This is a genomic window from Amycolatopsis sp. NPDC004772 (genome assembly GCF_053601215.1).
This window is the reverse complement of record NZ_JBSGBK010000029.1, coordinates 1-55,401: the sequence shown is the minus strand read 5'-3', so window position 1 is coordinate 55,401 and position 55,401 is coordinate 1. Positions and strand designations below refer to the sequence as shown.

The 55,401-nt window shown below is 71.8% G+C and carries 53 protein-coding genes and 1 pseudogene (1 of these 54 only partly in view); 24 read left to right on the top strand and 30 right to left on the bottom strand.

The genetic code is table 11. The features are described from left to right. On the bottom strand, positions 1-1,932 hold the 5' portion of the coding sequence (locus tag ACWEF6_RS19475) for an AAA family ATPase (protein ID WP_449684234.1). Its footprint begins 549 nt before the window's first position; only the first 1,932 of its 2,481 coding nucleotides appear in the window; it begins with the start codon at positions 1,930-1,932; its stop codon lies beyond the left edge, outside the window. Positions 1,933-2,602: 670 nt separating this feature from the next. Then, positions 2,603-5,389 carry a tetratricopeptide repeat protein gene (locus ACWEF6_RS19470; RefSeq protein WP_449684233.1) on the bottom strand — a complete coding sequence of 929 codons (2,787 nt, stop codon included), beginning with the start codon at positions 5,387-5,389 and terminating at the stop codon, positions 2,603-2,605. 415 nt (positions 5,390-5,804) lie between these two features. Here ACWEF6_RS19470 and ACWEF6_RS19465 point away from each other — a divergent pair, with 415 nt between their 5' ends. Together ACWEF6_RS19465 and ACWEF6_RS19460 are read left to right on the top strand one after the other, a co-directional pair. Further along, positions 5,805-6,176 (top strand): DUF742 domain-containing protein, encoded by a 372-nt coding sequence (locus ACWEF6_RS19465; RefSeq protein ID WP_449684232.1) that lies wholly within the window; start codon positions 5,805-5,807, stop codon positions 6,174-6,176. 39 nt (positions 6,177-6,215) lie between these two features. Continuing rightward, positions 6,216-7,076, top strand: coding sequence for an SDR family NAD(P)-dependent oxidoreductase (locus ACWEF6_RS19460; RefSeq protein ID WP_449684231.1), 861 nt, complete (start codon positions 6,216-6,218; stop codon positions 7,074-7,076). Here ACWEF6_RS19460 and ACWEF6_RS19455 read toward each other — a convergent pair. The 5 genes from ACWEF6_RS19455 to ACWEF6_RS19435 all read right to left on the bottom strand — a co-directional run bounded on the left by ACWEF6_RS19455 (position 7,073) and on the right by ACWEF6_RS19435 (position 13,455). Then, positions 7,073-8,680, bottom strand: a complete 1,608-nt coding sequence (locus ACWEF6_RS19455) for a WXG100 family type VII secretion target (RefSeq protein WP_449684230.1) — start codon at positions 8,678-8,680, stop codon at positions 7,073-7,075. The two genes, ACWEF6_RS19460 and ACWEF6_RS19455, sit on opposite strands and share 4 nt — an antisense overlap. Further along, complete coding sequence (locus tag ACWEF6_RS19450) at positions 8,680-8,994, bottom strand: hypothetical protein (RefSeq protein WP_310971494.1); 315 nt, start codon at positions 8,992-8,994, stop codon at positions 8,680-8,682. The genes ACWEF6_RS19455 and ACWEF6_RS19450 overlap by 1 nt, the downstream gene beginning before the upstream one ends. After that, entirely contained in the window at positions 8,991-9,485 is a 495-nt protein-coding gene (locus ACWEF6_RS19445) for a YbaB/EbfC family nucleoid-associated protein (RefSeq protein ID WP_449684229.1), read from the bottom strand. Before ACWEF6_RS19445 ends, ACWEF6_RS19450 begins: the two co-directional genes overlap by 4 nt. A 132-nt stretch (positions 9,486-9,617) precedes the next feature. Continuing rightward, entirely contained in the window at positions 9,618-10,181 is a 564-nt protein-coding gene (locus ACWEF6_RS19440; RefSeq protein WP_449684228.1) for a DinB family protein, read from the bottom strand. A 13-nt stretch (positions 10,182-10,194) separates the two neighbouring features. Beyond that, positions 10,195-13,455 (bottom strand): glucodextranase DOMON-like domain-containing protein, encoded by a 3,261-nt coding sequence (locus ACWEF6_RS19435; RefSeq protein ID WP_449684227.1) that lies wholly within the window; start codon positions 13,453-13,455, stop codon positions 10,195-10,197. A 122-nt stretch (positions 13,456-13,577) separates the two neighbouring features. Between ACWEF6_RS19435 and ACWEF6_RS19430 the strand changes: the two genes are divergently transcribed. Beyond that, a complete protein-coding gene (locus ACWEF6_RS19430) occupies positions 13,578-13,988 on the top strand; it encodes an ATP-binding protein (RefSeq protein ID WP_449684226.1) in 411 nt (136 codons plus the stop codon). Here the strand turns inward: ACWEF6_RS19430 and ACWEF6_RS19425 are convergent. From ACWEF6_RS19425 to ACWEF6_RS19400, 6 genes are all read right to left on the bottom strand, one after another. After that, positions 13,985-14,716, bottom strand: a complete 732-nt coding sequence (locus ACWEF6_RS19425) for an ANTAR domain-containing protein (protein ID WP_449684225.1) — start codon at positions 14,714-14,716, stop codon at positions 13,985-13,987. The genes ACWEF6_RS19430 and ACWEF6_RS19425 overlap by 4 nt on opposite strands. A gap of 257 nt (positions 14,717-14,973) precedes the next feature. Next, entirely contained in the window at positions 14,974-15,276 is a 303-nt protein-coding gene (locus tag ACWEF6_RS19420) for an STAS domain-containing protein (RefSeq protein WP_310971500.1), read from the bottom strand. Then, complete coding sequence (locus tag ACWEF6_RS19415; RefSeq protein WP_449684224.1) at positions 15,273-19,358, bottom strand: SpoIIE family protein phosphatase; 4,086 nt, start codon at positions 19,356-19,358, stop codon at positions 15,273-15,275. The genes ACWEF6_RS19420 and ACWEF6_RS19415 overlap by 4 nt, the downstream gene beginning before the upstream one ends. Before the next feature lie 85 nt (positions 19,359-19,443). Further along, positions 19,444-19,863, bottom strand: coding sequence for an ATP-binding protein (locus ACWEF6_RS19410; protein ID WP_449684223.1), 420 nt, complete (start codon positions 19,861-19,863; stop codon positions 19,444-19,446). Then, a complete protein-coding gene (locus ACWEF6_RS19405) occupies positions 19,860-21,443 on the bottom strand; it encodes a PP2C family protein-serine/threonine phosphatase (RefSeq protein WP_449684222.1) in 1,584 nt (527 codons plus the stop codon). The genes ACWEF6_RS19410 and ACWEF6_RS19405 overlap by 4 nt, the downstream gene beginning before the upstream one ends. Further along, positions 21,443-21,823 (bottom strand): STAS domain-containing protein, encoded by a 381-nt coding sequence (locus tag ACWEF6_RS19400; RefSeq protein ID WP_449684274.1) that lies wholly within the window; start codon positions 21,821-21,823, stop codon positions 21,443-21,445. The genes ACWEF6_RS19405 and ACWEF6_RS19400 overlap by 1 nt, the downstream gene beginning before the upstream one ends. Before the next feature lie 177 nt (positions 21,824-22,000). Here ACWEF6_RS19400 and ACWEF6_RS19395 point away from each other — a divergent pair, with 177 nt between their 5' ends. Beyond that, positions 22,001-22,384 (top strand): STAS domain-containing protein, encoded by a 384-nt coding sequence (locus tag ACWEF6_RS19395; RefSeq protein WP_449684221.1) that lies wholly within the window; start codon positions 22,001-22,003, stop codon positions 22,382-22,384. Between the two features lie 19 nt (positions 22,385-22,403). On the opposite strand, the gene ACWEF6_RS19390 is transcribed toward ACWEF6_RS19395, so the two are convergent. Next, positions 22,404-23,624 (bottom strand): PP2C family protein-serine/threonine phosphatase, encoded by a 1,221-nt coding sequence (locus ACWEF6_RS19390; RefSeq protein ID WP_449684220.1) that lies wholly within the window; start codon positions 23,622-23,624, stop codon positions 22,404-22,406. Between the two features lie 81 nt (positions 23,625-23,705). Here ACWEF6_RS19390 and ACWEF6_RS19385 point away from each other — a divergent pair, with 81 nt between their 5' ends. After that, the gene (locus ACWEF6_RS19385) at positions 23,706-24,425 is read left to right on the top strand and encodes a histidine phosphatase family protein (RefSeq protein WP_449684219.1); all 720 of its coding nucleotides are present in this window, start codon (positions 23,706-23,708) and stop codon (positions 24,423-24,425) included. Beyond that, positions 24,403-25,266 (top strand): NAD(P)H-hydrate dehydratase, encoded by an 864-nt coding sequence (locus ACWEF6_RS19380; RefSeq protein WP_449684218.1) that lies wholly within the window; start codon positions 24,403-24,405, stop codon positions 25,264-25,266. Before ACWEF6_RS19385 ends, ACWEF6_RS19380 begins: the two co-directional genes overlap by 23 nt. A 3-nt stretch (positions 25,267-25,269) precedes the next feature. Here ACWEF6_RS19380 and ACWEF6_RS19375 read toward each other — a convergent pair whose 3' ends face one another. From ACWEF6_RS19375 to ACWEF6_RS19360, 4 genes are read right to left on the bottom strand one after another with little or no spacing between them, the layout of a single operon-like run. Further along, positions 25,270-25,989, bottom strand: coding sequence for an SDR family oxidoreductase (locus tag ACWEF6_RS19375; protein ID WP_449684217.1), 720 nt, complete (start codon positions 25,987-25,989; stop codon positions 25,270-25,272). Further along, positions 25,986-26,849, bottom strand: a complete 864-nt coding sequence (locus ACWEF6_RS19370; RefSeq protein ID WP_449684216.1) for an oxidoreductase — start codon at positions 26,847-26,849, stop codon at positions 25,986-25,988. The genes ACWEF6_RS19375 and ACWEF6_RS19370 overlap by 4 nt, the downstream gene beginning before the upstream one ends. Before the next feature lie 30 nt (positions 26,850-26,879). Next, complete coding sequence (locus ACWEF6_RS19365) at positions 26,880-27,701, bottom strand: helix-turn-helix transcriptional regulator (protein WP_449684215.1); 822 nt, start codon at positions 27,699-27,701, stop codon at positions 26,880-26,882. A 54-nt stretch (positions 27,702-27,755) separates the two neighbouring features. Next, complete coding sequence (locus ACWEF6_RS19360) at positions 27,756-29,333, bottom strand: alkaline phosphatase D family protein (protein WP_449684214.1); 1,578 nt, start codon at positions 29,331-29,333, stop codon at positions 27,756-27,758. A gap of 149 nt (positions 29,334-29,482) precedes the next feature. Between ACWEF6_RS19360 and ACWEF6_RS19355 the strand changes: the two genes are divergently transcribed. After that, positions 29,483-31,720: an extracellular catalytic domain type 1 short-chain-length polyhydroxyalkanoate depolymerase gene (locus tag ACWEF6_RS19355; RefSeq protein ID WP_449684213.1), complete on the top strand. Its 2,238-nt coding sequence runs from the start codon at positions 29,483-29,485 to the stop codon at positions 31,718-31,720. Positions 31,721-31,783: 63 nt separating this feature from the next. Further along, positions 31,784-31,996 carry a hypothetical protein gene (locus ACWEF6_RS19350; protein ID WP_449684212.1) on the top strand — a complete coding sequence of 71 codons (213 nt, stop codon included), beginning with the start codon at positions 31,784-31,786 and terminating at the stop codon, positions 31,994-31,996. A gap of 218 nt (positions 31,997-32,214) precedes the next feature. Here the strand turns inward: ACWEF6_RS19350 and ACWEF6_RS19345 are convergent, their stop codons facing one another. Further along, the gene (locus ACWEF6_RS19345; protein ID WP_449684211.1) at positions 32,215-32,730 is read right to left on the bottom strand and encodes an ATP-binding protein; all 516 of its coding nucleotides are present in this window, start codon (positions 32,728-32,730) and stop codon (positions 32,215-32,217) included. 246 nt (positions 32,731-32,976) lie between these two features. On the opposite strand from ACWEF6_RS19345, the gene rho reads away from it, so the two are divergent. Next, positions 32,977-34,038 (top strand): transcription termination factor Rho, encoded by a 1,062-nt coding sequence (rho, locus tag ACWEF6_RS19340; protein WP_449684210.1) that lies wholly within the window; start codon positions 32,977-32,979, stop codon positions 34,036-34,038. A gap of 4 nt (positions 34,039-34,042) precedes the next feature. On the opposite strand, the gene ACWEF6_RS19335 is transcribed toward rho, so the two are convergent. Both ACWEF6_RS19335 and ACWEF6_RS19330 read right to left on the bottom strand, forming a co-directional pair. Beyond that, positions 34,043-34,219 (bottom strand): hypothetical protein, encoded by a 177-nt coding sequence (locus tag ACWEF6_RS19335; protein ID WP_449684209.1) that lies wholly within the window; start codon positions 34,217-34,219, stop codon positions 34,043-34,045. A gap of 31 nt (positions 34,220-34,250) precedes the next feature. After that, a complete protein-coding gene (locus ACWEF6_RS19330) occupies positions 34,251-34,529 on the bottom strand; it encodes a hypothetical protein (RefSeq protein WP_449684208.1) in 279 nt (92 codons plus the stop codon). Positions 34,530-35,049: 520 nt separating this feature from the next. Here ACWEF6_RS19330 and ACWEF6_RS19325 point away from each other — a divergent pair. Next, a complete protein-coding gene (locus ACWEF6_RS19325; protein ID WP_449684207.1) occupies positions 35,050-35,445 on the top strand; it encodes a hypothetical protein in 396 nt (131 codons plus the stop codon). 4 nt (positions 35,446-35,449) lie between these two features. On the opposite strand, the gene ACWEF6_RS19320 is transcribed toward ACWEF6_RS19325, so the two are convergent. From ACWEF6_RS19320 to ACWEF6_RS19310, 3 genes are all read right to left on the bottom strand, one after another. Next, entirely contained in the window at positions 35,450-35,650 is a 201-nt protein-coding gene (locus ACWEF6_RS19320) for a DUF3072 domain-containing protein (RefSeq protein ID WP_310971519.1), read from the bottom strand. A gap of 66 nt (positions 35,651-35,716) precedes the next feature. Next, positions 35,717-36,139, bottom strand: coding sequence for a hypothetical protein (locus ACWEF6_RS19315; protein ID WP_449684206.1), 423 nt, complete (start codon positions 36,137-36,139; stop codon positions 35,717-35,719). A 62-nt stretch (positions 36,140-36,201) separates the two neighbouring features. Then, the gene (locus ACWEF6_RS19310; protein ID WP_310971521.1) at positions 36,202-37,251 is read right to left on the bottom strand and encodes a C40 family peptidase; all 1,050 of its coding nucleotides are present in this window, start codon (positions 37,249-37,251) and stop codon (positions 36,202-36,204) included. Positions 37,252-37,703: 452 nt separating this feature from the next. Between ACWEF6_RS19310 and ACWEF6_RS19305 the strand changes: the two genes are divergently transcribed. Both ACWEF6_RS19305 and ACWEF6_RS19300 read left to right on the top strand, forming a co-directional pair. Continuing rightward, positions 37,704-38,534, top strand: a complete 831-nt coding sequence (locus ACWEF6_RS19305) for a peptidoglycan-binding domain-containing protein (protein ID WP_449684205.1) — start codon at positions 37,704-37,706, stop codon at positions 38,532-38,534. Positions 38,535-38,617: 83 nt separating this feature from the next. After that, positions 38,618-39,436, top strand: coding sequence for an LLM class flavin-dependent oxidoreductase (locus ACWEF6_RS19300; protein WP_449684204.1), 819 nt, complete (start codon positions 38,618-38,620; stop codon positions 39,434-39,436). Here the strand turns inward: ACWEF6_RS19300 and ACWEF6_RS19295 are convergent. Beyond that, the gene (locus ACWEF6_RS19295; RefSeq protein WP_449684203.1) at positions 39,378-40,331 is read right to left on the bottom strand and encodes a threonine/serine dehydratase; all 954 of its coding nucleotides are present in this window, start codon (positions 40,329-40,331) and stop codon (positions 39,378-39,380) included. The genes ACWEF6_RS19300 and ACWEF6_RS19295 overlap by 59 nt on opposite strands. 84 nt (positions 40,332-40,415) lie before the next feature. Between ACWEF6_RS19295 and ACWEF6_RS19290 the strand changes: the two genes are divergently transcribed. Further along, on the top strand, positions 40,416-41,291 hold the full coding sequence (locus tag ACWEF6_RS19290) for a LysR substrate-binding domain-containing protein (RefSeq protein WP_449684202.1): 876 nt from the start codon (positions 40,416-40,418) through the stop codon (positions 41,289-41,291). On the opposite strand, the pseudogene ACWEF6_RS19285 reads toward ACWEF6_RS19290, so the two are convergent. Then, positions 41,281-42,059: pseudogene (locus tag ACWEF6_RS19285) on the bottom strand (LysR family transcriptional regulator). The gene ACWEF6_RS19290 and the pseudogene ACWEF6_RS19285 sit on opposite strands and share 11 nt — an antisense overlap. A 73-nt stretch (positions 42,060-42,132) precedes the next feature. On the opposite strand from ACWEF6_RS19285, the gene ACWEF6_RS19280 reads away from it, so the two are divergent. Genes ACWEF6_RS19280 through ACWEF6_RS19270 form a run of 3 tightly spaced genes read left to right on the top strand, consistent with a single transcriptional unit; the run spans position 42,133 to position 44,517 of the window. Then, positions 42,133-43,035, top strand: coding sequence for a DMT family transporter (locus ACWEF6_RS19280; RefSeq protein WP_449684201.1), 903 nt, complete (start codon positions 42,133-42,135; stop codon positions 43,033-43,035). A gap of 10 nt (positions 43,036-43,045) precedes the next feature. Further along, the gene (locus ACWEF6_RS19275) at positions 43,046-43,936 is read left to right on the top strand and encodes an NAD(P)H-binding protein (RefSeq protein ID WP_449684200.1); all 891 of its coding nucleotides are present in this window, start codon (positions 43,046-43,048) and stop codon (positions 43,934-43,936) included. Then, positions 43,933-44,517 (top strand): CPBP family glutamic-type intramembrane protease, encoded by a 585-nt coding sequence (locus tag ACWEF6_RS19270; protein WP_449684199.1) that lies wholly within the window; start codon positions 43,933-43,935, stop codon positions 44,515-44,517. Before ACWEF6_RS19275 ends, ACWEF6_RS19270 begins: the two co-directional genes overlap by 4 nt. Here the strand turns inward: ACWEF6_RS19270 and ACWEF6_RS19265 are convergent. After that, positions 44,486-44,764, bottom strand: a complete 279-nt coding sequence (locus ACWEF6_RS19265) for a hypothetical protein (protein WP_449684198.1) — start codon at positions 44,762-44,764, stop codon at positions 44,486-44,488. The two genes, ACWEF6_RS19270 and ACWEF6_RS19265, sit on opposite strands and share 32 nt — an antisense overlap. A gap of 112 nt (positions 44,765-44,876) precedes the next feature. Between ACWEF6_RS19265 and ACWEF6_RS19260 the strand changes: the two genes are divergently transcribed. Then, the gene (locus tag ACWEF6_RS19260; protein WP_449684197.1) at positions 44,877-45,737 is read left to right on the top strand and encodes a helix-turn-helix domain-containing protein; all 861 of its coding nucleotides are present in this window, start codon (positions 44,877-44,879) and stop codon (positions 45,735-45,737) included. 43 nt (positions 45,738-45,780) lie between these two features. Then, positions 45,781-46,383: a SecDF P1 head subdomain-containing protein gene (locus ACWEF6_RS19255; protein ID WP_449684196.1), complete on the top strand. Its 603-nt coding sequence runs from the start codon at positions 45,781-45,783 to the stop codon at positions 46,381-46,383. Between the two features lie 3 nt (positions 46,384-46,386). Here ACWEF6_RS19255 and ACWEF6_RS19250 read toward each other — a convergent pair whose 3' ends face one another. Continuing rightward, the gene (locus tag ACWEF6_RS19250) at positions 46,387-46,857 is read right to left on the bottom strand and encodes a MarR family winged helix-turn-helix transcriptional regulator (RefSeq protein ID WP_310971533.1); all 471 of its coding nucleotides are present in this window, start codon (positions 46,855-46,857) and stop codon (positions 46,387-46,389) included. An 83-nt stretch (positions 46,858-46,940) separates the two neighbouring features. Between ACWEF6_RS19250 and ACWEF6_RS19245 the strand changes: the two genes are divergently transcribed. After that, positions 46,941-47,582, top strand: coding sequence for an FMN-dependent NADH-azoreductase (locus tag ACWEF6_RS19245; protein ID WP_449684195.1), 642 nt, complete (start codon positions 46,941-46,943; stop codon positions 47,580-47,582). Positions 47,583-47,588: 6 nt separating this feature from the next. Here ACWEF6_RS19245 and ACWEF6_RS19240 read toward each other — a convergent pair whose 3' ends face one another. Further along, on the bottom strand, positions 47,589-48,308 hold the full coding sequence (locus ACWEF6_RS19240; protein ID WP_449684194.1) for a M24 family metallopeptidase: 720 nt from the start codon (positions 48,306-48,308) through the stop codon (positions 47,589-47,591). A 100-nt stretch (positions 48,309-48,408) separates the two neighbouring features. Here ACWEF6_RS19240 and ACWEF6_RS19235 point away from each other — a divergent pair, with 100 nt between their 5' ends. After that, positions 48,409-48,915 (top strand): ATP-binding protein, encoded by a 507-nt coding sequence (locus tag ACWEF6_RS19235; protein ID WP_449684193.1) that lies wholly within the window; start codon positions 48,409-48,411, stop codon positions 48,913-48,915. Between the two features lie 65 nt (positions 48,916-48,980). Next, the gene (locus ACWEF6_RS19230) at positions 48,981-49,607 is read left to right on the top strand and encodes a response regulator (RefSeq protein WP_449684192.1); all 627 of its coding nucleotides are present in this window, start codon (positions 48,981-48,983) and stop codon (positions 49,605-49,607) included. Here the strand turns inward: ACWEF6_RS19230 and ACWEF6_RS19225 are convergent. After that, entirely contained in the window at positions 49,588-52,950 is a 3,363-nt protein-coding gene (locus tag ACWEF6_RS19225; RefSeq protein ID WP_449684191.1) for an indolepyruvate ferredoxin oxidoreductase family protein, read from the bottom strand. The two genes, ACWEF6_RS19230 and ACWEF6_RS19225, sit on opposite strands and share 20 nt — an antisense overlap. A 145-nt stretch (positions 52,951-53,095) precedes the next feature. On the opposite strand from ACWEF6_RS19225, the gene ACWEF6_RS19220 reads away from it, so the two are divergent. The 3 genes from ACWEF6_RS19220 to ACWEF6_RS19210 all read left to right on the top strand — a co-directional run. Next, complete coding sequence (locus ACWEF6_RS19220; RefSeq protein ID WP_310971539.1) at positions 53,096-53,536, top strand: Lrp/AsnC family transcriptional regulator; 441 nt, start codon at positions 53,096-53,098, stop codon at positions 53,534-53,536. Between the two features lie 3 nt (positions 53,537-53,539). Beyond that, positions 53,540-54,313, top strand: a complete 774-nt coding sequence (locus ACWEF6_RS19215) for a GNAT family N-acetyltransferase (protein WP_449684190.1) — start codon at positions 53,540-53,542, stop codon at positions 54,311-54,313. A 9-nt stretch (positions 54,314-54,322) separates the two neighbouring features. Then, positions 54,323-55,401 (top strand): DUF222 domain-containing protein (locus ACWEF6_RS19210; protein WP_449684189.1); only part of this gene is annotated, 1,079 nt, incomplete at its 3' end.

Below are 55,401 nucleotides of genomic sequence, written 5' to 3'. Positions count from 1 at the left end.
CAGAATCACAAGGAGGCTGAAATGCTCTCTCGGGCTACGTGACGAAATATCAAAAGCATTTGCAATAGGGGATGCAGTTGGGTCGAAATGTTCGGTGTCACCGTACAGAATCGCTCGCAAGAACTCATGTAATGGAATAATGTAGCGGCCAGTCTTGCGGTAGATATCTAGGATCTTCCGGGTGTCCACATGGCCGCTTCCAACAAATGATGTCAGAAGATTTAGTGCTTGCCTGACATTTCCTTGACTCACGTTGTCCAAACACTCGCTCAACTGTGTATTCGTAGACAGTGATCGAATCAGGACGTCGATGTAGTCGCGTAAGAGCGAGCTGTCAAGAGTGATACCCTCGGCGCCCAGGGAAAATCGTCCAGCATTGATAACCTGTTGGGCGAACTTGAGTCGCCTGATGACAACCTGATCAATGCGTGGCGGTGAAATGGTAAAGACCCTTGGCTGATACGCTGCAAGGGATCCGGTCTTGCGAGAGTGATTGAATGTATCCGGACGCAAGCTGATGAATGTAGTCAGATTCCAGGACTCCGAAAGGCTCTGGGCGATGAGGTAGACGGCATCCTGAAATTCGGAATCCCTTTGGTCGATGTTGTCAAAGAATACTACTGCGGACCGCTTCTGTGAAGCTCGGAGATGCTCGAACGATGCTTTCAGATGGCTCTCTAATTTGCCCGTGAGGTCTGCGAGTAGCGACAGTTCTTTCTCGAGATACTTCGAAGGATCCGCCTCTTTCAGGGGGCCATAGATGCCGCGAGCCAGACGATTAAGTTCGCCGTTGTACACTGCGCGAACGAAATCATTTGAATATAGGTCTACGTCATAATTGTCAAGTAACTGTTTTGCAAAGTTTTCAGTAACGAAGGTTTCGAGATCGCGGCGAAGGGCGGGTTGGGATCCAAAGTCGACGTAGAGAACAATTGATTTTTCCAACTCCTCTTTGGCGTCGATACGAACAAGGTGGCGGATGAAAGTCGTTTTACCTACGCCGACGTCGCCTAAAAGTACAACCGGCCTTCGGCTGACCCCCTTGGCAATTACAGCTTCAAAGAGCTCGCGTGAGATTCCGTCCTTGCTTGTGACCGACGTGGTCTTCGAGCCCTGGGCCGCAGAAATCTCGGAATATCTATTTCGCAATATTTCTTTACTGACCAGAGCATACTGGGAAAGGGCACCGCTGGAGCAGTAACACTCCCGAAGGAAATCGTCCTCAAGCTCTTTGGCCTTGACGATATCCTGCAGGAAGAGTTCGCCAAGAATGTCGAGCTCTATTTCAATCTCGTTGCGAGATTTTAAGCCAGGATATCGAAATAGTCGCTGTGATAGCTTCTCTGGTGGAAGTGGTCGGGACTCACTCGTCAGTAATTCTTCAAGAGTGCCATGGTTGACCCCCTCGGGACTTAACCAATTCCAAAGGTCTATGAACTTTTCTTCCATCTCGCGCAAGCTGCGAAAAACAACAGCGCGCCCGCTTGTCGGTGCTGTGCCGTCAACCCTGCTGCCGATAAACGCAACAAGTTGATTTCCGTTTGTAACCGCCGCTAGGCCGACTCCTCGACTTGAGCAGTATGATGCGGCTTGCTTTACGGCGGCAGTGAGATTTGGATTTCCCTTTAAGAGATTAGGAAGTCGAACGATCTGCGGGCCGCCGGCTGAAGGAATGGAGAAGTACACCCCCTCCTTTTTGGCCTCTACTATCAGTCGTGTCGCCGGCTTTCCTAGAGAGTAATCAGTATAAGTTCCATCTAGTGGATCTTCTAAAATGCAGTCGTCTCGACGCCAGCCTAGGGCGTCAAAAAATATCCGGTCAATTATTTGCAAGCGCGTGGTAGCTTCGTTCCTGCCGTCGTCCCGGTCTTCGTTCTCGACGGCCAGTTCGCCCATCACGATGGCGCCGCGGTCGAAGCTTGCTTGCGTCACAAGTTACCTCCTCGGAGGCTGAGTCTAAGGGCTGAGCGAAGCTAGCTGCCGAATTTGGCTCTATGGAATCAAGGCGCGCCGCCAGCGGCGGCGCGCACGTCACCACCCGTGCGGCTGGGCCGCCCGCATGCGACACGGACGGCCTGCCGCTCCGCTCCGGCCGCCGGTCGCAGGGCGGCCCGCCGGAGGGCCGGCCGCGTACGCGTGCCGCCGGGAGCTGATTGATCCACTCGTCCCCATACGGCCAGAGACGTCGCCGAGTCGATCAGTGTTACGCCGTTAGCGCCACAATCGGGTGAACCGCTCCCTCGTCGGCGATCGTTTAACGCCGGCCGACCGCCATCAAGGGCGCCTACGGCGTCGCTGCGCGATGGACGCAAGCGCCCACCCTTGACACCGGTCCTCCGGCGCTAACGGCAGCGGGGACGAGGAAGACGGGGAGGTCTGCCACCAGGCCAGACGGGCACAGGGGCGGCGAGGAGCCAGGCCGTCTACAGGCCGTCAGAAGTCCAGACAGGCCCGGACACGACCGGACCCAACAGACGTAAAAGAGCAGTTCAGAGGCGGTACGCCCAAGAATGCCCCGAGGCCCACCGACCGCCTGGATAGTTCATGAACAAGAAACCGATCCGCCTCTGAGTCCTACTTCTTGATCGACTGCATGCAGACCTCAGCCGGAGATCAGCTCGTCGAGCAGAGCGCGCACTTCCTCGGCCTCCGGTGCGCGCAACTCCGTGTACGCCACCAAAGCCGCTTCCAGGTGTGACAGCGCCTCGGCGTCGTTCCCGGCCGCCCGGTGGGCGACCCCCAGCCCGTGCTGGGCGAATGCTCGCTCACGAAGGTGGCCGGTCCGGCGGGCCAGCGCCAACGCCTTCTCGTACAACGCGATCGCCTCGGGGCCCGTCTTCGTCGCCGCCAGGTCGTTCAAGGCTGTCACCTCGAGATTCGTGATGCCGCCGACCCGGGCGAACTCCAGCGCGCGGCGGAAGTGGTCGTCGGCTTCCCTTGGACGGCCCAGGCCCGCGTACGCGCTTCCCAGCGCCGACAGCACCGGGCCGCCCAGGCCCGGCGAGCCGAGGTCCTCCGCGATGCGGCCGCTCTGGTGCAGGTACTCCACCGCCTTCAGGTGGTTGCCGCACCAGCGGTGGTGCTCGCCGATATTGCACAGCGCGATGCCCTCCAGCAGCGCGTGGCCCGTCCGGCGCGCCGCCGCGAGGGCCAGGTCGTACTGCTTGCGGGCGTCCGGGCGGTGGCCGCGGATGTCGTCGATCGTCGCGATGCTGTTGCGGGTCATGCTCTCCAGGAGGTCGTTCCGCTGCGCCAACGCCAGGGACAGGGCCTGCTCGAGGTGCTCGGCGGCCGCGTCGAACCGGCCGAGCAGGATCAGCGTCATGCCGACGGCGTGGTTCGCGAAACCCCGTTCCCGCGTGCCGGGGCTCGTCAGCGCCAGCGCGGTCGTGTGGAGCGTCAGCGCTTCGTGGTGGTGGGCCGCGATGTACAGGTAGCGCCAGAGCGTCGCCGACAGATCGATCACGTGGCCGGCCAGGGCCTCCGGGGCGCTGGTGGCCAGCGCCACCAGCGTGGCCCGCTCGGTGTCCAGCCAGGCCCGGGCGGCCTCGCCGGACGCGAACGTGGGGCGCGGACCGTGCGGCCGCGGCCGCAGGTAGGGCTCGTGCGGGGAGAAGAGGTCCATGGCCGCCGACGCCGAGGACAGGTAGTGGTCGAACAACCTGGTCGACGCCGTGAGGCGGATGGCCTCGTCGTCGGTCGTCGTCACGAGCTCGGCCGCGTAGAGCTTGACGAGGTCGTGCATCCGGAAGCGGCCCGGCTGGTGCTCCTCCAGGAGGTTGGCCGCGCACAGCACGCGCACCGCCCGGGCGTCCCCGAACAGCGCCGTCGCGGCCGCGCGGCCGATGTCGCCGGCCGGCAGCAGGCCGAAGAGGCGGAACGCGGCCGCGGCGGCCGGGGAAAGCGAGCGGTAGGAAGCGTCGAACACCGCGCGCAGGCTCGCCGTCAGCTCGCCGGTGTCCAGGGCGTCCAGCCGGCCTTCCCGCAGTTCGGCCGCGAGCGCGGACAGCCGCCGGTCCGGCTGGGCCGCGACGCGCGCGGCGACGATCGCCAGTGCCAAGGCCATTCCGCCGCACTGGGTCAGGATTTCCTGCGCCGCTTCGGGTTCCTCGCCCAACAGGGGCGCGCCCAGCCTGTCCGCGAGCAGCTCCCGCGCCTGGTCTTCGTCGAGGGTGCGCAGCGGCAGCGCGCTCGCGCCGTGCGTGGTGAGCAGGCCGCCGAGCTCGTGCCGGCTGGTGATCAGGACCGAGCAGGACGACCCACCCGGCAGCAACGGCGTCACGTGCCCGGTGTCGCGCGCGTTGTCGAGGACCACGAGCAGCCGGCGCCGGGCGGTGAGGCTGCGGTACAGCGCCGCCTGCCCGTCCGGGTCCGGCGGGATCGACGCCGGCGCGACGCCCAGCGCACCGAGGAACCCGCGGACCGCCCGCTCGGCCGGCACCGGTTCGTGGGCCGGGTCGAAGCCGCGGAGGTCGACGTACAGCTGGCCGTCGGGGTAGCGGCTCGCGTGCTCGGTCGCCCACCGCACGGCCAGCCACGTCTTCCCGAGGCCGCCCGCGCCGGAGATCACCGCCACCGCGCCGTCGCGCGACAGCATCCGGCCGAGCGCCGCCAGTTCGGACGCGCGTCCGGAGAACGACGGCGCCGCGGCCGGGAGCTGCCGGGGCTCCGGGCCGCCGCCGGTGAGGATCCGTTCGTGCAGGCCGCGCAGCCGCGGGCCGGGGTCGGCGCCGAGCTCGTCCGCCAGGCGCGCCCGGACCTCCTCGTACTCCCGCAGCGCGTCGGCCGGACGCCCGTCGAGGAACAGCGCTTCGATCCGCTGGGCCGCCGCCCGTTCGTCGCCGCCGCCGGGAACGGACCGGGCGAGCACGGCGGCGTGGGCCCCGGTGCGCAGCCGGAGGTCGTCGCGGTCCAGGACCGCTGCGTCGCGCTTGCGCTCCAGCTCGCCGCGGACGTCGTCGACCCACGGCGAGTCCAATTCGCTGAGCGGGGTGCCGCGCCAGAGGGCCAAGGCTTCGTCGTACAGCGCGAGCGCGGCGTGGTCGTCGCCGGTCTGCTTCGCCCGCCGGAGGAGGCTGTCGAACCGGTGGACGTCCACCAGCAGCGGATCGGCCTTCAGGAGGTAGCCGTCGCGTTCGCGCTCGATCGTGACGCCGTCCAGCGCGCTCAACAAGGTTCGCAGCCGTGAGACGTACGCGTACAGCGAGTTCCTCGGGTGCCGCGGTGGCCGCTCGCCCCACACGCGGTCGATGAGCCGGTCGGCCGGGACCGCCCGGCCGGCGTCGAGGAGCAGCACCGCGAGCACGTCACGCTGCCGCGCGGGCCCGATGTCGAGCCGGGTGCCCCCGGCCACGACCTCGACCGCGCCCAGAACCCGCAGTTCCACCACGTTCCGCCCCTCCCTGCCTCAGGCGTAGCGGATCGGCGGCGTCCCGGCAAGGTCTCGCCAAGGTTTTCCCAACGGTCCCCGGGCACCGTGACGGCACGGACGACGAGGGGAGCCCCGATGATTTCCGACGCCTACCTCCGCGCACGCATCGCCGAGGTCAAGCAGGAGTTCGCCGCCGCCTACCGGTGGCGGCGGCAGCTGACGCGCCTGCTGGCCGCGCCCGGGAGGCACCGGCGGAGTTGTCAGAACCCTGATAATCGGGCTCGATGACCTTCCTCCCTCGGAGTGGTGTCGTTCAACGGCGCGGCTCCGACCTGCAGTTTACCGTCCGTTAGCCTGTTCGGTCGATTGCGGTGGAGTCGATCACGGTGTCGAATAATCGCCTACAAGGATTAATCGCCGTGAGGAGCTGGCTGTGCACTGGGGGACCGCGCTCGAAGACGGAGGAGCGGCGGGGCTCGTTCGTCCGTACTTCCGCACCCACGGCCGGACGCGCCCGACGCGGGACCTCCCCGTCGAGACGCTCGTCTCGACCACCGCGCGCGGGCGGGCCATGACGCGCGGGAGCACGCAGGAAGAGTCGGAGATCTGCGTGCTGTGCCGCACTTCGCAGTCGGTCGCCGAGGTGGCCGCGCGCCGGCGGCTGCCGCTCGGCGTGGCGCGCGTCCTGCTCTCCGACCTGGCGGACCGCGGTCTCGTCGCCGTCCACACCGCGAAGCGCGGCAACGGCAACCGCCCCAGCATGGACCTGATGAAGCGCATCCTGTACGGCCTCAGCCGGCTCTGACCCCGGCCGGTAGCGTTGCCCCGGACGGGGAGGGCGGCGATGCGGGTTCTGGTGACCGGGGGCAACGCGGGGATCGGCTACTTCGCCGCCGAGCAGCTCGCTTCGGCGGGCGCGGAGGTGGTGCTCGGCAGCCGCGACCCGGGCAAGGCGCTGGCCGCGACCGAGTCGATCCGGACGCGGGTCCCCGGCGCGAAGGTGGGCCACGTCCGGCTGGACCTGGCCGACCTGGATTCCCTCGAACCGGACGTGGGCGAGCTGGACGCCGTCCTCTGCAACGCCGGTGTCGCGCTCGACGCGCCCCCGCGGCGGGAAACCCGGGACGGGCACGAGCTGATGTTCGGCACCAACCACCTCGGCCACTTCGCGCTGGTCGCGCGGCTGATGCCGGTGCTGGCCCCGGCCGCGCGGATCGTCACGACGGGCAGTTTCGCGGCGAAGTCGTCCAGCCTCGATTTCTCCGATCTGCAGAGTGAGCGGGACTACCGGCCGAAGCGAGCCTACGAGCGGTCGAAGCTGGCGCAGATGTTGTTCGCGCTGGAGCTCGACCGGCGGCTGCGGGCGGCGGGTTCCCGGCGGATCAGCGTGCTCGCGCACCCCGGCGGCGCGCTCGACTCGCTGACGCCGTCCCGGCCGCCGGTGCACACCCGCACGGCCGGCGCGTGGCTGCGCGGACTGCCGGCCCGGGTGGTGCTGCACGGCAAGGACGCCGGAGCACGACCGGCGGTCCGGGCCGTCCTCGACCCGGACGTCGAGGGCGGGCAGCTGTGGGGCCCGCGCGTGTTCGGCCTGCGCGGCCGGCCGCGGCGGGAACGCCGGTGGGCGAACCTGACCGACGACGCGGCCGCCGCGCGGCTGTGGGCGGAAAGCGTGGCGCTGACCGGGCTGGAGCCGCTCGGCTAGCTGTCGTCGTCCCCGCCGGTGACGTTGCCGATGCTGGCGGGCACGCCCTTGATCATGTCGACGACGGTCTTGCCGGCCAGGCCCGACTTGCCGAACCACGGGTCGGTCATCACCTTGATGGCCGACTCGAACTTTTCGGCGCCTTCCTTGCCGAAGAGCTTGCCGAGCTCGTGCACCGAGAAGTTGCTGATCTTGTCGAACTTCTGCATGATCTCGGGCGTCACACCGTCCATTTGGGACAGTTTGGTCTTGATGACGTCGGTCATCTGGTCGGTGAACGGCTTGTGCGGCTTGGGATCCGGGGTGGCCGGGGTGGTGTCCGGCTTCGGATCCGGGGTGGTGTCGGGCTTGGGCTCGGGAGTGGCCGACGCGGGGGCGGGCTCGGGCTTGGGTTCCGGGGTGGCCGACGACGACGAGGGTGCGGGCTCCGGCTTCGGTTCCGGCTTGGGCTCGGGAGTGGTGTCCGGCTTGGGCTCGGGCTTCGGCTCCGGGGTCGCCGAGGAGGGCGCGGGTTCCGGCTTGGGCTCGGGCTTGGGTTCCGGGGTGGCCGACGACGATGAAGGCGCGGGTTCCGGCTTGGGCTCGGGCTTGGGGTCCGGTGTCGTGTCCGGCTTGGGCTCGGGCTTCGGCTCCGGAGCGGCCGAGGAAGGGGTGGTATCGGGCTTGGGCTCGGGTTTGGGGTCCGGTTTCGGCTCGGGCTTCGGCTCCGGCGTTGCCGACGACGGCGTGGTGTCCGGCTTGGGCGCCGGGTCCGGCTTGGGAGCCGGTGCTGCGTCCGGCTTCGGAGTCGGCTTCGGAGTCGGCGTCGGGGTGAGGCTGCTCGTCGGGGGCTTGGCCGCCGCCAGGTCGTCACCCGCCTTGCCCAGCTTCGTCAGCGCCTGCAGGAGGTCGCCCAGCTTCTTCGCCAGCTGGGCCAGCTTTGCGCCGATCTTGCCCAGGGCCGTGGCCACCGTGCCGATCGTCGTGCCGATGAAGATCGCGATCGACGCCCCGAACGTCACCGGGGCCAGGGCCGCCGCGATCAGGGCGCCCTTGATGATCGTCGCCAGGAGCATGGCGATCAGGTCGCGGAGGATGCCGCGGAACGCGCCGACGATGCCGCCGGCGATCTTCATGTTCTTGCCGGCCTCGTCGAGGTAGCCGCCGAGGGAACCCAGTTGCGCCGTGACCGCGTCCATGTCCTTCTTGAACTGGTCCGCGGCCTGCCCGCTCCACTCCTTCAGCAGCGTGTCGAGCGCCTGCTGGTGGTCGGCCGACCACTGCTCCAGCTTCTTCTTCTCCGCCGTCAGCGCCTCGCTCGCCGCGGCGATGCCGATCGGGTCGCCCATCAGGATGTCCAGCGGCCAGCGCAGGATCGTGATGTGCTCGATGAGCCAGCCGATCCCGGCCGTCAGCAGGCTGCCGATCGGGTCCAGCACCAGCCCGATGGTCTCCAGCGCCATGCCGGCCGAGCCGATGCCGATCGCGACCTTGTCGTGCTCCTTGACGGCCTTGTCCAGGCCGATCGCCGCCTCGAAGAAGCCCGCGCCGGCCGACGCGTTGTCGCTGTTGAACAGTTCCGAACCGTGGAGGCTGACGTCCTTGCTCTGGTAGTCGTCGCCCACTATCCGAACCTCACGATCGAGTTCACGGCGTCTTCTTCGCCCGACTGGTAGCGCTTCGCGGCCTCGGTGACCTTGTCGGCGAACTCGCCGATCGTCTTGGCGTACTCCCCGAACTGGTGGTGCGCCTTGTCGGTCCAGGTGCTCGCGCCGGCCGCCATCAGCTGGCACGCCGGGTTGATGCCGAACATGCCGGGGTCGCACACCATGCCGCCGACGAGGTCCGCCGTGCTCTGCAGGTTCTTCTGCAGCTCGTCGAGGTGCTTGCCGAAGTTCGCCAGCGGGTCCGCCGAGACGCGGAAGCCGCCGCCGGTCACCAGGGGTTCGATTCGTCGTCGGAACGGTCGTCGGCCGCGGGACGGCGCCGGGGCACGGACGGCGGCGACGGCGGGACGGCCGGGGGCGGCGGCGTGGGCTCGGCGCTCTCCGGCGTCGCGAAGTCGCCGTCCGGCGGTGGGTCCGGCGGGAGAAAGGACCGGACCATCGCGGTCGACTCGCCGTCGCCGTTGATCGTGGCGAAGGAATCCGCGACGGCGCGGGCGGTCTGGCGCTGGGCGTCGCGCACCGCGCCCATGATCGCCGCCGTCAGCCGGGCCGGGCCCAGCTCGCACGCCCGGTGGCCGAGCTCGAGGTTCGTCAGGGCGCCGTTCGGGGCCAGGGTCACCGTGACCGAGCCGTCGCGGGTGCGGACCGTCGCCCCGGCCGCCGAGAGCGCTTCGTTCAGCGCGGCCGCCTTCGACTGCATTTCCCGGACCTGCCGCTCGAGCAGGAGCTGGAAATCTTCGCCTGGCCCCAGGTTCGGTTGCACTGGATCGACTCCTCGAAGCGCCGGCGCACTCGGCCGGACGCCTTGATCGGCCAGGTTAGCGCACACCGGATGGTCGTCCGGCGTTAACGGGGAGTATGCCTGGTTGTTCCCTCGATGGTGCCCTTGTGCCCTCTACTGTGGACCTTCGGCCGCCCGGGCGGCCCGCTCCACCTCGGCGTGCCGGGCCTCCCAGAAGCTCGCGTCCCGGTCCGACGCGGTCGTGCCGTCCAGGTGCTCACGCAGGATGTCCGCGTGGCCGGCGTGGCGGTTCGTCTCGGTCAGCACGTGGACCAGGATGCTGAAGAGCAGGACGTCTGGACGCGGCCACCAGGGCACGTGCCCCGGCGCGTCGACGGCCAGCTCGGTGATCGTCGCGTCGGAGTGGGCCCACGCCCGGCGGTAGCGGGCGATGATCTCCGCACGCGACTCGTGCTCCGTCGCCCACATGTCCGTGCCGCGCGCCGCGAGGTCGTCCCACCGGGGCAGCGGCTCGGGGAACGGCCGGCCGAAGACGTCGCCGAAGTACCGGGCCTCGGTCAGCGTCAGGTGTTTGACCAGGCCGAGCAGATTGGTCCCCGTCGCGGTCAGGGGACGGCGGACGGCGTACTCGCCGAGGCCGTCCAGTTTCCCGAGCAGCTCCTCTCGCACCTCGCGCAGGTCACCGTGCAGGTAGGTCTTCGCGAACTCGTCGATCATGGCCGCCAGCTTGTCAGCCCACGGGCACCCCGCGCACCGAAACCGGGCCGCGCGTCGGGTCCAGCTCGAGCTGCTGGTCCACGCCGGACGGCGTCAGCACGTCGAACGCCTTCGGCGCGGTCGCCGGGTCGGCGGCGCAGATCGGGGCCGTTCCGCCCGCCGCGCACAGGCCGAATGTGTACTGGCCCGCCGTCGGCGTGAACGGCCGGGCCTGGTCCGGCGAGTTGCCGTCCTGGCCGGTCAGCACCACCGCGAACGTCCAGCCCGGTCCCGGTGTCCCGAAGGCCGACTTCGCCACGCTGACCGTGATGTACCGCGTTGCCTGCGAAGCCTGCACCGACGGCGTGGCCAGCGAAGCGCCCGAAGCGTCGACGAGCGCCGGGTCGGCGAAGCCCTGGACCTCGATACGCCTGCTCCACGCGTCCTGCGGGGCGATCGTGTACGCCCGGCTCGGAAACGGCGCCGCGGTGGACGTGGCCGTCGCCGCCGGGTCGTGGCCGTAGATCGTCAGGAGCTGGGCGCCCAGCGGGGAGCCGAACGTCGGCGACAGGTCGCGGACCTGCGCCCGGAACACCAGCGTGCTGCCCGAATCGATGATCTGGAACCGCTGCAGGTCGAACGCGCCCGCGTGGAAGTCGCCCGCCGTCGGGTACGTGTACGTTCCCGGGCCGTTGTCGTCGCCGTCCGGGTCCGTCGTGTCCAGCAGCACCGTTCCGGTGACGAAGTCCGAGCTGATCGTCTTCTGCGCGTACCCCGTTCCGGCGCCGGTCGCGGTCGCCGTGACGACGTTCGCGCCGAGCGGCGTCGGCACCGTCGCGCTGAACGTCCCGGCCGCCGAAGCCCGGGTCGACAGCACCGTGGTCGTCCCCGCGTCGGTGGCCGAGACGGCGAGGTCGACGCGGCTGCCCGCGGGCGCGGTCCCGCTGACCTGCGCGGTCGCCGTGGACACCGACGCGGGCGCGTCGAGCGTCACCGGCAAGGCGGCCGGAGCGGCGGCGTACCGCGCGCGGACCTCGGCGGGCTGCTCGGGCAGCCGGCCGTCGGCCAGGGCCCGGGCCAGGCGCACCGACTGCGACTGCGCCCAGCTCAGCGGCGCCACCGAGCCGACGGACTGCCCCGGGGTGAAGCCGATGGACGCCGTCTTCGGGTCCGTGCCGTACGGGGACGCGGGCAGCGCCGGGTTCTCCCAGATCTGCTCGGGGATCAGGCCCGTCCCGTTCGTCTGGGCCCGCATCGCCCGCAGCAGGGCGGCCGCGCCGGCCCGGTCGCCGGTCTGGACCGCCTGCTCGCCGCGTTCGCCGGCCAGCACCGGCCACAGGTGCCCGGACCCGGTGTTTGTCGACGGCCAAGGCGCGCCCGTCGGGCCGCAGTTCGTCGGGTCCGGCTCGTAGCAGTCGCCGTAACCGTCCTCGCTGCCCGCCGCCGACGTCCCGTAGCGGTACCAGCCCGGCCCGGCCGGAGTGTCCCGTTTGATCACGCGGTCCACGACGGCGAGCGACGCGGCGACGTCGGGGTCGTTCGCGGGCAGCACGCCGAGGCGGGTCAGTTCGAGGAACCCGGCGTCGACGACCGCGCGCTGGTCGGCGTCGATCGAGCCGTTGCCCAGGTTGTAGAACCACTCGGAGTTCGGGTCGCCGTTCTTGGTCAGCCGCAGGAAGTACCGGCCGCCGTACGGCCCGTTCGACGTCACGGTCCAGCCCTTGACGCTGCGCTGGAAGTGGTCGGCCGTGGCCCGGTAGACGTCCGCGCGCGCCCGGTCGCCGTTGCGCTCGGCGATCACGCCCGCGGCGACGAGCCCGGCGATCTCCGCGGCGATCGTCGAGGGGGAGTAGCCGCCCTGTTCCTCCCAGCGCTCCGACCCGAACGCCGGGCCGTGCGCGACGACGAAGTCCGCGGCCGCGCGGATGTGGTCGGTGTACAGCGTCCGGTCGCGGTCGAGCCCGGCCTGCAGCGCCATCAGGATCGGGTACGCGCTCTCGTCGAGCTGGTCGCCGCCGGAGTCGGGTGCCTTCTTGCCGTTCAGCATGGAGTTGCGCGGGAAGCGGCCGTCCGGCTGCTGCTGGCGGGTGAACAGCCACCGGACGCTCGCCCGTGCCGTCTCGCGGTCACCGGCGGCCAGGAGGCCCGAGAAGCTTTCGTAGAGGTCGCGGGCGAAGATCTCGCGGTAGGAGCCGAAGTAGACCGGCTTGCCGCCGGGCGCGTCGCCCGCCGGCACCGCCTGGCCCCACGGGCTGCCGAGCGACGCGACGACCGCGCCCGGGAACGTCTTGTCCTCACTGGCCTTCAGCACGTTGACCGACTGGTAGTACGCGTCGGAATCCTTGCCCCGCAACGGGATCAGCCCATTGTCGTAGTCACGCCACTCGCGCGCGTACTGGCGGTAGCTCGCCTCGAACGGCGTGCGCAGGCTCGCCCCTGCGGTGGCGACCGCGGCCCGGGCGTCCGCGCCGAAGCCGAGCGCCAGCACGGCCGGGCGGCGCGGCTGCAGGTCCAGCTGCGCGGTCTGGACGACGTTGCCGTCCGCCGCCGACGACGTCGTGTCGGTGAGCCGGTGCTCGCGGTCCAGCTGGGCCAGCCCGTCGCCGGCGGTGCCGGCGAACCCGCTGGACGTGCTGAGGAACCGGCGGTCGGCGCGCAGGGCGGCGGCCAGCGGGGTGCCGTAGTCGCGGGCCGGTGCGCTCGACACCGTGTTGCTGTCGGCGCTGACCAGCGCGGACGTCGCCGCGTCGACGGTGGCGGTGTCGCCGCCGCCGTTGGCCGGGCCCCCTCCGCCGTTGCCGTTGATGCTCGCGTCGAACCGCACGTAGACCTTGAGGTCCCGGCCGGAGTCCTTCAGCGGCTCCAGCCGGGTGCGGATGAGCACCCCGGTCCGGGCCGGGTCGGTCAGGTACTCGGTGACCAGCCGGTACCGGCCACTGCGCGGGGTCGACGTCACCTCGCAGGCCATCCCGCCCGCGCTCGTGCGGACCGTGTAGGTCATGTCCCGCGCCTGCAGGTCGGTGAAGCTGCGCCCGTCGGTGACCGCGAACTGCAGCGTTTCGACGTTCGTGTTGTCGATCACCGGCGCGTAGACGTCGGACAGCACGCCGCCCGCCACGGTGAACCACGCCTTGCTCGCCGTGTTCCGCGCGGTGCCCAGGCAGTCCTTGCGGGCCAGGCCGAAGTGGGAGAGGGCGCCCGGTCCCGGCGCCGGTGCCGCGGTGGCCGCGGGGGCGGGCAGGAGGGTCGCGGCCAGCACCGCGCACAGCACCACGGACGACGTCGACCGAATCATCCGCCCATCCGATCACGGCCGCCCGGGCCGCACCAGGTCCGAACGGTGCCCGGATGCCGTTATCGGTGATTGAGAATCCGAACCCGTGGGTAGCAAACCAGATGTCCCCCGAGGAGGTGAACGTGGAAGAGCTGGGATCGGACGGATGGCGGTACCGCGGCACGATTTCGCCACGGACGCTGCCGAGCTTGCGCCGGCACCTGGTGTCCTGGTTGCGGCGGCGGGCCGGTGACGAAGTCGGGCGCCAGGCCGACGACGTCGTGCTGGCGTGCTGGGAAGCGATGGCCAACGTGCTCGACCACGCCTACCACGGCCGCCCGGGGCTGATCGACGTCCGCGCCCGGATCGACCAGGACGTGCTGATCGTCACCGTCGCCGACCAGGGCCGCTGGACGACCCTGGAAGAGCGCGCGGACGGCGGCCGCGGGCTGCGCCTGATCCAGGCCCTGGTCGACGGGCTCGACCTCCGCTCGACCGACGGCGGCACGGTCATCACGCTCACCTGGCCGTTCCCGGCCCGCCGCACCGCCTAAGGCGACTGCGCCGAGGACAGGTCTTCGACGAACCGGGCCGCGATGTCCCGCAGTTTCACGTTGGTCCGCTGCGACTCGGTGACCAGCCGCTTCATCGCGTCGTCGGCGCTGATCCGGTGCACGGCCATCAGGATCCCTTTGGCCTGCTCGATCACCGCCCGCGATCGCATCGCCGCTTCGAGCTCGACGGCCCGCTGCCGGGCGTGGTGGTAGCGCCGGGTCGTGCGCAGCCCGAACGAGACGACCGTGGTGTAGAGCTGCAGCAGCCGCGAGTCGGTCTCCGCGAAGCCGTGGTTGCCGTAGCCGAAGAGGTTGAGCGCCCCGGACAGGTGTTCGTCCACGCGCAGCGGCGCGGCGAGGTAGCTGCCGACGCCGAGGTCCAGGGCCCGCGCGGTGAACTCGGGCCACGCCGCCCCGGCCGTCGCCAGCGGCACCCGGACGATCTCGCCGGTTTCCGCGGCCTGCAGGCAAGGGCCGGCGCCCGCCGCGTACTGGGCCCGGTCGATCTCGACGGCCCGCTCGTCCGTGGCGGCCGCGGTCGTCGGCTCGCCGTCGCGGATCGCGGTGATGCTCGCCATGTCGGCGCCGGGCACGGCCCGGACGGCTTCGGCGCAGACGGCGTCGAGGATCTCCGCTTCGGTCGGCTCGCTCTCCAGAGCGCCCGTGAGGTCCGCCATCGCGGCGGTCAGCTCGTCGAGGTCTTCGGGCAGGATCGGTTCACCGGTCACTCGATCATCTCCCGTCCCGGACGGCGGCGGCTCGTACCGGACCGCTGCTGCTTCAACGGAACGGCAGAACCTTACTCGCGTATGCGGCGCGATCCGCAACACCGGATCCGGGAAGAGGGCGGTGGCACCCGGCCCGTCGCTCGCTGCTGAACGTCGTGGGTTGGGCGCCGGGGGCCACCTCGCGACGGACGGCAGCACAACCCACCCGACGCACCGTCGCTGCGGGCTGCTTACCCCGTGTGCCCGAGGTCAACCGTTCAGCGGACCATGACCTTCGTGACCTGGGTGAGCCCGGACACGCGCAGCACCCGGTCGAGCAGCCGCGGTGCGAGCAACCGGAGGTCGTGCTCGCCCGCCCGGTCGAACAGCACCGCGATGCCGGCGCTGTCGAGGTAGGTCACCCCGGTGAGGTCCACGGTGACGGCGGGGCCTGCGGCCAGCTCGCGGTCCAGCGCCGCGCCGAACTCCGCGGCGTTGCCCATGTCGATCTCACCGGTGACGGTCAGGACCCGGTCGCCGTCGTCACCCGGGCCGCCGACCAGTGTGAGTGCCGTCGTCACGAACCGATCCTCCATTCCAGCGTGACGGTGGTCCCGGACTCGTCGTGCCGGAAGGCGACCGCGTCGGCCAGCGCTTCCATCATCGGCACGCCGCGTCCGCGCAGCACGTGGTTGTCCGGCGGCGGCTGCTTCCAGTGCCCCCGGTCGGTCACCGTGACGACCAGGTGCGCGCCGGTGAGCCGGGCCGCCAGGTGCGCGGTCGCCCCGGTGCCTGCGCCGTAGGCGTGCTCGACGGCGTTGGCGCAGGCCTCGCCGGTCGCGACCAGCACGTCCTGGGCGAGGTCCGGCTCGAGGGCCGCGTTGGCCAGCCACGCCCGCAGCCAGTGCCGGGTCGAGGCGAGGTGGTCCGGGTGGGCGGCGAATTCGAAGTCCAATGCGGGCACCGATCTGCGGTAGAGCAGCAGGGCGACGTCGTCTTCGTAGCCGCCGTCCGGGCGGAGCCGGTCCATCAGGGCGGCGGCGACGTCGTCGAGTTCCACTTCCCGCGTGTCGTGGGCGACCTTGGTGGCCCGGTCCATGCCGTCGTCGAGCGGCTCGCGGCGCCGCTCCACCAGGCCGTCGGTGTAGAGCATCAGCAGCGAGCCGATCGGCACCACCGCGGTGGCCTCCGGACGCGGTTCCGCGATCCGGACGGCCAGCGGCACGCTGCTGCCGGCGTCGAGCTGTTCCGCCGGGCCGTCGAGGTGCACCAGGGTGGCGGGCAGGTGCCCGGCGCTGCTGTAGGTGAGCGTGCCGGTGGCCGGGTCGAGGACGCCGCAGAACACGGTGGTGCACAGGGCTCCCGGCAGGCGCCAGGCGAAGCGGTCGAGCGCCACGAGGGTGTGCGCCGGGCTGCTGGCCTCCAGCAGCAACGCGCGGCAGGCGCTGCGCAGCTGGCCCATCACCGCGGCCGCGGCGAGCCCCCGGCCGACGCAGTCGCCGACGACGATGCCGATCCGGTCGCCGGCCAGCGGGACGACGTCGTACCAGTCGCCACCGACCTCCAGGGGCGGGTTCGCCGGCTCGTAGCGCACCGCGAAGCCGTCGGGCAGCCGGGCCGGGCCGAGGATCGAGCGCTGCAGGGCCAGCGCCACCTCCCGCTGCCGGTCGTCGCGGTGGGCGCGGCGCAGAGCGTGCGCCAGCGTCCCGCCCAGCAACGCCAGCAACGTCCGGTCCTCGGTGCCGAGCGGGCGGTCCGGCGCGGGCTCGACCCAGAGCGTCAGCCGGCCGCCGGGGTGGTCGACGGTGGTGCCCGCGCCGCTGTCGGCCGGGGTCGCGTGCAACGCCGGGAGCGAGCGGACGTGGTCGAGCGTCTCGCGCAGCGGCGCGGTGAGGTCCGCCCAGCGCCGGTCGGCGGGATCGGTGGACGCGAGCTCCGGCTCGCCGTCCTGGGACCAGGTCACCGCGAGGACGCGCTGGGCGTCCCACAGTTCGCGCAGCAGCGCCAGCGCCGTGCGGAGGACCTCCGGCGCCCCGCTGATGCCGGTCAGGCGCTGGTTCATCGCGGCGAGCGCACTTTCGCGCTGCACGGCGTAGCGCTCGGCCGTGACGTCGCGGACCGTGCCGACCACCCGGCGGCGGCCCTCGTCGTCGTGCAGCTGGTTGTAGGCGATCGCGGTCCAGACCCGGTGCCCGTCCCGGTGCCGCATCGGCAGGACCAGGCTGCCGGTGCGCTGGCCCCAGGCGTGCTCGGACGCCTCGGCGACCTGGCGGTGGGCGGTGGAGTCGGCGCCGGAGTCCGGCCACCACGGGAACGGCGGGGCGTAGGGCAGCCCGTCGGTGCCGAAGCCGAGCAGTTCGGTGAACGCCGCGTTGATCTCGACGACCCGGCCCTCGGCGTCGCAGACGAAGAAGCCTTCCTGCAGCGAGTCGATCATCGCCGCGCGCCACCGGGTGTGCTGGGTCCGCAGCCTCGCCAGCTGGACGGTCGTGCGGACGCGGGCGAGCAGCTCCCGCGCCGAGAACGGCTTCACGAGGTAGTCGTCGGCTCCGGCGGCCAGGCCGTCGACGGCGGCTTCCTGCCCGGCCCGTGCCGAGAGCAGCAGTACCGGCACGGCGGCGGTGCGCGGGTCGCCGCGCAGCTCGGCGAGCAGGCCGAGGCCGTCCAGCCGCGGCATCATGACGTCGCTGATGATCAGCTCGGGCGGCTCGGCGCAGGCGGCGGCGAACGCCTCGACGCCGTCGCGCACCGCGGTCACCGCGTAGTCGTCGCGCAGCAGCCGGACGAGGTAGTCGCGCATGTCGGCGTTGTCGTCGGCGACCAGCACCCGCGCACCCGCGGCCGCGGCGGGCGCGGGCCGGGCCTCCTCACCGGTGTCCGGCAGCCAGCGCAGGGCTTCCTGCACGTACGGTTCCGCGGACTCCGCGTCCACCGTGAGCCCGCCGGCCGTGGGTCCGGCGACGACGTGCTCGGCGGGCAGGTGCCGGGTACCCAGCGGCACCCGCACCCGGAAGGTCGTCCCGGCGCCCGGTGTGCTCTCCACGGTGACGCTGCCGCCGTGCATGCCGACGAGCTCGCGCACCAGCGCCAGGCCGATCCCGCTGCCCTCGTTCGACCGCGCCCGCGCCGACGGGATCCGGTGGAACCGCTCGAACAGCCGCGGCAGCTCGGCAGCGTCGATCCCGATCCCGGTGTCGGACACCGCGACCACGGCGTGCCCGGTTTCGGCCGTGCTGGTCACCCGGATCGCGCCGTCGAAGGTGAACTTGACCGCATTGGACAGCAGGTTGAAGACGACCTTCTCCCACATCCCGCGGTCGACGTGCACCGGCTGGTCCGACGCGCGGCAGTCAACCTGGAACACCAGCCCGGCCCGCTCGACGGCGGCGCGGAAGACGCTCGCCAGCTCCGCGGTGAACGTGCCGAGGTCCACCGGTTCGAAGCGCGCCTGCATCCGGCCGGCTTCGATCCGGGAGAAGTCGAGCAGGTTGTTCACCAGCCGCCCCAGCCGCAGGGCGTTGCGCTGGATGACGTCGACCTCTTCGCGCACCCGGTCACCGGCGCCGTCGAGGGCCTCCCGCAGCTCGGCGGCGGGGCCGAGGATCAGCGTGAGCGGGGTCCGGAACTCGTGGCTGATGTTGGCGAAGAACGTCGTCTTCGCCGCGTCCAGCGCGGTCAGCTCCTCGGCACGCTGCTGCTGGGCCCGGTAGGCGATGGCGCCGTTGACCAGCGCCGTGGTCTGCTGGGCGACCAGCCCGAGGAACGTCCGGTAGGACTCGTCGAGCGCGCGCCCGGAGCTCGCCGCCAGCACGAGCACGCCGGTGGCCGCGTCCCCGGCGTCGCCGGGCAGCGGCAGCACGACCGCCTCGGTGGGCGGGGTGGACCAGCCGCCCGGCGGCAGCTCGCCGATCGTCCCGCCGGACACGGTCCGCGCGACACCGTCGGCGAGGACGTCCTTCAGCGGCCAGGCGGCCGCGTCACCCGCGCCTTCGCCGCCGGGGGTGACGGCCGCGAGCGCGAGTTCGCCGTCGCCGTCCCGGATGTGGATCGCGGCGTAGGGGACGTCCGCGCCGGCCCGGCCCAGCACGCCGGCGACCAGTTCGCAGGCCTCGCCCACGGTCCGGCCGACACCGGCCTGCGCGCCGAGTTCGCGCAGCGTCGCCAGCCGCCGGGCGCCGATCACGCGCTCGGTCGTGTCGGTGACCGCGGTGAACACGGCCCGGACGTCGCCGTGGTCGTCGTAGACCGGGCTGTAGGAGTACGTCCAGTAGGTCTCTTCCCAGTAGCCGTGCCGGTTCATCGGCAGCAGCAGGTCCTCCGACCAGGTCGCCTCGCCGGTGGTCATCACGCTGTCGAGCATCGGGCCGATGATGTGCCAGATCTCGCCCCAGACCTCCGCGCCCGGCTTGTCCAGCGCCGGGTGCTTGGTGCCCAGCAGCGGCAGGTACGCGTCGTTGTAGAGGAACCGCAGCTCCGGCCCCCACCAGACGATCATCGGGAAGCGGGAGGTGAGGCAGATCCGGACGGCCGTGGTCAGGCTCGCCGGCCAGTCCCGGGGCGCGCCGAGCGGCGACGACGTCCAGTCGAAGTCCCGCATCCGGGCGGCCATCCGGCTGGTCCCGGGAAACACGGCGCGGTGGCCGGCCTCTTCCCCGACGCTCATCACACTCCAGGTTCACGCGGCCCAGGCCGAGCCTACCCGCCCCGGCGCCGCCTCGCCGGGTGTGTGCGACGCTGCGTTCGGGTGATCAGCCGCCGGTCAGCCAGGTCATGGTGACCGTGGTGCCGTCGTCGCGGTGCACCTGCGCGCTGTGGTCGGCGAGGGTGTCGATGAGCAGCAGGCCGCGGCCCCGCAGCCCGTTCGAGGCGACCGGCGGGCGCCAGGTGCCGTAGTCGGTGACGGTCACGGTCAGCCGTCCGGGCAGGGCTTCGGCCCGGACGTCGACCGGGCCTGTCTCGCCGGCGGGGTAGGCGTGCTCGGCCGAGTTGGCCATCGCCTCGTAGCCGGCGAGGACGATGTCCTCCCGCCGTTCGAGGCCCAGCGGCAGCGTGGCCAGCCACCGGGCCAGCGCTTCCCGCAGTTCCGGCAGCCGTTCGGCGATGGCGGACGTGCGCCGGTGGAAGGAGGCCGGGGGAGCGGGCGCGCCGGGTTGGAGGGGGTCCGTCATGGGCTGTCCTCTCCGCGGTGGCGCACGTGGATCACGGCGATGTCGTCGTCGTGCCGTCCGCGCGTCAGTTCGTCGACGAGCTTGTCCCACGCCGTTTCGAGGTCGGCGGCGGTCAGCAGGCCCGGGATTCCCGCCAGCAGCCATCCGACGCCCAGCGTGAGGTCACGGGTGCGGCTTTCCACCAGCCCGTCGGTGTAGAGCACCAGGTCCGCGCCGACCGGGAAGCCGGCGGTGCGCTGCGGGAAGACCGAGCCGACGCCCAGCGGCTGGGCCAGCGCCTCGCCGATCTGCTCGGGCGGCTCGCCCGGGCGGATCAGGATCGCAGGCAGGTGGCCGGCGTTGGCGTAGGCGAGCGTCCCGTCGGCGGGCCGGTGGACCGCGTAGAAGCAGGTCACGAAGCTTTCGCCGAACAACCCGGTGGTCAGCTCGGAGACGTTGCGCAGGACTTCCGACGGCGGCAGCTCCAGCAGGGCGTAGCTGCGGATGGCCGTGCGGACCTGGCCCATCACCGTCGCCGCGGTGACGCCGTGGCCGACGACGTCGCCGATGACGAACGCGGTGGCCCCGGACGGCAGCCGGATCACGTCGAACCAGTCGCCGCCGACCTTGCTCCCGGTGGCCGCGGGCAGGTACCGGGTGAACACGTCGAGGCCCGGGGTGGTTGGGGCGACCGGCAGCATGCTGCGGGACAGCTCGGTGGCGAGGGTGCGCTCGCGCTCGTACAGGCGGGCGTTGTCCAGCGCGATGGCCGTGTAGGCGGCGATGCCCTCGGCCAGGTACTCGTGCCGCGCGGTGAACCGGTCCGGCTCGGGGTGGCCGAAGAAGAACCCGCCCAGCACCTCGCCGGAGGTCGGGCTGAGCACCGACACGGCGAGGTAGCTGCACACCGGCAGGTGCCCTTCCGGCATTCCGTGGTGGGGCGCGTTCCGGCCGAACCGCGGATCCTTCGTGATGTCGGGGCTGCGGACGGTGCCGGCGCCGTCGAAGGTCGGTGCGAACACGTCGGTGTTGCGCGGCATGGGGAACCGGGCGAACGCCTCCCGCGGCACCCCGGAGATCGTGTACAGCGTGTACGACTCGCCGAACTCGTTGATCAGGTTGTAGAAGAACGCGCCGAAGCCGGCTCCGGTCGCCTTCGTGGCCGCGTCCGTCGCGTCCTGCACGATCCGGTCGATGTCGAGCTGCGCGGTCAGTTCCCGGCCGGTGGAGTGCAGCGCGTCCAGGACCGCGGCTTCGCCCCGCAGCCGCCGGACGGTGGCGGCCAGGCCGGCGGTGGCGGCGTCGATCGCGGCGGCGACGGCCGCGGGCACCCCGCCGAGGTTCTCGGTGGTATAGACCAATGCGCCGCGCTCGCCGCCGTCGGCCGCGACGGCGACCGCGTGGGTGATCTCCTGGCCCGGCACCAGGTCCGCGAGCGCCTCGGGATCGGTCACCGCCCGCGCGACGTGCTCGCCGAGCACCGCGCGCACCTCGGCCGCGCCGAGGGCGTGGACCTCGGTGGTGGCCGGAACGCCTTCGCCGCCGACGAAGGCGGCCCGCACCGCGTCGAGGACCGTGTCGAACTCCGAACGGGACGCCATCAGGGAGCCAGCGCTTCGGACAGCGACGGGTAGATGGCGAACTCGTCGATCAGCCGGGTCAGTTCCAGCGGGCGCAGCGTGATCCGGCCGGTGGCCACCACCCGCAGCGGCGCCGAGGCGCCGGGCCCGCGATGCGCCCGGACCAGCTCGGCCATGCCCGCCGAGGCCAGGAACGTGACCTCGGTGAGGTCGATGACGAGCAGCGACGGCCGCAGCCGCGCGGCCCGTTCGGCCAATTGGCGCAGTTTCGGGGCGAGCGCGAGGTCGAGGGCGCCTTCGACGTGGAGCACCGCCACGCCGTCCCGGTGCTCCAGCACGACCGATCCCGCGGGCCCGGCGGCGTCGTCGAGTGAGTCCCCCGTCACGTCCCGTTCGCCCATGGCGCCCATGGCGCCCATCTTGCCTGCTGGGAGAGGCGGCCGAAAGCGGAGGGGGTGCTGACACGGCGGCCGGTGGCCCGGGCAGGCATGATTGACAGTGGTTGAGCAGACAGCCTTCGTGATCACGCACGCCCGCCGGTTCCCCGGTGGAGCTGCCGAAGGCGAGGAGAAAAACCCATGACCGAGCACACCCACCTCGAAAGCTCGGCCACCGCTGTGCCGTTCGGGGAGTTCCGGATCGCCCGGACGGAGCAGGGAGAAGCAGTCGTCGTCGAGGTCGCCGGAGACGTGGACACGACCACCGCGCCCGCACTCGTGCAGGCCGCGGACGAAGCGCTGGCGGCGCAGCCGCCGGTGCTGGTGGTCGACCTGACCCGCGTCGAGTTCCTCGCTTCCCCCGGCCTGACCGCGTTGCTGACCATCCACCGCAACGCCGGCACCGGCACCGCGGTCCGGATCGTCGCGTCCGGCCGGGCCACCCTGCGCCCGATCCAGCTGACCGGGCTGGAGGAGAGCCTTTCGCTCTTCCCGACCCGCGAAGCGGCGCTCGCCGGGTCCTGACCCGATCGTCCCGGCCGCTTCACCCGGCCGGGACGGCACGGCGCCGGATGGCCAGCACGGCGACGTCGTCCTGGGCCGCCCGGTTGCCGATCATCGTCGCCATCACCTGCGCGCAGACCCGCTCGGGATCCCCGGCGCGCACGGTTTCCGCCAGCTGCGTCATCCCGACGTCCACCGGGCGGTCCCGTCGCTCCACCAGGCCGTCGGTGTAGAGGACCAGCACGGCGTCTTCGGGCAGCTCGACCATCGTCGTCCGGCGCTCCGGCACGCCGATGGTCAGCCCGATCGGGGGATCCGGGGGCGAGTCCACCAGCCGGCCCGGCTCGCCGGGCTCGGCGAGCACCGGGGGCAGGTGCCCGGCGAGCGACAGCGTCAGCGCCTCGCGGTCCGGGCCGATGATCCCGTAGGCCACCGTGGCCATCGCGCCGTGTTCGAAGTGGTTGGCCTTGCGGTCGAGCTTGGCGAGCACCTCGGCGGGGCTTTCGGAGTCGAGGGCGTAGGCGCGCAGGGCACTGCGCAGCCGCCCCATGATCACCGCCGCGTCGAGGCCGTGGCCGGAGACGTCGCCCATCACCACGCCGAGCCGGTCACCCGGCAGGGAAAACAGGTCGTACCAGTCCCCGCCGAGCCCGGTCTCGGCACCGGGCACGTACCGGGCGCCGAAGTCCAGGCCCGGCACGTCGGGCAGGCTGCTGGGCAGCAGGCTGCGCTGCAGCGCCATGGTGGCGGTGCGGTTCTCCTCCAGGGCCTCCACCTGGATCGCCATCGCGAGGCGGTCGGCGAGCAGCTGCATGGTGGCCACTTCGGGCTCGCCGAACTCCCGGTGCGCGACCGACCCGACGTGCAGGACCCCGACGAGCTCGCTGCCCGCCAGCATCGGCACGCCGAGCATGGAGTGCAGGCCGCGTTCCCACAGCAGGGAGTTCACGACGGTGGTTTCGTCGACGTGGTCCAGGATCACCGGAGCGCGCTGGAGCGCCACCGTGCCGGCGAACCCGCTGCCCACCGGCACCCGCACGCCCTGGTGGACCTCCTCTTCGATGCCCGCCGCGGCGAACGCCACCAGCTGGCGGCCGCTGGGCTGGTACCGCAGGACGGTCGCGGTGTCGACCGCCATGACCTCACGCAGGCGGTCGAGCGTCTCGGCGAGCATTTCGGCCAGACCGAGGTGCGCGGCCGGAGCGCCGATGATCGCCTCCAGCTGCTGCAGCCGGTTCTGGGCGTCGAGACTTCGCGACATGGAACGACCCTAGCCGCAACCACTTTGCGGTCCTAACCATCCCGGGTTTCGACGGCGGGTCCCGCGGGGTACCAGCCGGTCGTGAACGTCGACTTGGACTGGGTGGGTGTGCTGCGGCACGGCCAGAGCACCGGGAACGTGGCCAGGGAAGAGGCGGAATCGGCCGGCGCGGACGTGATCGAGATCGCCGAGCGCGACGCCGACGTGCCGCTCACGGACCTGGGCCGGGAACAGGCTTCCGCGGCCGGGAAGTTCCTCGCCGAGCACCCGCCGGACGTCGTCGTCACCTCGACCTACCGCCGCGCCTGGGACACCGCGCGGCTGGCCGTGCCCGACGGCGTGCCGATCGTCCCGGACGAACGGCTGCGCGACCGGGAGCTCGGCGTGCTGGATCTGCTGACCTCGCACGGCGTCGCCGAGCGGTGGCCCGACGAGCTGCGGCGCAAGCGGCGGCTGGGCAAGTTCTACTACCGGCCGCCGGGCGGGGAGTCCTGGGCGGACGTCGTGCTGCGGCTGCGGTCCCTGCTCACCGAGCTGAGCGTGGAGCACGCCGGAAAGCGCGTTCTGCTGGCCGCGCACGAGATGACCGTCTTCGCCCTGCGCTACTTGCTCGAAGGGCTGCCCGAACCCGATCTGCTGCGCGCGGCGAACGCCACCGAGGTCCCGAACGGGTCGGTGACGGCCTGGGAACGCGACGCCGACGGCGGGTTCACCATGGTGCTGGCCCAGGAGGTCGGCCACCTGCACGCCACCGACACCCCGCCGACGGCGGACGACGATGCCGCGCAGCAGCTCACCTGACCCGGCGCCGATCAGCCCGGCCCTGCTGCGGGACTGGCGGATCGGCGCGGAGGACCGGGGCACCGTGCTCGTGCTCGGCGGCGCCCGCACGGTGCCGGGCGCGCCGGCGCTGTCCGGGACCGCCGCCCTGCGCGCCGGAGCCGGCACGCTGCAGCTGGCGGTCGCCGAACGGCACGCGAGCGCGATCGGCGTCTCGGTGCCCGAGTCGTCGGTGTTCGGCCTGCCGGAGACCCCGACCGGGGCGATCGCCGCCGACGACAGCCTGACCGAAGTGCTCTCCGGCGCCGGCACCGTCGTGATCGGCCCCGGCCTGACCGGCGTCGCGGAGACCGAGGAGCTGCTGCGCCGGCTGGTGCCGGCGATCGCCCCGGACGCGCGGGTGGTGCTGGACGCCTTCGCGCTCGGCGCCCTGAGCCGGGACCCGGCCCTCGCGGAGCCCCTGTCCGGCCGGCTCCTGCTGACGCCGAACCGGGTGGAAGCCGCTTTCCTCGACGGCTGCGAGGAAAAGGACGTCGACGACCTCGAGACGGCGGTCCGGATCGCCGGCCGCTACGGCGGCGTGGTGCTGCTGATGGGCGTGGTCGCCGCGCCGGACGGCCGGGTCTGGCGCGACGGCAGCGGCCACGTCGGCCTGGCGACGTCCGGCAGCGGCGACGTCCTGGCCGGCCTGACCGGCGGCTTCCTCGCCCGGGGCGCGGCCGTCGACCAGGCGGCCTGCTGGGCGACGCACGTCCACGCCGTGGCCGGCCAGCGCCTGATCCCCGACACCGGCAGCACCGGCCTGCTGGCCCGGGAGCTGGTGGCGGAGATCCCGCGCGTCATCGCCGAACTGGAGCGCTGAGCGTCACCGCTGGGCGGTGGGCCGCACGATGACCTCGTTGACGTCCACGCCGTCCGGCTGCCCGATCGCGTAGGCGACGGCCCCGGCGATCGCGTCCGCCGGGAGGGTGACCGCGCGGTAGGCGCGCATCGCCTCCTGCGCACCCGGTTCGGTGATGCTGTCAGCCAGCTCGGACTCGGTGACGCCGGGGCAGATGGTCGTCACGCGGATACCCGGGCCGGCCTCCAGGCGCAGGCCCTCGGTGATCGCCCGGGCCGCGTACTTGGTGCCGCAGTAGACCGCGGCCGTCGGCACCACCTCGTGCGCGCCGGTGGAGGCGATCGTCACGAAGTGCCCGCCGCCTGCGCGCCGGAAGTGCGGCAGCACGGCCGCGATCCCGTGCAGCAGGCCGCGGACGTTGACGTCGATCATCCGGTCCCATTCCTCGACGTGCAACGAATCCAGCCGCGACAACGGCATCACGCCGGCGTTGGCGACGAAGACGTCGATCCGCCCGTGCGCTTCGACGGCGGCGTCGGCGAAGGCGGCGACGTCCGCGCGGTCGGTGACGTCGAGGCGGTGGACGTCGGCGGTGCCGCCCGCGTCGTGGATCTCCTTGGCCAGCACGGTCAGCCGGTCTTCGCGCCGGGCGCCGAGCACGACGTGGTGGCCTTCGCCGGCCAGGCGGAGTGCGGTGGAGCGGCCGATGCCGCTGCTGGCGCCGGTGATGAGGACGGTCTTCACAGGGTTCCTTCCGGGAAGTCGGCGGCGAGGGTGGTCTCGCGCCAGGTGTCGAACGTGGAGCGGAGGGCGTCGAGCCGGGCGGTGGCGATGTCGTAGGCGGCCCGGCCGAGGAGCAGGCGCAGCGGCGGTTCGTCGCTGCCGACGGCGGTGAGGATGGCTTCGGCGGCGCGGGCCGGGTCGCCCGGCTGCCGGCCGTAGGTCGCGAGCGTCGCCTCCCGGCGGGCGCCCGCGGTCTCGGCGTAGTCGTCGATGCGGACCGCCGACTGCCGCATCGACGGGCCGGACCAGTGGGTGCGGAACGCGGCGGGCTCGACGATGGTCACCTTGATGCCCAGCGGCGTCACCTCCGCGGCGAGGGACTCCGACAACCCCTCCACGGCGAACTTCGTCGCGTGGTAGTAGCCGGTGGCGCCGAAGGCGGCCAGGCCGCCGAGCGACGACACGGTGACGATGTGGCCGCTGCGCCGCGCCCGCATACCGGGCAGGACCGCCCGGGTGACGTCGGCGAGGCCGAAGACGTTGGTGTCGAACAGTTTCCGGATCTCCGCGTCCTCGCCTTCTTCGACCGCGGCGAGGTAGCCGTAGCCGGCGTTGCCGACCAGGACGTCGATCCGGCCGAACGTCGTCTCGGCCCGTTTCACGGCGTCGATGACCTGGTCGTGGTCGGTGACGTCGAGCGGCAGGGCGAGCGCGCGGTCCCCGTGCGCTTCGGCGAGGCCGGCGACCTGCGCCGGATCGCGGGCGGTGACGACCGCGCGCAGTCCGCGGCCGAGCACGGCTTCGGCCAGGGCGCGGCCGAGGCCGGTGGAGCAGCCGGTGATGAACCAGACCGGGTTTTCGGGCACGACGAAGTACTCCATCCATTGTGGAGGGATGTGGGAAAGGTGGGTTCAGGAAGCGGCGAGACTGCCCAGGAGCTTCAGCGCCGCTTCCGACGGGCTGCCCGGCTCGGCTTGGTAGACGATCAGCTGCTGCCCCGGGGCGCTGTTCACGGTCAGCGCCTCGTAGCTCAGCTCCAGCTCGCCGACCAGCCGGTGCCGGAACCGCTTGGTTTCGCGGGTCTTCTGCCGGATGTCGTGGCGGGCCCACAGCCGGCGGAAGTCCGCGCTCTTGACCGACAGCTCGCCGACCGTGTCGATGAGCTGCGGGTCGTCCGGGTCGATCCCGGCCGCCGCCCGCAGGCCGCCGACCGTGTTCACCGCCACGCGCTCCCACTCCGGGTAGAACTCGCGCGCGTCCGGGTCCAGGAACACCAGGCGGATCAGGTCGCCGCTGTGGGCGTGCCCGGCGAACAGCGCCTGGCCCAGCGCGTTGTGCGCGAGCACGTCCAGACACCGGCCGAGCACGAGCGCGGGCGTGTCCGGCCAGCCGTCCATCAGGCGCAGCAGGTTCGGGCTGACCTGCTCACGCCGCCGGGCGCGCCGGCGCCGGACCGGCTCCGGCCGGGCCAGCCGGTGCAGGTGGGCTACAGCGTCGTCGTCCAGCGCCAGCCCGCGGGCGAGCGCGTCGACGACCTGCGCCGACGGGTTCCGCTCCCGGCCTTGTTCGAGCCGGACGTAGTAGTCGGTGCTGACGCCGGCCAGCAGCGCCACCTCCTCGCGGCGCAGGCCCGCCACCCGGCGCGACCCGCCCGCGGGCAGGCCGAGCTCCTCGGGACCCACCTGTTCGCGGCGGGCCCGGAGGAACTCCCCGAGGGCGTTTTCCTTGGCCATGATCCGAGGCTAACCCGGAATCGGCGCACGAGCCTGGCCGTGGCGCACCCACCCTCAGACCAGCCGGATCGGCTCCTCGTCGTCGGCCGGGTCGGCGCGCAGCAGCGTCGCGGTGGCCGTCCGGCCGTCGACGTCCAGCTCCATGACCGCGTTGCCGAAGTGCGGCCCGGACACGCAGTGCCACGACAGCGGCGCGGGCGGAACCCCGGTCTTGCGCGCCAGCCACTCGCTCACCCTGGTGAGTGACCGCGCCCAGCCCGCCCGGAACAGCCGGTTCATGTACCACGGCACGGTGTTGTGCACCGGCGAGCAGGTCAGCTGGTGGACCGGCGCCGCGGTGCCGCCCGGGAACCACGCCTGCGCGACGTACGCGTGGTGGACGTCGCCCGAAAGCACGCTCACCGACGCGGGCCCGTCGTCCGCGACCCGGGCGATCAGCTTCGCCAGCCGCTCGAACGACGCGCGGAACGCCGGCCAGTGCTCCAGGTCCACCAGCTGCCGGAACCACTCGCTGGCCCGCCCCACCAGTCCGGGCCGGGCGCAGAGCCGCTCGTTGACCGACTGCGCGGCCGACAGCGCGGTGGGCAGCAGCCACGGCAGCGACGTGCCGATCAGCAGGTGGTCGAACTCGCCCGACGCCTGCTCCTCGATCCAGCCGAACTCCTCCTCGCCGATCATCGAGCGCTGCCCGCCCTCGAGGATCCGCCCGGCGCGGGAGTCGATCACCAGCAGCCGGACCGGGCCGAAGTCGCGCCGGTAGGACCACCGGGTGCCCTTGGCGCCGTCGGCCTCCCGGTCGGCGCGGTCGGCGAACTCGCGCAGCAGCTCGGCGTTGTCCTCGCCCGACTTGCTGACCTGCTGGTAGAGGTCGTCTTCGGCGAGCTCGCGCGGGCCGAGGTTGCCGAGGTGCTGGTAGACCCAGTACGAGACGAGCGCGCCGCGGATCCGCTCCGGCCACCACGACGTCCGGGCCATCTTCTCGCGCCAAGCCTGCGAAGTGTTCCAGTCGTCGCGGACGTCGTGGTCGTCGAAGATCATCGACGTCGGCACGGTGGACAGCAGCCAGCGGACCGCCGGGTCGCACCAGGCCTCGAAGTACAGGTGGCAGTACTCCTCGAAGTCGGCGACCTCGTGGCCGGGCGGCTGCTCGGTGTCCCGCCGGGTGGCGAGCCACTCCTGCGTCGCGTCGGTGGTTTCGTCGGCGTAGACCTGGTCGCCGAGCAGCAGCAGCGACTCCGGCCACTCGGCCTCGTCGAGGCCGGCGATCCGGTGGGCGTAGGCGGCGAGCGCGTCCGGCCCCAGCGCGTCCTGCTCCCGCGGCTTGCGGCAGGACCCGAACACCAGCCGGAACCGCGGATCGCCGGGTGCCAGCGTCCGGATCCGGCTCGGCGGCAGGTCGCCGTCCGGTTCGGGCCAGACGACGGCGCCGTCGAGCCGCACCTCGTACGGCGTGCTCCGCCCCGGCTCCAGCCCGGTGAGCACGACCAGCGCGTAGTGGTGGCCGGCGACCTCGAACGTCCGGGCACCGGCCTCGCCGATGCGTACTTCGCACGGGCCGTCCGTCTCGACCCAGATCGTCGCCGAGGTGGCATCGACGTGCCGCAGCAGCGGGCCCAGCAGGAGCTCGGTCATCCCGGAATCCTGCCAGAACTCCGGCGGCGCGGCCGATCGGTGAACCGCTCGAAAGTTCCCGAAACGTTTCGATAATCGTTGACCGGCCGGGGGACGGCGACGAACCATCGTCGCAGCTGCGCTCCCGCCCCCGGAAAGGATTCCCTCGAGTGCGAAGACTCCTCACCGCCCTTTCCGCCGCCGTCCTGGCGATCGCCGCGTCGATCGTGCTGGTCGTGGCGGCGCAGCCGGCGTCCGCGGCGAGCCTGACGCGGGTCACCGACTTCGGCAGCAATCCCAGCAACCTCAACATGTACACGTACGTCCCGGACCGCGTCGCCGCCCGCCCGGCGCTGCTGGTGGCCGTCCACTATTGCACCGGCTCGGCGTCGGCGATCTTCAACGGCTACGCCCGCGACTACGTCACGGCGGCCGACCAGTACGGGTACGTCATCGTGTTCCCGGAGGCCACCCGCAGCGGGCAGTGCTTCGACGTGTCCTCGCCGCAGGCGCTGTCCCGGGGCGGCGGCAGCGACCCCGTCGGCATCCTGTCGATGGTCAACTGGGCCAAGCAGCGCTACAACGTCGACTCGTCCCGCGTGTACGTCACCGGGTTCTCCTCGGGCGCGATGATGACGAACGTGCTCGCGGCGGAGTACCCGGACGTGTTCGCCGCCGGTTCGGCGTTCATGGGCGTGCCCGCCGGCTGCTTCGCGACCACCGACGGGTCCAGCTGGAACAGCCAGTGCTCGGGCGGCCAGCTGATCAAGTCCGCGCAGCAGTGGGGCGACCAGGCCCGCCAGATGAGCGGCGGCCGCACCGGCCCGTTCCCGCGGATGCAGCTGTGGCACGGCACGGCCGACGACACGCTGCGCTACCCGAACTTCGGGGAAGAGATCAAGCAGTGGACCAATCTGCAGGGCGTCAGCCAGACGCCGTCGTCGAGTGACGCCCCGCAGTCGGGCTGGACGCGCACCCGCTACGGTGCCACCGGCACGCAGGCGCCGGTCGAGGGCATCAGCGTCCAGGGCGCGGGGCATTCGCTGCCGCAGAACGGGATGATCGCGTACGCGATCGCGTTCCTGGGCCTGAACAGCGGTGGCTCCACGACCACGCCGACCACGACCACGACTTCCACACCGCCGGCCGGGACCACGCTGGGCAGCGCGGCGGCGATCAGCGGGCGCTACTTCGGCACCGCGGTTTCGGCGAGCAAGCTGTCGGACAGCGTGTACACGGGCATCCTCAGCCGTGAGTTCTCCATGATCACCCCGGAGAACGAGATGAAGATCGACGCGACCGAGCCGTCGCAGGGCCAGTTCTCGTACGCCAACGCGGACCGGATCGTGAACCAGGCGACGAGCCAGGGCGCCCGGATGCGCGGGCACACGCTGGCCTGGCACCAGCAGCAGCCGGGCTGGATGCAGGGCATGGAGGGTTCGGCGCTGCGGCAGGCGATGCTCAACCACGTCACCCAGGTCGCGACCCACTACCGCGGCAAGATCTACGCGTGGGACGTGGTGAACGAGGCGTTCGAGGACGGCGGTTCCGGCGCCCGGCGCAATTCCAACCTGCAGCGCACGGGCAACGACTGGATCGAGGCGGCGTTCACCGCCGCGCGGGCGGCGGACCCGGGCGCGAAGCTGTGCTACAACGACTACAACACCGACGACTGGAACCAGGCGAAGACCCAGGCCGTGTACCGCATGGTCCAGGACTTCAAGTCCCGGGGCGTGCCGATCGACTGCGTCGGCTTCCAGTCGCACTTCAACCCCAACAGCCCGGTGCCGTCGAACTACCGGACGACGTTGCAGAACTTCGCGAACCTCGGCGTCGACGTCCAGCTCACCGAGCTCGACATCGAGGGCTCGGGAACGGCGCAGGCGGCCAACTTCCGCACGGTCACCGAGGCGTGCATGGCGGTCACGCGGTGCACGGGCATCACGGTGTGGGGCATCCGCGACACGGATTCGTGGCGGGCGTCGGGAACACCGCTGTTGTTCGACGGCAACGGCCAGAAGAAGGCGGCCTACACGGCGGTCCTCGAGGCACTGAACGGCGACGTCCCGCCGACCACCACCACGCCCACCACCCCCACCACCCCCACCACCACGCCCACCACTACGACCCCGGCGCCTGGCGGCTGTTCGGCGGCGTACGCGCGGACGGCCGAGTGGAACGTCGGCTTCAACGGCCAGGTGACGGTGTCGGGGACGAACAACTGGACGCTGACGATCACGTTCCATTCGCCGCAGAAGGTGATCGGCAGCTGGAACTACACGGGAACGTGGGACAGCACCGGCTACGTCCTGACGGCCAAGCCCAACGGCAGCGGCAACGTCATCGGCTTCACGGTCCAGCACGGCGGCAACCTCACCGCCCCGACCGTTACCTGCACGAGTCCATAGTGGTCGTGATCACAGGTTCCAGGTGCTGCGAAAACTGTCGGTGGTGACGGATAGCCTCAGCACATGGAAAAGGACGACGCGACAGTCCCGGCGCACCAGCTCACCAAGGGCCAGTGGTTCTGGCACGAGCCGGCGCCGGGGCTGCCCGCGTGGCAGCTGCAGGTGAATTCGGCGGAGTTGCTGGAGGACTCCGTCGAGATCTTCACGACGGACGGGGAGCGGGAGCTGGTCTCGTACCCGAGGAACAGGCTGGTCCGCCTGGCCGAGGTGGCTTGAGGGGGTGGTCTGCCGGGCGCGCCGCGAGCCGTTCGCGCCCTGCAGGACCCTTTGGGCAGAGGGCCGAGCCTTCGGCCGCTCCGCCGGCGTCGGCCGGTCTCGCTTGTCCTTCGCGCGAAACCCGCCGAGCACGAACCCGCCGGCGCGCGGTCAGGCGAGCCGGCGGGTCGTGAGCCAACCAATCCTCGGCCGGCCGTTGCGGTGGCCGGCCTGGCGCGTCAGCCTGCGTCCCTGAGGGCCGGTGGGCGCCACGTCATGCGGACCGTGGTTCCCTTTTCTCCCGAGTCGATGTCGGTCTGGTCCGCCACCTGGTCGATCAGCAGCAGGCCGCGGCCACCCGAGGTGCGCAGGCCCGCCACCCTCGGGCGGGTTGCCGGGATGCCGCAGCCGGTGTCCGTCACCGTCACCGTGATCGCGTCGCCCTCCCGGCGAGCCTGCAAGCGGGCCCAGCCGTGGCCGTCCGGGTAGGCGTGGGCCGCGACGTTCGCCAGTGCTTCGTACGTGGCCAGCGTGATGTCGTGCGTGCTGTCCGGGTCGAGCGGGAACTCGCCCAGCCAGTGGATCAGCTTGCGGCGCAGGCCGGCCATCTCGTTGGGCAGGGCCGGCGCCAGTTCTTCGAAGGTCGAGGCGACCACGGCTCCGGCGGCAACGCGCTCCGGGGCCGTGGTCCCGGCTTGGTCGGCGTCGGTGCTCTCGCCCGTATCGACGCCAGTTTCCGGGGTATGTCGATACACGATCCGCTCCCATCGTTCAGCCGCAGTTCCCCCGTTTCAGCGGGCTTCTCCGATGGACTACCCACCGCCGCGAAGTCTTACCCGTTGTGCTTCGTGAGATGAGTCGCTACAGTGGAGACGCTCCTCGCGGATGCCGGCCCCTCGGCCGCCCGGAGGCAGCTCCCCGGATCCAGGCCGCTCGGCCTCTTTCCTTCTTCCCGGCCTCGCCGTCCGTGCGCAGGCCCATCACCATTTCTGGAGACACCCATGCCTTTTCACGGAATCCTCGACCTGTCCGGCAAAACCCCGTTCGTCCGGCCCGGCTACCGGCCCGCGCCCGACGACGTCGCGATCCCGCTTTCCCTTGTCCGCAAACACAATCTGCGGCCCGGCGACGAGGTCGACGGCACCCCCGAGGAGATCATCAGCGTCAACGGCCGCGACCCGCGCGAGCCGCGTCCGCGGTTCGCCGAACTCGTGCCGGTGCACCCGGATCGCCGGCTCCTGCTCGAAACGACGCCGGCGCGACTGCTGCCGCGCGTCATCGACCTCGTCACCCCGCTCGGACGGGGCCAGCGCGCCCTGATCGTTTCGCCGCCCAAAGCCGGGAAAACCACGGTGTTGCAGGAAATCGGCCACGGGCTGTCGGTCAACCACCCCGACTGCCGGCTGCTGGTCCTGCTCGCCGACGAGCGTCCCGAAGAGGTCACCGAGCTGAGCCGGACCATCCGCGGCGAAGTGATCGCGTCCACTTTCGACCGGCCGCCGGCCGAGCACGTGGCGGTGGCGGAACTCACCGTCGAGCGCGCGAAACGCTTGGTGGAGAACGGCGAAGACGTCGCCCTGCTGCTCGACTCGCTCACCCGCCTCGGCCGCGCGTACAACCTTTCGGCGCGCCCGTCCGGCCGCACGCTGTCCGGCGGCGTCGACGCGGCCGCGTTGCAGCCGATGAAGCGAATCCTCGGCGCCGCAAGGAACATCGAGGGCGGCGGCTCGCTCACGATCATCGCGTCGGCGCTGGTGGAAACCGGTTCCCTGGCGGACACGGTGTTCTTCGAGGAGCTGAAGAGCACCGGAAACCTCGAACTCAAGCTCGACCGCAAGACGGCCGAGCGACGCATCTTCCCGGCGGTCGACGTGGCGGCGTCCGGCACCCGGCGCGAAGAACTCCTGGTCACCCCGGGCGAACTGGCGGCAATGCGCGAGGTCCGGCGGGCGTTGCCGGGGCCGCACGCAATCGAGCAGCTGCTGGAGCAGCTCCGCAAGACCGGGTCCAACGCCGAGTTCCTGCTCCGCGTGACGGGCGCGGCGCTGCCGGAAGCGGCCTGAACGTTCAGCTTTCCCGACGTTCCCGCAGCTCACCGATCACTTTCGCCCCGACACCGCGCGCCTCTTCGGGGTGATCGGCCGGCTCGCCCTCGCCGGGGCGGTAGAGCGAGTCTTCGGCTCGGCCGGGATCCGAGGTGCCGGGCCCGGCGATCTCGGGCTGCTGATCGTTCGGTTGGGACATGTCCCGGAGGTACCCGTGCGCGCGCCTTCACTCATCGAGGCGGCTGGTAGGGAGTCGAACGCGGGTAGGACGGCCGTTCAGGCCCGCGGTTCAGCGTGGCAACGAGAAAGCCGAACCCGACAACGGTGACGACAAGCGAAGCCGCACCGGGAGCAAAGGCCCACCACCCAGCCCCGGCGGCGGCCACGACCCAGGCGGCGACGAGGGTCCGTTTCGCGGTGAGCGGGTAGGACTTCGGCAGCTCCCGGACGGCCACGCCACCGAGCACCAACAGCCCGGCGAGGCTGACGAGCAGCACGGTCAGGTACACGGGATGTCCTCCTTCGGCAGTAGGGCATCTCCGGATCGGCTACCCGCTGGGGCGATCGGCAAGCCGTGGTGTGGAGCACACCGGCGAGGTACGGGCCGGGTGGTGTGCGGCCGGGACTCCGGGAGCGCACCGCGGCGCTCGCGCAAGCCCTTGCGGCGCCGAACCGCACCTCGGCGGCCCGCCGCACGGGGCCGGGGGCGCGGTTGCCTCGGCTCAAGCGCTGGGGCGCCAAGGCGACCTGGCGGCTCGGCAGGCCGGAGGGCGCGGCGTGCGCCGGCTCAAGCCCGGCGGCACGGCGACGGTGGATCGGCGCGCGTGCGGCTCGGCTGGGGCGGCTGCGGCTGGCGTTTTGGCGAGGCGCACTGGCATGGGCGGGGCCTGGCGGGAGCGCACGGGCGCGGGTGCGCTCCGGCAAGGCCGACGGAAGCGTGGCCCGGCGCAGGCGCCGCCCGGCGAGGGCTCACCGGTGCGCGTGTGGCCTGCTGAGGGAGTTGCGGCGGCTTGGCAAGGGTGTGCTCGCGTGGGCGAGGCCGCGCCCGTCGGCCACGGCCTGTGGACCGCCATCCTCGGCGGCGTGCTCTTCTCCGCCAGCGACCACCGCCACTTCGCCCTGACGCTCCGCCTGCTGTTCAGCTACCTCGGTGTCGCCCTCCTCCACGCCCTCTGGGACGCCATGCACGGCATCGCCCTCGTGCTCACCCTCCTGCTCACCGGCACGCCCTGGCAGGACGTCCAGCTCGAACAGGGCTACCAGCCGCAGCCGACCGCGCTGCAGGCCGACGTCTTCACCGTGCTCTCGTGGGGTGGCCTCGCCCTCGTCTCGGTGATCGGCATCGGCTGGCTGCTCGCCGTCCGGGCGCGGGCCCGGCGAGGCGAACGGCCACCCGCCGTGCTGTGGCGGATCCCCGCGCGCTGACCCCTCACGTGCCGCGGCCGGTCGCCTTCTGCAGGGCGTCGATCCGCTCGGACGCCTCCGCCTTCGTCAGGCCCTCCGGCACCTCCTCACCGGCTTCCTGCGCCAGCGTCTGCAGGTACGACTTCTGCGGCCCGGTCATCGGCTCGTCGCCGGTCGTCCAGTCGCTCGGGTCCTTCTCCGGGTTGGGCTCCACCTGATCGGTCACGACTCCTCCAATCGAACGTTTGTTCGTCTGCGGTCGACTGTAGCGCAGGGGTCCGACAATCGCCGGTCACGTGCCGGCCGGGGGCGTGCTCGGGGCGCCCGCCTCGTGGCCCGGCCGCCCGTGCGTGCGGCGGTCGTCCTTCATCTGCTGTTCGTGCAGGTGGCGGCGTCCTCCGGTGAGCGACGTGAGCAGCTCGCGCTCAAGATCGCGGCACGCCTTGTAGTAGCCGTCGTCGTACTCCTCGACGACCTGGAAAGTCCACCGATCGGGTAAGACGTTGAGCCCGATGAGCTCTTGGGAGATCCGCCGGGCCCACTCGCCGTGGCCGGCCTTCTCGAGCTGCTCCACGGCCTCGCCGAGGGCCAGGTCCGCGCTGCCGGTCAGCTGGTGGAAGGAGTAGAGGTGCCCGCGGGCGCGCTCGATCGTCTCGAGTGCCTCGGTCACCTTGCCGACGGCTTCGACCGTGGCGGCGTCAGGGATGTCTTCCATGCGCGCAAAGTGCCCCGTCCCGCGATTTCTACACTTCGCGGAACGGGGCACCGGTCGTGCGCTCAGGCCGTGGGGCGCGTGGCTCCCGCGTACTGGCTCATCAGCGGCGAGATCTTGACGACGTCGCCGCTCGTCGGCGCGTGCACCATCTTGCCGTCGCCGATGTACATCCCGATGTGGGACACGGGGGAGTAGTAGGCGACGAGGTCGCCGGGCTGCAGCTGGTCGCGCGACACCGGCGTGCCGAATCCGGCCTGCGCCGCCGAGTTGCGCGGCAGGGAGATCCCGGCCTGCTTGTACGCCCACTGCATCAGGCCGGAGCAGTCGAACGTGCTCGGCCCGGTGGCGCCCCAGACGTAGGCGCTGCCGAGCTTGCTCAGCGCCGCGTTCACCGCGGTCTGGGCCGCCGCGGTGGGCGCCTTGACGTTCGGCGCCGCCCCGCCGGTGTCCTTCTGGGCGGCCTTGTCCGCGTTGCTGAGGGACCGGCTCTGCGCCTCGATCTGGTCGATCTGGCCCTGCAGGTCCTTCTTCTTGGCCTCGATGTCCGAGGCCAGCTTCGCCGCCGCGTCCCGGGCGTCCTGCGCCTGCTTCGCCGCGTCGGCGGCCGTCTTCTCGGCTGCCGCGGCCTTGGCCGCCGCACCGCTGAGGTTGTCCATTGCGGCGTTCTTGTCGGTCGCGATGACCTCGAGCGCCGCCGAACGGTCCAGGAAGTCCTGGGTGGATGTTCCGGCCAGCAGCGCCGACAGCTTGTTCATCTGGACGCCGCTGGTGAACGACGCACCGGCGAACTTGTCCACTTCGGACTGGTACTTCCGCTTCGCCTCGATCGCCTGGGCGCCGGCGTTCTTCGCGTTGGTGACGTCGGCGTTGGCCTTGTCGAGCTGGCCCTGCTTCGCGGTCAGGTCGTCCTGGGCGCGGAGCAGGTCCTCGTTGAGCTTTTCCGCCTGCGCCGCGAGTTCGCGGTACTTGGCGAGGGCGTCGGAGCCGGTCGGCGGCGCCTGGAGCACGGGGACGGGGGCGGCGGTGGCCGGCTGGGCCATGGTGACGACGGTGATCACCGAGGCCGCGGCGAGGGCACCTGACACCACGCGCTTGACGGGATGCGAACGCATTCTCGCGCGGGTCTCCTTTGCTGATCGGCCGCCGGCGGGCACCGGGACGGCGAGCCGGGGGCCTCGCCCGTCCCCGGGCGTGCTCGACCGCAACAGGAAGAGCCCGCGGTGGGGGTCCGGTACCCGGCAGGGGGTATCGGCGGCGATCTCGCGTCGCCGTCTGGGGACGACCGGGGGCCGCGAGATCTCGAACAGGTTACGAAACGAGCACGGGCGAGTCCAGTGGGGGCCCCTCGAAACTCTCCGTGACGCCGGTCAACACGGCTGGACCAGTGGAAACGTGCCCGAATGTGGCTGGGATTACATGCCGTCACCGGTCGATTTACCCTACCCACCCACCGTATCCAGGTGAGCTCCATGTCAAGAACAGGCCGGTCCGGTTTGTACGTCCCTTGTATCCGGTTGCGTGATTCTCCTCCCCACAACGAGATTCCGACCCATGGAGGACCAGGATGTTCACGAAGGCCGCCGTGCTCACGGCGCTCACCGCCGCGACGTTCGCCGTGGCCGCACCGGCCCAGGCCGAAACCGCGGCCACGACGGTGCTGCCCACGGCGAACATGGAGGCCGTGCTGAAGGCGGCCCAGATCGACCCGCGCCGCAACGACGACACCCAGACCCCGGGCGCCCACGACAGCGTCCTGCTCGTCGAGCAGGCGCTGCAGGCGAAGGGGCTGCTCGACAGCCAGTACGTCGACGGCTACTTCGGCACCACCACGATCACGGCGTACTCGCAGTACCAGAAGTCGTTGGGCTACACCGGTCTCGACGCGTCCGGCCTGCCGGGCAAGACCTCGCTGGAGAAGCTGGGCGAAGGCCGGTACACCGTCACGAACCCGATCTCCGCCGGCAGCCACGTGACCTACCACGGCAAGACCCTCAACACCCGCACCAAGGCGATGCTCGTTGCCGCGGAAGGGAAAGCGGGCTTCCAGGTCACGCTGACGCAGGGGTCGTACAACGCCGGCGGTGTCGACGCTTCGGCCGGCACGCACGACGGCGGCGGCGCGATGGACATCTCGGTGTCCGGCATGTCGTCGACCAACCGCAACAACCTGCTGAAGGCGCTGCGCAACGTCGGGTTCGCGGCCTGGTACCGCACGCCGGCGCAGGGCTTCGACTACCACATCCACGCGATGGCCGTCTCCGACCCGGACCTGTCCTCGGGGGCGCAGCACCAGACCGGCGACTACTACCTGGGCATGAACGGCCTGGCCGGCCGCGGCTCCGACGACGGCCCGCAGGTCACCAAGGTCACCTGGGAGGAGTACCAGCGCGGCTGACGCCGGTGGTGCGCCCGGCCGTGGTGGCACGGCCGGGCGCACCGGTGGTTTGATCGGAGGACCAACGACGTGGGGGTGTTCCGATGCCGCAGAAGGCGTTCCGGTTCGGCGTGGTCGCGGGCGCGACCGAGGGCGGCGCGAAGTGGCTGGCCACCGCTCGCCGGGCCGAAGAACTCGGCTACTCGACCGTGCTGTGCCCGGACAACCTGAACATGCCGACACCGACCGCCGCTCTCGCCGCGGCCGCCGCGGCGACGACCGAGTTGCGCGTCGGCTCGTTCGTCCTGGCCAGCCCGCTGCGCACGCCGCGGGCGGCGGCCTGGGAAGCGCACAGCCTGACCGCGGTCACCGACGGCCGGTTCGAGCTCGGGCTCGGCACCGGGCGGCCGGAAATGCGCCAGCAGGCCGGGGAACTCGGGCTCCCGTACGGTTCGGGACAGGACCGGCTCGACGCGGTTTCCGAGACGGTCGACCACGTCCGCAGGCTCGACGGCGCCGGGCACACGCCGGTGATGATCGCCGCCGGCGGGCCGAAGGTGCGCCGCCTCGCCGGGCTGAAGGCCGACATCGTCACGATGGCCGGCGGCGTGCTGACCACCCGCGAGGAGATGACCGGGCACGTCGAGGAAGTCCGTTCCGCCGCTGGTGATCGCGACATCGAGTTCGCGATGAACATCTGGGTCGTCGGCACCGAGGTGCCGCCGTGGATCCGCGGTTTCATCGGCGTCGACGCCGAGACGCTCATCGAGCACGACTCCCTCGGCCTGCTCCGCGGCGACGTCGACGAGATGGTGGCCGAGCTCGAACGCCGCCGCGAGGAACAGGGCGTGTCCTACTTCAGCGTCAACGGCGCGTTCCTCGAAGAGTTCGCCCCGGTGGTGGCGCGGCTGTCGGGGAAGTGAGCGTGGCGGGGTCGGTGTTGGCGCCGCAGAGCAGGACGGCCACGCGCTCGCCCGGCGCCGGCCGGTAGGCGCCGGAGAGCAGGGCGGCGAACGCGGTCGCCCCGCCGGGTTCGACGGCGAGGCGGTAGCGGTCCCACAACGCCGCCCGCGCTTCGGCGATCGCGGTGTCGTCCACCAGCACCGAGCCCGCGTCCGTGCGGGTGGCGACGGCGAAGGCGATGTCACCGAGCCGGGTCGCGCCCAGGGAATCGGCGGCGATGCCGGCGACGTCGACCGCGACCGGCTCACCCGCGGCCAAGGCGGAGTGCAGCGTCGGGATCGTGCGGGGCTCGACGCCGACCACCCGCGCCCGGCCTTCGACCGCGGCGGCGACCCCGGCCAGCAGGCCACCTCCGCCGACCGCGACGAGGATCGTGTCCAGGTCGCCGGCCTGCTCCAGCAGTTCGAGGCCGAGGGTGCCCTGCCCGGCGCAGATGTCCGGCTGGTCGTAGGCGTGGCAGAAGAGCTCGCCGGAGTCGGCCGCGTGCTTCACGGCCGCGTCGTAGGCGTCGGCGTACTTCTCGCCGACCAATTCCACCGTCGCGCCGAGCTGCCGGAGCTTCGCGACCTTCACGGCGGGCGCGGTCGCCGGGACGTAGACCCGTGCCGGGAGGCCGAATTCCGAGGCGGCGTAGGCGACAGCGAGGCCGGCGTTGCCGCCGGAAGCGGCCACGACGCCGATTTGTTCGCCCGCGGAGATGATCCGGTTGAAGGCGCCGCGGGCCTTGAACGACCCGGTGTGCTGCAACTGCTCCAGCTTGAACCACACGCCTTCGTCCGCGGCGAGCACCGGCGTCCGGCGGACCCGGCCCTCGATGCGCGCGGCCGCCCGTTCGACATCCGCGGTGCTGATCATGGCTCCAGCATGCGCGCGGCCCGCCGTAAGCACCAGCGACGTCTTCTATGCTGGATTAAGCAGAACTTATGGCTGGAGGCTTCCGTGCTCGACGCCCACCGCCTGGCCGTGCTGGCCGAGGTCGCCCACGCCGGCTCGATCGCCGCGGCCGCGCAACGGCTTTCCTTCACGCCGTCCGCCGTCTCGCAGCAGCTGGCGAAGCTGGAGCGCGACGTCGGTGCCCGCCTGCTGGACCGCCACGCCCGCGGCGTCACGCTCACGCCGGTCGGGGAGGCGCTGCTCGTCCACGCCGAGGCGATCGTCGGGGAGCTGCGGACGGCCGAGCGGACGGTCCGGGCGCTGCTCGACGAGGAGCTCACCGTCGGCACGTTCGCGAGCGCGGGCATGACCCTGGTGCCGGCCGCGCTCGCCGGCTTCCGCCGGGACCACCCCGGCGTGGCGCTGCGGCTGCTGGACCTCGAACCGCCGGACGGGTACGGCCTGGTCAGCTCCCGCGAACTCGACCTGCTGATCACCCACCGGTACCCCGGCGCACCACTGCCCGACCCGCGCGGCCTGCAGCGGTCGCTGCTGCGTTCGGAGCGGTTCCGGCTGATCCTGCCGAAGGGGCACGCGAAGGCGCGCGCCCGCCGGCTCACCCTGCGGGCACTGGCCGCGGAGGACTGGATTTCCGGCAGCCCGGGCGTGCCCAACCGCGCGTGCCTGGAGCAGCTCGCCGACGCCGCCGGCGTGGCGCTGCGGGTGGCGTACGAGACGCGGGACTACCAGGTGATCGTGGCGCTGGTGGAAGCCGGGCTGGGCATCGCGTTCGTGCCGGAGAGCGTGCTGGAGCGGGTCGGCCCGGCCCGCGTCGAGGTCCGCGACGCGGCGGACGCCCGGCCGGAGCGGGAGATCTTCCTGGTGCACCACCGGCGCCCGGGCCGGCTGGTGACCGAGATGGTGGCGCGGCTCAGCCGGTGACCCGGCCCGCGCTTTCGAACCGCGCCGACGCCGCCCGCAGCGCTTCCAGGCAGGCCCGCACCGCCCCGCGGTCCTCCTCGCCCGCCCGGCAGACCGCGTGGATCGTGCGGCTCAGCGCCGGCCGCGTGGTCAGGATCCGCACCCCCTCCGGCATGCGGTCGCGGGCCAGCCGCGGGACCAGCGCCGCGCCGAGGTTGCCCGCCACCAGGGCCAGCTGGGTCGGGTAGCCGCCGACCGTGCAGCTGATCCGCGGCTCCATCCGCTGCTTGCGCAGCACCCGGACGAGCCACTCGTGGCACCCCGAACCCGCGCTCCAGCCGATCCACGGTAGATCGTCCACTTCGGACAGGTCGACCGCCTTGCGGTGGGCCAGCCGGTGCCCGGCCGGCAGGGCGAGGTCGGCGACGTCGGAGAACAGCGTGCTGCTCGCCGCCGACGGCGGGATCACCGTCGGGTGGTCGGTCCAGTCGGGATCGCGCCGATCCGCAGCGGCCCGATGACGTCGTCGCGCAGCAGCTCCAGGTCCGCCTTCGCCTCGGCGACCTGGGCGAGGATCCGCTCCGCGTGCCCGGCCAGCACCTGGCCCGCCTTCGTCAGCCGGACACCGCGGCCGCGCGGCTCCAGCAGCGGCTGGCCGGCCTCGCGCTCCAGCTTCGCCAGCTGCTGGGACACCCCGGACGGCGTGACGTGCAGGGATTCGGCCGCCGCGGCGACCGAACCGTGGGTGGCGACCGCGTGCAACGCCCGCATCCGCTCGAGTCCGAACACGGTAGCGATGCTACCGAATTCCAGGCAGAAACATTCGCTTGTCCTTGACAGTCGGCGCCCGCACGCTGAAGACGTGCTCACGACCGCCCCGACGCTCACCCGCCGCCTCGACCCGCGGCTGCTCGCCGCCCTCGGCAGCTTCTGCATCTCGCTGTCGTCGGTCTTCATCAAGGTTTCGCACGTCAGCGGCAGTACGAGTGCCTTCTGGCGCTGCCTGCTCGCCCTGCCGGTGCTGCTCCTGCTGGCCGGGCGCGAACGGCGCACACCCGGTCGGCGCCGGGTGCTCCTCCCGCTGCTGGCCGGGACCGGGCTCGGCCTGGACTTCGTGCTCTGGGGCGAAGCGATCCCGCGGGTCGGCGCCGGCATCGCGACCGTGCTCCTCGCCGTGCAGGTGGTGATCGTGCCGCTGCTGGCCTTCGCGTTCCTGGCCGAACGGCCGTCGAAGCGGTTCCTCACCGCGGTGCCCGTGCTGCTCGCCGGGATCGTGCTGGCCGGCGGCTTCGCCGGCACCGGCTCGTTCGGCCCGGACCCGGTCACCGGCGCGGTCGCGGCGCTGCTGGCCGGCGCCGGGTACGCCGGCTACCTCTTCCTGATCCGGCTCAGCGGCGGCACCGGCACGCAAGCGCACTCGCTGGCGCTGGCGACGGTCTCCGCCGGGGTGGTCGCCGTCGTGCTCGGCGTCCCGACCGGCACGCTCGACCTGACGCCGGGCCGGCCCGCGTTCGGCTGGCTGATCGCGCTCGCCGGCGTCGGCCAGCTGGCGGGCTGGCTGCTCATCTCCGCCGCGCTGCCCCGGATGTCCGCGACCACCGGGGCGACGCTGATGCTGCTGCAGCCGGTCGGCGCGGTCCTGCTCGGCGTCGGCCTGCTCGGGGAGACGCCCGGGTGGGCGCAGCTGATCGGGTGCGCCGGGGTCGTCGCCGCGGTCTGCTTCGCCGGCGGCGGACGATCTGCGCGCGAAGGCCGTCCCGGCTAACGTCGCGGGCATGCGGGTGCTGGTGGCAGGGGCGTCGGGGTTCGTCGGCAGCCGGTTGTGCCCGGCGCTGGAGGCGGCCGGCCACGAGGTGCTCGCGATGACCCGCCACCCGGCGAAGTACCGCGGCGCCGGGAAAGCCGTCCGCGGCGACGTCGCCGACGTCGGTTCGCTGCGGGACGCGCTCAAGGGCGTCGAAGCCGCGTACTACCTCGTGCATTCACTCGACAGTGCGGACTTCAAGCGCCGTGACGCCGATGCCGCGCGCGCGTTCGCCCGGGCCGCGGAAGGCCTGCACCGGATCGTCTACCTCGGCGGGCTCGGGGACGACGACGATGCGCTGTCGGAGCACCTGGCCAGCCGGCGCGAGGTCGAACGGCTGCTCGGGGAGTCCGGCGTGCCGGTGACCGTGCTGCGCGCCGGGATCGTGATCGGCCACGGCGGCACGTCGTGGGAACTGACCCGGCAGCTGGTCGAGCACCTGCCGGCGATGGTGACCCCGCGCTGGGTCACCACGCGGACGCAGCCGATCGCGATCGCCGACGTCGTCCGCTACCTCGTCGGGGTGCTCGACCACCCGGAGGCCGCGGGCCGGACGTTCGACATCGGCGGCCCGGAAGTGCTGGCCTACCGCGACATGCTGCAGCGGGTGGCGGCGATCGAGGGCCGGCCGCTGGTGATCCTGCCGGTCCCGCTGCTGTCCCCGCGGCTTTCGTCGTACTGGCTGTCGCTGGTGACCGACATCGACGTCACGACCGGGCGGGCACTGATCGACTCGATGACCAACGAGGTCGTGGTCCGCGACGACGCGATCCGCCGGATCGTCGACTTCGAGCCGATGGGCTACGACGAAGCGGTGCTGCAGGCCCTGGGCGAGCGCGCGAAGAGCCGGCGGCCGGCGTGAAGCCGCTCCTCGCCGCGGTGACCGCCGCCGGATCCGGCCTGCTCGGCGCGTCGCTGGCCAGCCGCCCCGGCTCCCGCCGCTTCCACGTGCTGACGGCCTCGGTCGCGGCCACCTGGCTCGCCGGGGCCCGGGCCGCCGGGCCGGTCCGCCGGGGGAGCGCGGACGTCGTCCAGCCGGTGGCCGTGGGCGCGGGCGCGTTCGGCGTGTTCTACGGGTGCGCGCTGGTGGCCCGCCGCATCCCGCTGCTGCGCCGCGCGATCGCCGGGGTCCTGGACCACGCCCGCCGTGGCCCGACGGCCTCGGTGGCGGCGACGACGTTGGTCACGGGAGCGGCGGAGGAGGTCTTCTTCCGCGGAGCCCTGTACGACGCGTCGGGGGCCCGGGTGGCCACGGCGGTGTACGTGCTTTCCACGACGGCGACCCGGAATCCGGCGCTGGTGCTGGCCTCGGCGGTGATGGGCACGTTGTTCGCGTGGCAGCGCGGCCGGTCGGGCGGGGTGCAGGCGCCGCTGCTGACGCACGTGGTCTGGTCGGCGCTGATGCTGGCCTTCATGCCGCGCCTGTTCCCGCCCGAGGAGTGACGTCGTCCCGGCCCCTGCGTCTCCGGCCGCGGAACCGGTGGCCGACGGCGCCGCAGAGCACCCCGGCCGCGGCGGAGGACAGGCCGGACACGGCCAGGCCCACGACGAGGACGCCGATCAGGATCGCCGCGATACCGCCGGCGACGCAGAGCAGCTTGCGCATGTCCTTCGAGCGGGCCCGGGAGCTCATCACCCACTTCAGGAAATCGAACAGGACTGCGGAGTTCGTGGTGCTCGAGGAGTTCATGTCTCCAGAAGACCCGATCCGCCGCGCGTTCCACAGCGATCCGAACGAAGCCGGAACGATGCGAACGGGAGCGGACGGGCCGGAACGGGACGCGTAACACGCCGGTCGGCTGGTGCGACCGGTTGATGTGGTCGTTTCCCCCTCTTCCGGCCTGTTCGGCGATCTGGTGCCGGAGCAGGCGAACAGCGTCGCCGACTTCGCCGGCTTGCTGCGGCAGGTCCGGTCGCGCTCGGGGATGACGTACGACGAACTGGCCAGGTCGTCGTCGAACCGCCCGAAGTCGCTGGCCAAATCGACCATGACCGACCTGTTCAACGGCACCCGGCTGCCTCGCGAGCACCAGCTGGTGACGATCCTGCTCGCGTGCGGGTTGCCCAGCGAAGCGCTCGGCCCGTGGCAGCGGGCCCGCGCCCGGCTGGAGACGAGCACCGGCCCGCAGGAGCTCGATCTGGTCGTGGTCCGGAACGACTTCGACGACTTCTCCCGCGACCTGGGCGACCGCCTCGCCGAAGCCCGGCAGGAGGTGTCCGATCTGCGGCGGCGGGAGCAGGACCTGGCGGCCCGCCTGGCCCGCGAGGAGACCAAGTGCCGGCAGCTGGAAGCGGACCTGGAACGGTTGCGCGCCGGCCGGGCGGTGGCCGGAGCGGTGGTCTCGCCGGGTGACGTGCAGCGCGAGCAGGATCTGCACGTCCTGCACGGTCGCGAACGTGCGCACATCGAGAACATGCGGGTCGAGCTGGCGGAGATCAACCAGGCCCGACGCCAGGCCGAAGAGCAGGTCGAGCTCGTCGCGGCCGAGTCGAAGGACAGCCGGCACCAGCTGGGCCGGGTCGTCGACTTCATGGAACTGCACTTCACCCGGGCCGAGTACGAGCGCCGTGAGCGGGAGAAGCTGGAGAGCCGGCTGGAGGAGGCGCAGCGGCGGATAGCGCAGCTGCAGCGAGTCCTGGCCATGTACCAAGAACCGCTTTGACCGCGCTTCCCGGAAGTCCGCTTTTCCACCAGGATGACTCCTCGTGCGGATCCTCCTCGCAGCTGCCGCCGCCCTCCTCCTCGCCGGGTGTCAGGCCGAGGTGCCCGGCGAAGCGTCCGCGGACGGATTCGTCGTCAAAGACGCGACGCGGCTGCGGTTCCGCCCGGTGCTGGGTGAGCTGCCGCCCGGGCCGGCGGCCGGCCCGCCGGGGCAGCGGCAGAGCACGGACCCGGCCGCGCAGGAGGCCGCGGCCCGCGCGCTCGACTGCGCGCCGGGTGCGCCGGACACCCTGGACGGCCGGGACGATCCGGCGCTCCCGCTGGTGAGCTGCGACCCCGTGACGGGCAGCCGGTTCGTCCTCGGCCCCGGGTTCCTCAGCGGCGCGGACGTGGGCTGGGTGGAGGCCCGGCTCGACCCGGCGACGGGAAGCTCCGTCGTCAACCTCAGCTTCAGCACGGCCGGGGCGCGGACGTGGGCGGAGTGGACCGGCAGCAACGTCGGCAAGCAGGTCGCGATGGTCGTGAAGAGCCGGGTGCTCACCGCGCCGCAGATCCAGGCCGCCATCACCGACGGCGCCACGCAGATCACCGGGAAGTTCACGCTGCCGGAAGCGCAGCAGCTGGCGCGGGACATCGCCGGCGCGTGACGCTCAGCAGGGCGGCGTCTCCCGGCAGGCTTCCACGCCGGTCTTGCGCGTGGCCTGCTGCAACAGCTCGTAGAGCGTCTCCCGCTGCTCGTCGCTCAGCCCGCTGAACACCTCGTCCTCGACCGCCGTCAACGCGAACTCCGCCCGCGCCAGGAGCTTCGCGCCCACGTCGGTCAGCTCGACCAGGTGACGGCGGCGGTCCTCGGGGGAGCGGCGCCGCGCGATCAGGTTCTCCGTCTCCAGCTCGTTGAGCAGGGTCACCACGTTCGTGCTGTCCATTTCCAGGATCTTCGCCAGGTCCTGCTGCGAGCTGCCGCCGCGGTCACGCAGCACCGTGAGCGGGATGAGGTGCCGCGGCCGCAGGCCGAGCGGGGCCAGCACCGACTCGCTGCGCAGCCGCAGCCGGCGCGCTAGGTGGTCGACCAGCGCGCCGCAGCGGTGCGGGGGCTGGTTGACGACCGGGAGCGAGGTCATGCCGCCCAGTATATGGGCAGTCCAATGGTCGATGTGATATCAATGGTTTGTCCTACACCAACGATCTATGGACGGCTAACGACATGGCTCATCTCCTGCACATCGACTCGAGCATCCAGGGCGACGCCTCGGTGAGCCGGCGGCTCAGCGCGCGGGCCGCGGCGGCGTGGCGCTCCGCGCACCCGGAGGGCACCGTCACCTACCGCGACCTGGGCTCTCACCCGATCCCGCACGTCGACGCGGCCGGCGCCATGGCCGGGCGGGTGCCACCCGCGGAGCACACGCCCGAGCAGGCGGCGGCCTGGGCGCGGACGGTCGAGCTCGTCGAGGAGGTCAAGGCGGCCGACACCGTGCTGCTCGGCCTGCCGCTGTACAACTTCGGGCCGCCGAGCAGCGTCAAGACCTGGGTCGACCACCTGATCGCCCCGGGCCTGTCGGTCGACCCCGAGACCAACGCCGGCCTGCTCGGCGGCCGCGAGTTCGTCGTGCTGGCCAGCCGGGGCGGCGGCTACGGCGAGGGCACGCCCCGCGAAGGCTGGGACCACGCCCAGCAGTGGCTCCCGCACGGCGTCTCCCTGACCGGCCTGGAGCCGCGCTTCATCACCGCCGAGCTGACGCTGGCGCCGGTCCGCCCGGCGCTGGCGGAACTCATCCCGCTCGCCGAAGAGAGCCTCGCGGCGGCGGAACGCGCCATCGACGAGCTGTGGGTGCCGGCCCGGGTCTGAGCCCGGTCAGGAGTCCGCGGCGGCGGGCCCGAGGTCGAGGAGCTGCTCGAAGAACCCGCCGATGCCCAGCTCCCGGTCCACGAGGTGCACCTCGAGGATCCAGTGCGACGTCCGCCCGGTGCGGTCCGGGCGCCGCATCGGGCCGTCGCTGCCGGGGGCGATGTAGGAGTCGATGCGGGCGCCGTCGATCGTCTCGTGGGGGAACTGCCCGACCAGGTGGCCTGCGATCTCCCCGCCGAACTCCCAGCCCGCCTCCCGCGCCAGCGCCACCATGTGCGCGTACAACTCGGCACCCGTGACGTCCGGCCGCGCGGCGAAGTACGCGCGGCCGGCGTCGAACACCACCGGCAGGGCGTCGCGCAGCCGGTGCTTGACCGGGTCCTCGCCCAGCACGAACGTCCGGCCGAAGTCCGCTTCGAATTCCTCGAAGATCGGGCCGAAGTCGGCGAACACGATGTCGTCGGCGGCCAGGACCCGGTCCGGCGGGTTCTCGCGGTACGGCCGCAGCGTGTTGACCCCCGCCCGGACGATTCGCTTGTGCCAGTACCGGCGGATCCCCAGCAGGTCACCGGCCAGGTCGCGGATCGCGTCGCTCGCCTCGGTCTCCCGGACCCCCGGGGCGAGGATGCCGCGGCCGGCCACCGCCGCGAACAGCTCGACCGCCTTCGCCTGCGCGCCGAGCAGCCGTTCGACGCGCTCGGCCTCGTCCTCGAGCGGCTCACCCATGGCCCCGACGGTAGCAACGCCCGGCCCGGGCGGTACCGTGCCGCGGCGGGCGGACTGACGCGGTGCGGCACAGACGCACCTTGGGCGAGGAAGGTCGGGTTTGAGCGCGCACACCTCCCAGATGGACGACATCCGGCTCGTCGCGCAGCCCAGCGCGCTGCCGGTCACCGAGCTGTTCGTCCGCCTGATTCTCACCGACTGGTCCCTGCTGCCGATGCTGGAGCAGGTGACCGCCACTGCGAGACGCCTGGTCGAGGCCGTGATCGACGCGAGCGACCCGAAGGCGCCCGCCTTCGTGACGCTGCGGCTGCGGCTGCGCGCCGAGGTGCTCTCGATCGAGGTCGACGACGACGTGCCCGGACGGCCGGACACCCCGGCCCGCCCCGGCGAGCGGCTCGGCGTCTCGCCCGCCGAGGGCGGCGGCCGCACCACCTGGTGCGAACTGCCGCTGCCGGGCGGCATGACCGCGCGGCAGGTGCGCCTGCCCCGGCGCCAGGACCGCCGGACGCTCGTCGACGAGCCGGTCTCCGGCGATCCGGTGGCCGCCGATCCCGAGGTCCTGGAACGCCTGCTGACCCGGCTGAGCGGCTGGTCCGGCCAGAGCTGAACGTTTTGCCTCGTACGTCCGTGCACCCAGGCAGGGGATGACGCGGACGCGAGGAGGCAGCCGTCGTGCGGATCGTGATCGCGGAGGACGACGCCCTGCTGCGCGAGGGGCTGGTGCTGCTCCTGCGCAGCGAGGGGTTCGAGGTCGCCGCCGCCGTCGACCACCCGGACGACCTGGTCGCGACGGTCGAGGCCGGAGAACCGGACCTGGCCGTCGTCGACGTCCGGATGCCGCCGACGTTCACCGACGAAGGGCTCCGCGCCGCCCTCGAAGCCCGGCGCCGCGTCCCCGGCCTGGCGATCCTCGCGCTGTCGGCGTTCGTCGAAGACGGCTACGCGGGCGACCTCCTGGCCGCCGGCGGCGGAGGAGCCGGGTACCTGCTCAAGGAGCGCGTCGGCAAGCCCGACGAGTTCCTCGACGCCCTCCGGCGCGTCGCGGCCGGTGGCACGGTCCTGGACCGCGACGTCGTGGCGGTGCAGCTGGCCCGGCCCCGGCCCGGCGACCCCGTGGCGACCCTGACACCCCGCGAGCGCGAGGTGGTGGCGTTGCTGGCCGAGGGCCATTCGGTGCCGACGATCGGGCGGCTGCTCGGCATCGGCACCGCCGCGGCCCGGCAGCACGCCGGGGACGTCGGCACGAAACTGCGCGTCCCCGACGGCGCCCAGGCGATGCTCAGCTACTTGCGGGCGTGAGGACTTCGGCCTGCCGTTCGCGGTACTTCGCCACGTTGGCGAGCTTGACGTCCTCGTAGCCGCGGACGAGGTCGGGCAGCTCGGCCAGCGCCAGTGCCCGTGCTCGGTCCCGGGTCCGGAACGCCTCCAGGACCACGTTGCGGTAGTCCTCGATCAGCTCGCGCTCGACCCGCCGCACCTCGGCGCGGCCGAACGGGTCGAAGCGGGTCCCGCGCAGCCGCCGCAGCGCGTGCAGCAGCCGGAACGCCGGCCGGAACCACGGGCCGAGGCTGATCTTGCGCCGCATCCCGAGCGCCCGCAGGGCCGGCGGGTGCAGCCGGTAGGCGTACTTCGTGCCCGCGCCGAACTGCTCTTCCAGGCCGTCGGTGAACGCCGGGTCCAGCGACAGCCGGGCGACCTCGTACTCGTCCTTGTACGCCATCAGCTTGTACAGGTGCTTCGCGACGGCCTCGGTGATCTCCGTCGGCCCGTCCTCCAGCACCCGCACCCGCTCGACGAACTCCGCGTACGCGCGGGCGTACGCCTTGTCCTGGTAGGTGACCAGGTCGGGGATCCGGATGTCGAGCAGCCGCGCCAGCTCGGAGCCGGGCTCGGCCTGCACCAGGGCCCGCATCGGGTGCGGCTTCGCCGTCGCGGGCCGGGTGGCGGCCGCCGGGGGTTCGGCGACGAGCAGGCGGCCGCGGCGGAACGCCTGCAGGTTCGCGGCGACCTGGGTGCCGTTCAGCTCGATGGCGCGTTCGATCGCCGACGCGGGCAGCGGGATCGCGCCGGTCTGGAACGCCGCGCCGAGCTGCAGGACGTTGGCGAACTGGTCGTCGTCGAAGAACTCCTCGGCCAGCCCGCGCGCGTCCAGCGACACCGTGCGCTTCGCGGCGGCTTCGAGGGGCGCGAGCACACTGCCGGGCTCCGGGAAGGACACCGTCGTGTCGACGACCATCCGGCCGGTCGGGACCTCGGTCGTGGAGACGACGACGGTGGTGCGGGCCGGATCGGCGGCCTTCAGGTTCGCCGCGTCCGCCCCGACCAGCGCGTCACAGGCCAGGTAGAGGTCGCACTCGCCGGCCGCCAGCTTCGGGGCCTGTTCGACCGGCTCCGCCGTCACCTTCAGGTCGGAGACGACCGCGCCGCCCTTCTGCGCGAGTCCGGTCTGGTCGAGCGTGCGGACGTGCCGTCCGTCGAGGACCGCGGCGGTGGCGAGGATCTGCGTCACGGTGACCACGCCGGTGCCGCCGATCCCGGTGATCCGCACGGTGAAGTCCGTGTCCCGGGTTTTCGGCGCGGGAACGGCGTCGGCGGCCGGCTCGACGGCCTTCCGGCGCCGCTTCTTCCCGGACGGCACCACGGTGACGAACGACGGGCAGTCCCCGGCCAGGCAGGAGTAGTCGACGTTGCACGACGACTGGTGGATCGCGGTCTTGCGGCCGAACTCGGTCTGCACCGGCTGCACGGACAGGCAGTTCGACTTGGTGCCGCAGTCGCCGCAGCCCTCGCAGACGCGCTCGTTGACGACCACGCGCGTCGCGGGCGCGGTCTGCTTGCCGCGGCGGCGCTTCCGCCGCTTCTCGGCCGCGCACTCCTGCTCGTGGATCAGCACGGTGACGCCCTTGACCGCGGCCAGTTCCTCCTGCGTGCGCAGGAGTTCGGAGCGGTCGCGGACTTCGACACCCGCGGGCAGCTTCCGGTGTTTGGCCGGGGCGTCGCTGGTGATCACGACCCGCTTCGCGCCCTCGACGAGCAGCAGCTGGGCGACCTTCTCGACGGGCAGCCCGCCGACCGCGTCCTGGCCGCCGGTCATCGCCACGGCGGAGTTGTAGAGCAGCTTGTAGGTGATGTTCACGCCGGCCGCGACCGCCGCGCGCACGGCGAGGCTGCCGGAGTGGGTGAAGGTGCCGTCGCCGATGTTCTGGACGAAGTGCTGCGCCTCGACGAACGGCGCCATGCCGATCCACTGGGTGCCCTCGCCGCCCATCTGCGTCACGCCGAGGACGGTGCCGACCTGGTCGGGCTCCATGAACAGGGCCATGGTGTGGCAGCCGATTCCGCCGCCCACCAGCGTGCCTTCCGGGACCTTCGTCGACGAGTTGTGCGGGCAGCCCGAGCAGAAGTACGGCGTGCGGGCGAGCAGCGGGACGGCGATGCGCTCGCGGCGACGGCGTCCGCGGTAGGCCTCGACCGACGGGATGTCCCGCGGCAGGACCCGGGCCAGGCCGGCGGCGATGCCGTCCGGGTCCAGTTCGCCGAGCTCGGTGAACAGCGTCCGGCCGTCGTGGTCCTTCTTGCCGATGATCCGCGGTGCGTTCGTCGTGCCGTACAAGACCTCTTTGAGCGCGGTTTCGACGAACGCGCGCTTCTCCTCGACGACGACGATGTCGTCGAGGCCGTCGGCGAACTCGCGGACGATCGCGGGTTCCAGGGGGTGGATCGCGCCGAGCTTGAGGATGCGGATGCCGTGCTCGCCCTCGTCCAGGCCGAGGGTGCGCAGCGCCTGCTGGAGGTCCAGAAAGGACTTCCCGGCGGCGACGATGCCGATCCGGTCGGCCGGTCCGCGGGCGGTGATCCGGTTGATCGTGCTCGCGCGCAGGTAGTCGAGGACCAGCGGGAGGCGGACGGTGAAGAGGCTGCGTTCCAGCTCGGCGAGGCTCGCGCCGAGCAGCCGGGACGTCGGTGCGTGCCGATAGGCCTTTTCGATGCGCGGTGCGGTCCACTGGGGACGGACGGTGGCCGTGCCGGACGCGTCGGCGACGTTGGCCACGACTTTCAGCGACGTCCACAGCCCGCTGGCCCGCGACAGCTCGACGGCGTGCATCCCGAGGTCGAGGACGTCCTGGGCGTCGGCCGGGAAGAGGACGGGGATGGCCAGGTCGGCGAGGGCGAGCTCGGACGCGCAGGGGACGGTGGAGGACTTGGCGTTGGGATCGTCGCCGACGAGGGCGACCGCCCCGCCCCGCGGGTCGGTGCCGGCCAGGTTGGCGTGGCGGAGGGCGTCGCTGGCCCGGTCGAGACCGGGGGCCTTGCCGTACCAGAAGCCGGTGACCCCCCGGTTCCCGCCGGCCCCGGCGACGAGCTGGCTGCCCATGACCGACGTCGCGGCGAGCTCTTCGTTGAGGCCGGGCCGGTGCACGACGTCGTGCTTCTCCAGCAGCGTCGCGCGGCGGCCGAGTTCGAGGTCGTAACCGGCCAGCGGCGAGCCCTCGTAGCCGGAGACGAAGACGGCGGGGTCGCCCCCGTGGGCGCGGTCGTGGCGGACGCGGTCGAACAGCAGCCGGACCAGGGCTTGGACCCCGGTCAGGTGCACGGTCCCGGCCTCCCGCAGATAGCGGTCTTCCAGCGTGAACGTCTCCACGGGCGCGCTCCCTTCGTTTCGGGCACGATGCGACGTGGGCCACAGTGGCGCAACAGGCGGTGTTGCTTTGTCGACCTCGACGCAAACTTCGGTGGTCGATGGCGGCTTTTGGTGCTGATTTTTGCGTCGGACTACGCTGTGACGCATGCCCGAAGAGCTGCTCGACGCCACCGACCACGAAATCCTCGGCCTGCTGCGCGAGGACGCCCGCCGGACGCTGTCGGACATCGCCGCCCGCGTCACCCTGTCGACGGCGGCGGTCAAGCGCCGCATCGACCGGCTGCGGGAGAGCGGCGTGATCACCGGGTTCACGGTCCAGGTCGACCACGCGAAGCTGGGCTGGGGGATCGAGGCGTTCACCGAGCTGAGGTTCGTGGGGAACACGAAGGTGGCCGAGATCCTCCGGACGACCACGAGGATGCCGGAGGCCCAGGCGGTGTTCACGATCGCGGGCGACCCGGACGCGTTGGTGTGGCTGCGCGTCCGCGACATGGCCCATTTGCAGAAGACGATCGACGAGATCCGCCGGCACCACCAGGTGACGGGGACGAAGACGTTGATCGCCCTGGAATCCTGGTCGCGGTAGCCCGTGGAGGTCGTGACGCTGGCCGGGCGGCCGGACCTTTTCGAGGCGGTGTACGCGATCCCGTATCCGCCGGGCTCGCCGCGGTTCATGGAGGGCAGTTTGACGAGCTTGCTGGCCCGCGGGCGGCGGGTGGCCCGGCGCTGGCCCCATCTGGTGGTGGCGTTGCTGGAGGATGGGGCACCGGTGGCGCGGGGGATCATGGTGCCGTTCCGGGGGCGGTCGCCGTTTCCGGCCCGTGGCTGGGACGAGGTGGTCGTGTGGGCTGCCGAGGATGCGCTCGACGCTGTCGCTCCGGATACCGCTTGCGGTCTGGAGATCGCGGTGGATCCTTCGTGCCAGGGGCGGGGACTGTCATCGGCGGTGCTCGCCGCGATGCGGGAAGCTGTTGCGGCGGCGGGGCTTTCGTCGCTGGTCATCCCGGTTCGGCCGCCGGACAAGGATCCTGGTGTTTCGATGGCGGAGTACGCGTCGGCTGTTCGTTCGGACGGGTTGCCTGTCGATCGCTGGCTGCGGACGCATGTCCGGGCCGGAGGCGTGATCGAGTGCGTGGCTCCTTGTTCGGCCACGGTGCAGGGTTCTCTGGCCGACTGGCGGCGGTGGACCGGGTTGCCGTTCGATCGTGACGGGTTGGTTGTGGTTCCCGGAGCTCTTGCGCCGATATTTGTGTCCACTGTGGATGATTACGCGGTGTACGTTGAGGCCAATGTCTGGGTCTCCCATGGTGTGACTGGAGTTCCTACCCGTTCGAGTGATGAACTCGTGTTCGATGGTCGGTAATCTTGATCTATGTCCGACAGCGCTCGTTCGTCCGCCGAGGCGGTGGCTTTTGCCGACCGTCTCGGTGAGTTGCTCGCGTGTATGCGGTCTGCGGAGGCCGAGTTGGGGGCGCTGGTGGTGGAGATCGAGCAGCGCGGGGTGATGGAGGTGTTCGGGTACCGCTCTGTTGCCCGGTTGCTGGAGCACCTGGGCGACCTGCCGAGGTCGGCGGCGGAACGTCTGGTGAAGCGGGCTCGTTTGGTCAATTCCGGCCGCAACCTCGATGGCACCCCGATCCCCGCCCTGGCGCCGGCCACGGGTGTTGCTGCTTTGACCGGGTCGCTGAGTGCCCCGATGATCGACACGATCACCGGGGTCCTGGCCGAGGTTCCGCCCGAGCACCGTGACCACGTCGAGGCTGATCTGTTGGCGTTCGCTGCCGAGGCCGGGCACAAGCAGGTCGCGGTCCTCGGTGCCCGGATCCTCGCTCACCTGGCTCCCGATGGTGCCGAACCCGACGACACCGAACCTTCCACTCCCACCCGGGAACTGCTTCTGCGTCGCCGAAGATCCGGAGTCTGGGAGCTCAACGGCAAGTTCGACGACGAAACCGGCACCCGCGCCAGCGCCCTGCTCGACGCGCTGGCCGAGCGCCGCACTGGCGACGACGGGCCCGACCACCGCGCGATGCCGCAGCGTTACGGCGACGCCTTCTCCGACGCGATCGACCTGGCCCTGAATTCCCCTGATTTGCCGATGCAGGCCGGGGAACGAGCGCACGTCATGGTCGCGGTTTCCCTCACCGACCTGCAGTCCGGCATCGGTCAGGCCACGCTCGGTGACACCGGGACCATGACCGCCGCCGAAGCCCGGGTCCACGCCTGCGACGCCATGATCATCCCCGCGGTGTTGGGTGCGAAGAGTGAACCGCTCAACCTCGGGCGCCTCCGCCGTTTGATCTCCGCCGGGCTGCGCCGGGCGTTGTTCCTGCGCGACCGCGGTTGCGTGTTCCCTGGCTGCCATCGCCCACCCCGGCACTGCCAGGGCCATCACATCCGGCATTGGGCCGACGGCGGCCCTACTGACCTGAACAACCTGGTGTTGATGTG

Excerpts from the sequence above, each read along its gene's own strand:
- rho (WP_449684210.1), top strand. The coding sequence starts at position 32,977 with ATGCCTTTTCACGGAATCCTCGACCTGTCCGGCAAAACCCCGTTCGTC.
- ACWEF6_RS19400 (WP_449684274.1), bottom strand. The coding sequence starts at position 21,823 with ATGGGCGAACGGGACGTGACGGGGGACTCACTCGACGACGCCGCCGGG.
- ACWEF6_RS19295 (WP_449684203.1), bottom strand. The coding sequence starts at position 40,331 with ATGATCAGCACCGCGGATGTCGAACGGGCGGCCGCGCGCATCGAGGGC.
- ACWEF6_RS19365 (WP_449684215.1), bottom strand. The coding sequence starts at position 27,701 with ATGGCCAAGGAAAACGCCCTCGGGGAGTTCCTCCGGGCCCGCCGCGAA.
- ACWEF6_RS19315 (WP_449684206.1), bottom strand. The coding sequence starts at position 36,139 with ATGGAAGACATCCCTGACGCCGCCACGGTCGAAGCCGTCGGCAAGGTG.
- ACWEF6_RS19245 (WP_449684195.1), top strand. The coding sequence starts at position 46,941 with ATGGCTCATCTCCTGCACATCGACTCGAGCATCCAGGGCGACGCCTCG.
- ACWEF6_RS19410 (WP_449684223.1), bottom strand. The coding sequence starts at position 19,863 with ATGACGGACCCCCTCCAACCCGGCGCGCCCGCTCCCCCGGCCTCCTTC.
- ACWEF6_RS19310 (WP_310971521.1), bottom strand. The coding sequence starts at position 37,251 with ATGCGTTCGCATCCCGTCAAGCGCGTGGTGTCAGGTGCCCTCGCCGCG.
- ACWEF6_RS19265 (WP_449684198.1), bottom strand. The coding sequence starts at position 44,764 with ATGAACTCCTCGAGCACCACGAACTCCGCAGTCCTGTTCGATTTCCTG.
- ACWEF6_RS19380 (WP_449684218.1), top strand. The coding sequence starts at position 24,403 with ATGCCGCGCAGCAGCTCACCTGACCCGGCGCCGATCAGCCCGGCCCTG.
- ACWEF6_RS19370 (WP_449684216.1), bottom strand. The coding sequence starts at position 26,849 with ATGGAGTACTTCGTCGTGCCCGAAAACCCGGTCTGGTTCATCACCGGC.
- ACWEF6_RS19300 (WP_449684204.1), top strand. The coding sequence starts at position 38,618 with ATGCCGCAGAAGGCGTTCCGGTTCGGCGTGGTCGCGGGCGCGACCGAG.
- ACWEF6_RS19440 (WP_449684228.1), bottom strand. The coding sequence starts at position 10,181 with ATGATCGACGAGTTCGCGAAGACCTACCTGCACGGTGACCTGCGCGAG.
- ACWEF6_RS19250 (WP_310971533.1), bottom strand. The coding sequence starts at position 46,857 with ATGACCTCGCTCCCGGTCGTCAACCAGCCCCCGCACCGCTGCGGCGCG.
- ACWEF6_RS19395 (WP_449684221.1), top strand. The coding sequence starts at position 22,001 with ATGACCGAGCACACCCACCTCGAAAGCTCGGCCACCGCTGTGCCGTTC.
- ACWEF6_RS19405 (WP_449684222.1), bottom strand. The coding sequence starts at position 21,443 with ATGGCGTCCCGTTCGGAGTTCGACACGGTCCTCGACGCGGTGCGGGCC.
- ACWEF6_RS19390 (WP_449684220.1), bottom strand. The coding sequence starts at position 23,624 with ATGTCGCGAAGTCTCGACGCCCAGAACCGGCTGCAGCAGCTGGAGGCG.
- ACWEF6_RS19335 (WP_449684209.1), bottom strand. The coding sequence starts at position 34,219 with ATGTCCCAACCGAACGATCAGCAGCCCGAGATCGCCGGGCCCGGCACC.
- ACWEF6_RS19275 (WP_449684200.1), top strand. The coding sequence starts at position 43,046 with ATGCGGGTGCTGGTGGCAGGGGCGTCGGGGTTCGTCGGCAGCCGGTTG.
- ACWEF6_RS19220 (WP_310971539.1), top strand. The coding sequence starts at position 53,096 with ATGCCCGAAGAGCTGCTCGACGCCACCGACCACGAAATCCTCGGCCTG.
- ACWEF6_RS19240 (WP_449684194.1), bottom strand. The coding sequence starts at position 48,308 with ATGGGTGAGCCGCTCGAGGACGAGGCCGAGCGCGTCGAACGGCTGCTC.
- ACWEF6_RS19415 (WP_449684224.1), bottom strand. The coding sequence starts at position 19,358 with ATGAGCGTCGGGGAAGAGGCCGGCCACCGCGCCGTGTTTCCCGGGACC.
- ACWEF6_RS19350 (WP_449684212.1), top strand. The coding sequence starts at position 31,784 with ATGGAAAAGGACGACGCGACAGTCCCGGCGCACCAGCTCACCAAGGGC.
- ACWEF6_RS19305 (WP_449684205.1), top strand. The coding sequence starts at position 37,704 with ATGTTCACGAAGGCCGCCGTGCTCACGGCGCTCACCGCCGCGACGTTC.
- ACWEF6_RS19435 (WP_449684227.1), bottom strand. The coding sequence starts at position 13,455 with ATGATTCGGTCGACGTCGTCCGTGGTGCTGTGCGCGGTGCTGGCCGCG.
- ACWEF6_RS19360 (WP_449684214.1), bottom strand. The coding sequence starts at position 29,333 with ATGACCGAGCTCCTGCTGGGCCCGCTGCTGCGGCACGTCGATGCCACC.
- ACWEF6_RS19460 (WP_449684231.1), top strand. The coding sequence starts at position 6,216 with ATGCGGGTTCTGGTGACCGGGGGCAACGCGGGGATCGGCTACTTCGCC.